This window comes from Candidatus Xenohaliotis californiensis (genome assembly GCF_963930935.1).
In the GTDB taxonomy this organism is placed as follows: domain Bacteria; phylum Pseudomonadota; class Alphaproteobacteria; order Rickettsiales; family CAWVOK01; genus Xenohaliotis; species Xenohaliotis californiensis.
In genome coordinates this window covers 1-45,995 of sequence record NZ_CAWVOK010000024.1, presented here as the reverse complement: position 1 = coordinate 45,995, position 45,995 = coordinate 1, and the positions used below count along the sequence as shown (strand labels likewise).

The window sequence follows — 45,995 nt, the reverse complement described above, 5'->3', positions numbered from 1 at the left end:
CGTAGCTCAGCTGGTAGAGCAACTGACTTTTAATCAGTGGGTCGTGTGTTCGAATCACACCGAGATCATAAATAAAACTCCACAATAATTTTAGCAACATGGCAGGACATTCAAAATATGCCAACATCAAACATCGTAAGGCAGCCCAAGATAATAAAAGAACTAAACATTTTACAAAAATAACACGACTTGTATTTGTTGCTGCAAAGCATGGTGGCTCAAATGTTGAAAATAATCCTGCGTTAAGATTGGCAATAACAAAAGCCAAGCATTACAATCTGCCAAAAGACCGTATAGACAAAGCTATAAAAAATGCTACATCAACTTCAGTAAGTGAAAATTATGAAGAAATGCACTATGAAGGCTATGGTGCAAATGGAGTAGCAATTATAGTTCATGCTCTAACAGACAATAAAAACAGAACAGCTTCAGAAGTTAGATCAATTTTTTCTAAATTTAATGGCAACCTTGGCATAGATGGAAGCGTAAGCCACATATTTAATATTGTTGGAATGCTTAAGTATAGCAATGTGGATAATGAAAAAATCTTTAATGTTGCAACAGAGGCTAATGCATTGGATGTTGTATCCAATCAAGAAATAAACATAAACAATGAGGAAGAAAATATCACTAAAGTACTATGCATAGCCAAAGAACTTAATTCCACTAGAATGCAGCTAACTAAAGAATTTAATGACCCAGTTGAATCATCTATAGTTTGGATGCCACAAACTTTTGTTGAACTTCCCCTAGATAAAGCAGATATAATTATAAAAATGATTAATGCCTTAGAAGATATTGACGATGTACAAAGCGTTGATAGCAACCTAAAAATAGTTGAGTAGATGAACATAGCAATAATTGGTGCCACTGATAATATTGGTCGTGAAATATGTGATATAATGGCCAGTGAAAAATTTTCTATAAAAAATATTATAGCTATAGCACCAAACGAATCATTTGAAAAAACAATAAGCTTTGGTAAAGATCGTATAAAAACAAAAGCATTATCAGACTATGATTTTCATATGGTTGATATTGCAATTTTTACCACTGGCGAAGGTGTGTCAGAGTTCTTCATAAAAAAAGCCATTGATGCCAATTGCATAGTAATTAACAACACTCCAATATATTGCAACACAAACAACATACCACCACTTGTTTATGGCGTAAATAATAAACTACTAAACACTAGGCCAAATATAAGCATCATATCAAACCCAAGCTGTATTGCAATTCAAGCTAGTATTATAGCAGATGCACTAAGTGTCTTAGGTAAAATTACATCTATAAATATATCCACCTACCAATCCACATCAGGAATGGGCAAAAAAGCAATGGATGAGCTGTACAGCCAGACAAAAGCAAAATTCACCTTTGAACAAGTTGCACCCACAATATTCCCAAGAACAATTGCATTTAATTGTATTCCATTTATTGGAGAAACCTGTGATGATGGCTATACCACTGAAGAATATATGATAGCCAAAGAAATTAACTCTATACTTGAAGCTAACATCCCAATAGACATAACATGTGTTCATACACCAACATTCAATTCGCATGGTATGACATTGAACATAAGATTTAAAGATAGTATAAACATACAAGCAGCACGTATAGCGCTAAATGAACAAGAGCAAATAGTTGTTGCACAACAAAACACAGAATATATAACAAACATAGATTGCATAGGTGAAGATGCTATATTTGTATCACGTCTGCGGCAAAATAAGCAATCTAGTAACACCATAACTATGTGGGCAATGACAAACAATCTGCGCAAAGGATCTGCTTTAAACATAGTGCAAATTGTAAAGTGCATAATAGAAAAATCTACCAATGTTCAAGCTACTTGAACCTATTGCAGAAAAATCTAGACCAATACTAGCCATAGGAAATTTTGATGGTGTGCATTTAGGTCATCAAAAGCTACTACATACCACTGTAAAAATTGCAAAACAGTACAAACAACCTGCAGTTGCACTTATATTTTATCCACATCCCAAAGCAACACTTCTCAACATAAAAAATGAGCTTTATATAAACAACATTAGAATAAGAATTAAAAAAATTATTAACATTGGCATAAAAAGTATTTATATAATTCGCCCAAATCATAAGATACTCAGCACCACTCCAATATCATTCATAAATAAAGTATTAATAAATCAAATAAAAACATTACAGATTGTAGTAGGAGAAAACTTCTATTTTGGCCATAATCGTACTGGCAACACTAAGCTCTTATCTAAGGAGTTGCATAAATATAATGTTAGAGTAAATATTGTACCTTTGTATCAAGTTAACAATAAAACTTGCTCATCAACAATCATAAAACAGATGATCAAAAAAGGTTGTATTAAAATAGCAGAAAAAATGCTTGGAGATAGCTACACTATAGGTGGAAGAATCATCAAAGGAGCCCAAAAAGCTCGTACAATTGGCTTTCCAACAGCAAATATTAATATAGAAAATATCGTACATCCACCATTTGGTGTTTATGCTGCAGAAATCAGTATTAATAATGCCATATACTTACCAGCAGTGGTTAATATTGGCATACGACCAACAATGTGCAATAATAAAAATCCATTACTTGAAGCACACATATTAGATTTTAATCAAAATATATATGGTGCTTTTTGCATTGTAAAAATCAAAAATTTTATCAGAGCTGAGCAAAAATTTCAATCACTGTATCAGCTAACACAACAAATAAAACTTGATGTTGAAAAAATCAGACAACAAAGTTAGATTTTATCTAAAGTAATAGTTAAATACTTTCTTAATAGTAAAAACTATTAGATAATCTTGCTATAGTCTAATAAAAAAGCTAAATTTAAAAAGTTTATAGAAACAAAGGTATTGTATATGCAAGCCAATCAGAAATATTTAAAATAAATTAATATGCAAAAACCAGAAGTAATTTCACTTTTCTCAGGATGTGGTGGTTTAGATTTGGGATTCCATTTGTCAGGATTTAAAATTGTTTATGCAAATGACATTGCAAAAGCTGTACAAAAAACCTATGAATATAATCTTGGTCAAATAGAAATATGTGACATAAAATATGTAAAAAAAGAAGCACTACCTAATTGTGATATAGTGCTTGCAGGTATTCCATGTCAACCATTCTCAAATGCTGGTAAACGTGAGTCAACATCAGGTAAGCATGGCAACCTATTTCAAGAAGTTATACAAACTGTAGAGATAAAACAACCAAAAATCTTGCTACTTGAAAATGTACGAGGATTTTTAAGTGCAAGAGATGAAAATAAACTATTGATGCCATTGCGTATGAAGCTAGAACTTAAAAAAATTGGATATAAATTCTTCTACAAACTACTAAACTCATCAGATTATAATGTACCGCAAAATAGGTACAGGGTATTTATAATTGGAATTAGAAATGACATTCATAAAGATTTTACATTTCCATATCCTAATCCAAACAAATTGAAATTAACAATTGATCATATATTGAGCATGCCGAAACCCCAAGATGAAGAAGATGAGGTATGGCAACTACCACCTCAATCTGCTAACTTAATCAAACACATACCAGAAGGTGGATCATGGCGAGATGTGTCTTATGAATTATTGCCAGCTAGAATGCAAAAAATAAGAGATGATCCTAAAAATAAAAATAATTCATCTGCTTTCTACAGAAGATTTGCAAGAAAAGAGATAATGGGCACCATAACATCAAGAGCAACTCCAGAAAGATCTGGCATAACACACTCTACACTGCATAGACGCTATTCTGTTAGAGAGATAGCAAGATTTCAATCATTTCCTGATAGTTTTAAATTTATTGGCACTTCTGTAGTGCAAAAATATAAAATGATAGGAAATGCAGTGCCAGTAAAACTAGCGGAGTGCATTGCTAAAAAAATTATGGTGGATTTCTTTAGCTAAAATATATACAAAATCTTTATTTAAATATTATTTTAAGATGATAAAATAATATTATACATAAAAAATCCAAACCCATTACCAGATGAGCTAATGTCAAAAGAAAATGTAGCATCATTCAACAAAGCACTGCAAATATTTTGTGAACTGCAAAATTGGCAGATAAAATCAGCTGTTGTTTTATCTTATTGTCATTAAAAAGCATGCTAGTTAATCTTTGTGTCTCAATCTACTTTCATACACTTATCAACATACGTGCACAATCTTCAATATACTCTCTAATTGAGCATAGAAAAATTACTGCCTCATGCCCATCAATAATTCTATGATCGTAAGACAGGGCTACATACATCATTGGACGAACCTTAACCTCACCATCAACTACCACAGCTCTATCTTTAATTGCATGCAAACCTAAAATAGCTGATTGTGGTGGATTAATTATTGGCGTAGATAACAATGAGCCGAAAACACCGCCATTTGTTATAGAAAATGTACCACCAGTTAAATCATCTATTGCTATAGTGCCATTCTTAGCTTTGTTGGCATATACTTTAATATCTCTCTCAATTGCCACAACATCCATGATGTCTGCATTATGAATAATTGGAACAACCAATCCTTTGTTAGTTGAAACTGCCACACCTATATCCACATAATTTCTGTGTAGCACATATCCATTATCAATTGATGCATTAACTATTGGTACTTCTAATAGAGCCATTGCAGCAGCTTTAACAAAAAATGAGGTAAAACCAAATTTTATTTTATGTTTTAATAAAAAGTTATCCTGATGCTTATTTTTAAGCATCAACAATGAGCTCATATCAATTTCATTAAAAGTTGTCAAAATAGCAGCATCATTTTGTGATTGTTTTAATCTTTCTGCTATACGACTACGCAGTCTTGTCATCTTAATACTCTTCTCTTCTCTTGTGCGCATAGATAAATCTCGTGTCTTACTCATGGCAAAATCATTATCTATGGGTGACTTGTTTGTATTGCTATCTATATCACTTTCCTTACTATTTGTTTGCATAGCACTACTAGTATTTTTAGATCCTATATTGTCTTTTGCTAATGCTAAATCTTTATCGCTTGCTGAATGGCTTTCATTCTTATTAGACACATTGGCTAATTTAGCATCATTGCTTATGGCACCTTCTTGTATTACTGGATCTGTTGTTTGAGTTATATTTATTTTTGATTTACTCCTATCAGCTACATTTACATTATTAGCCACCACTTCATCATCCATGGTGCATAACAAAGCACCTATCTTAACTTCACTAGACTCCTGCACTATAAATTCAAGCAATTTACCATCTTTAGGTGCAACAACATCAACAGCAACTTTATCAGTCTCAAGTGTCATGATTACATCATCTTTCTTTACAACATCACCAGCATTTTTGTTAATTGAACCAACCACTGCATCTACAACTGATTCACCCATGGTTGGAACCTTAATTTCAATAATTGACATATAACTACCTATTTAACACACTATTTACTATCATTAACTGCATTACAGAATGCAATGCAGCATAACCAAAAGATGGTGCAGCCATTACTGGACGTCCAACATACTCCAATTCACATTTAATTCTTTGATTGGTTAAAATCTGATTTATAAAATCTCTAATAAAAAACCATGCCCCCATATTTTTAGGCTCTTCCTGTAGCCATATAAAAATTTTAGCATCTCGGTAACCATAATTTTGCAATATTTGGGCAATCTCTCTACTTGGAAATGGATATAAAATCTCTATTCTTATCACAGCAATATCATTATTATTGTCCATTGCACTAATTAAATCATAATATACTTTACCACTACAAAAAATGACCTTTCTAACATTGCCTATACATTTATCATGAATAATGGGCTTAAAATGTGTGCCAATAGCCATATCATTAATACTTGAAACAGCCATCTTGTGACGCAATAAAGATTTAACAGAAAAAATTATCAATGGTTTACGCAGCTTTGACATTGTTTGCATTCTTAAAATATGAAAATAATTAGCTGGTGTTGAGCAATTTACTACACGCATATTATTATTAGCACAAAGCTGCAAAAAACGTTCTACACGAGCTGAACTATGCTCTGGACCCTGTCCTTCATAGCCATGTGGCAAAAGCAGCACTAAACCACTAGATTGCAACCATTTAGACTCACTAGCAGACAAATACTGATCTATAACAATTTGTGCACCATTAGCAAAATCACCAAACTGTGCCTCCCAGATTACTAAAGTATTTTGGTCTGTGATGCTATAACCATACTCAAATGCCATGGCTGCATATTCAGATAACAATGAGTTATAAATGCTAAACACACCTTTACAAGTATTTATATTATGTAGTGGAATGTATTGTTTTTCAGTCTTTACATCCAATATTACAGCATGCCTTTGTGAAAAAGTACCCCTCCTACTGTCCTGTCCAGCAAACCTTATATTAAAGCCATCCAACAACAAAGAAGCAAAAGCTAAGAACTCTGCATTCGACCAATTGACACCATTTGCAAATAAATCAGCTCTCAATGACATGAAACGCTTTATCTGCTTGTTTACTGTAAATCCTTTGGGCAGATAAGATCCTTGTTTTGCTAATTTTTTCAGCAAATCAACATTAATACCAGTACGCATTGTAATGTTATCATTAATCTTCAAATTTATACCCCACTGATTAAATGGTGCAATTTTTAAAGACCAACCATTGGTTACATGTTTTAAAGCATCTTCCATTGCTTTATAATATAAGTTATATGTTTGTTTTATTTTATCATCAGAAAGAATATTTTCTGCCATTAGCTTTTTACCATAAATCTCAACAACTGAACATTTATTAGCAATAATGTTATACATAAGTGGCTGTGTAAATCGTGGTTCATCCATTTCATTATGACCATATTTTCTATAACCAATAATATTAACCACAATATCTGATTTAAATTTTTCACGGAAAGCAAATGCAACATTCATTGCAGATATTACATGATCTGGGCTATCTGCATTCACATGTAACACTGGTGCATTAATTAAATGAGCAAAAGATGTTGGGTGTTTTGTAAGCCTAGTTTCATCAATATTAGCTGTAAAACCAACTTGATTATTTGCTATAATATGTATTGTACCCATTGAACTATAAGCATCTAAGCTCCCCATAACAGTTGACTCTGCAACTACACCTTGCCCCATAACAGCAGCATCACCATGAACCAAAATGCCAATAACGCTAATTTTTTCATCTTGTGGTAATGAGTCTTGCATAGCACGCACACTGCCCATTAAAACACCATCTACGGATTCTAAATGTGATGGACTGTTTAGTATACAGACTCTTATGTTGTTATTGCCAATATTACGCATCTTTCTAAAACCATTGTGATATCTAACATCACCTGTATTGATGCTATTTGTAGAATATGGAGAAAGTGGGCCAAATTCAAAAAAAATACTTTCTAAATCCTTGTCTACAACCTCACGTAAAGCAGCTATCCTTCCTCGGTGTGCCATGCCTATTGCAACTTCCTTGTATTGTGCATTAGCTGCTTGCTGAACAATGATCTCTAATGCAAGAACAACACTTTCTAGCCCCTCACTAGAAAATCTCTTACCGCCAACAAAACTCAGATGTAAAAAATTTTCTAATTCTGATACACGTAGCAATAAATCATGTGCTATACATCTTATGTCACTTGCAATGCATTGATTATTTTCTAATCTATCAGCTAACCATTCTTTTTGATCTTTTGCAATATTGCCAAAATCTATAGATAAATGGCCACAATAAATATTCCTAAGTTTCTCCATAAGCAGTCTAATACTTACCTGTCCTAATCCTAAATAATTACCACAATTGATTATCATATTAGGATCCACATAATCTAAATCTTGTGTAGCTACATCAAAAAATAGCATACTAGAATTATCGTTCAAAGGATTTAGGTTGGCATATAAAAACCCAAATGATCTATATTTTTCTACAATATACAGCATAACTATAGAAGTTATATCTCCACAATTAGCTATACAATTTTCATTGTTCTCATTGTTTGTATCTAAATTTTCATCTTTAATAATGCACAGCTTATAATCCATCTTAATTGATTGGTATAACTCAACATTCACATCATCATCTAATCCAATGCTAACAAATAATTCCCTAAACTTTTCATCCATAGGTAACTTACCATGAATGAAGCTATTGTGCATATTGCACAAAAATACAGCATTCTCACTAAAAAGATACCCATTATCCATATGGCACAAACACTAAAACACACTTAACATAAATCTAGCAGCGATATTTAAACACTTCCTTAATTATACTACCATCTTCAATAAGCATTGCTATAATTTAATTTAAATCAACCATTGAAATTATTAGTCTAATAAATACTCACTATTTGTGGCAAAACAATGCAATAATTTACTAAGCTAATTAACCACTTCTTCTATCTATATCACTTCTAACATTGCTTGAAATAACATCTCCATCATTAATATATGGCAAAATATCATTATCCAAACTAGCACTCTTCTTCGCTTGCTGGCTTTTGTTAATGCTTGGGCTCAAATTATGTGCAGTAATACTTGGTATTGACCCTAATTCACTTGCCTTTGCTTCTAATACAGCAGTTCTTTCATGAATTTCTTTGTCATTATTGTTCCCTGACTTAACAAACAATGACCCTATTCCTAAAAGAGAAGTTGGCAATGCTAAACATGCAGCAGCAGATGCTATGGTGATAGAAATTGGCAATGCTGGCAATGTAATCATATGCAGTGCAAGCAATACTACTGCAGCAACAAAACCAGCAAACAAAACACCAGCAACAAAGAACATACCATGACCAATAGCCTGTTTACTGCTTAACATTCTCTGCATTAAAATGTTCTTATCATCTTTATCAGTAGCCAAAGCATGCATAATGCCATTTATTGATTTCTCATTATGCAACATCCTACTTGGTATATAAAAAGATACATCATATGTTTTAACACCATCTATGTACTTCTCACAACAACTCACTTCAGCATTTTGCATCATAGAATGATGATTTCTTGCATTATAATTCTCTGCAAGAAGAAATTTTTCAAGCTTACGTAACTTTTCTAAATGATTTACTTCTAAATCCATTGTATTAATAGTAATCTTGCTATACTCATTATCATCACCTTTATTAGAATTAACATATTTAAATGGTATGTCAGTCACAGCATTAAAAAAATTTGCAGCAGATATTGTTTTATATTTACCTTGAAGAAAATGATGCCAAAATACTGGATTGTATTTTCCTATTTTTCTTCTATTTCGTAAGTTAAACCTGAAATCAACATTTGCTAAACTTAAGTATCTATTTTCTAATGGCATAAAGAACCTATAAAACTATTTTTTGTTAAGCTTGCTTTGTTCATAAGCTGCATTTTGCATACTAAGTTCATCTGAACTAACAGCATTGCTCGACACAGTTAAATCTTTATCACGATTTGCACTATCTACTTCTCTGTTAAATTTATTCTGTACCAACCTAGTGCATACTTTATCTACCGTGGTATTTTGCAATCTATTATGATTTAAATTATCATTAACTTTATCCAATTTTGTTATATCATTATTCTCATTAGTTTTAACTTGTGCACTTTTACCCAAACCAGATTTTAACAATGCAATTGATCCTATTGAAAGACCTAGACATAATAAAGCTGGTAGTCCAAAAATCAATAAAAATGTTGATGCTGCACTTGCTGCTGCACTTGCAGCACCAATGGACACTGCTAAAAGAGAGCCCATTGCCACTGTGCCAGGAACAAAAATGCCAATTCCAACACCACCAGCCACTACTTTAACTGCTTTATTTCCTCTAAATGGTTCTTTTACATTCTTGATATTTGAAACTGCCATATTTTTTACTTTTTGGTCAGTAGATGCAGCATACATAATTCTATTTTTTGCAGCAATATCTGAGAGAATATCAGGTGCTATTTGGAAAGTTATTACATTGTCTCTATGATTTTCTATAGATGAAAAATAATCACCTATATTTCTAGTCCCATTCTCGGCCAATAAAATTTTTTCAAAAAAACTCAATGATGCAATTTGCTTGGGATTAAGGATGTTGAGATCTATATCAACAACTGATTGGTCTCTATAATTTGGATTTATCATATTGATCAAAGGAATGCCTGTATACAGATGTATCATAGTTGCTGCATCATAATAATTTGGCACACCATTCCCCAAACATCTAGGTATTTGATTCTTCCAATATTGCGCTGAATAAGCATCTTGCTGATAGCCTTGTGTTGGATAGGCACCTTGCTGATAGCCTTGTGTTGGATAGGTACCTTGCTGATAGCCTTGTGTTGGATAGGCGCCTTGCTGATAGCCTTGTGTTGGATAGGCGCCTTGCTGATATTCTGGTGGTATTCTAGTCACAGCATACCATGCCAATGACTGTTGCATTCTAAAAATTACAGATATCATTATCGCCTCTTTAAGATATTAAAACTCCTATTTCAAGAATTAATATTTTATTATAAATAATTTAATTATTATTTAATATAAAAATAACTGTTTACTATACTAACACAATGTATCTAAAAATTAATTGTGCAATATACTTTAACTTTCTCTTCTTTGATCAAGAAAACATTTTCATATGTAAACATTCTATTATTAGAATTAAATTAATACTAATAGCTCTGCCACATCTTTATCTTAATATTTACAACCTTTTAACAATAGTAACAAAATATCTCAATCTTTCTTGCATTAAATGCATGTCAACAATAAACTTTATTACTTTGAACTTTCTTTTAATGTTATTATCATAATATAATCAACAAATTAATAACTTTTTAGTCTAAGCCATTACAACTCTATTATATCTGCCTAATATTAAAATGGAGTGTTATATGCCCCAATAAACTATTCCATTAAAACTTAACAATTCCTTATTTTAATATATTATTTTTCATTGTTTTTGCCATTCTCTCTTAAAACTTTAAAATATTAGTACTTAATTACAACATTAACCTCATGAAAATACACTTTATCTCTCCAAATCTGTAAAAATCTAAAAACAATGATAAAAGATATGAATTTTCAAAAATTTCTTTAATGGATTGTTGTCAATTTTGAAGTGCAGAACATTTATACATTAGAGGTATCAAAAAACCTCAACTTTATAATCTAAATGCCCATTTGCAAAAAACCAGTAGGTTTTATATGAATAAAAGTATTCTACAGCTATAAGATAATTTTTGTAAAAATAATGAACTACATCTATAAAAATATAATCTATGTACAAGTAATACAAAAACTGAAGCTTATGTATAAAATTATCTCTAAATATCTTTAATACAATTCATTATAAGCTAATGGTTGCGGGAGTAGGATTTGAACCTACGACCTTCAGATTATGAGCCTGACGAGCTACCGGACTGCTCTATCCCGCATAAAAAATATAGATAAAAACAGTTCATTTGTCAACCAAATCATGCAAGACACTATAAACAAATTTAAATAGCATTAATGTAATAAATAAATTATAGCTAATATAATTAAAATGCTATTAGCTAACATACAAATATACACAACCTTAACTAAAAATAACTATTTAAACTATTTTGCAATGCTAACAGCACCTTTTCTTGGCAAAACAATCTCTTAGCTTTAGCATCATACATATAGCTATTGCCCCAAATGATAACATCAATGTCTTTTCCAACAAAAATTAAGCTATTTTTAATTCTCCAACTCCTAAAAATAATATTTTAATTACTTAATGACAAAAACATTTTTAGTTAAAATTTACTCAACAATTAAATATATACAAAACTAATAATTAGCTTTGTTGCTATTTTTCTTATCTTTTTTCTCTTTAATCTATTTTTAACTTTTTTTGTAATTTATGCTAATACATTCATCAATATATTTCTTACACTTATACTATTTTCAACATATTCTTCTAATGATAAATTATTCATATAAACTCCTACTTTGAGCATTTTATATTTATCTTCTATAGCACAATTCCCTTGCTTTCATATTAGCTGTTGATAGAAAGTCAAATTTGTATATAGCTACTACAAATATTTTATTTTATAATAAAAATTTCTTATCTTGTAGAATCATCTTAAAATTTTTACAAAACTCATAGAATACAATCTTTGCAAAAAATAACATGTTTTTATTAGGTAATTAATTTTTAATTATTTAAAACTTTAATATATATCAAAAACCTTTGCATTTATTCTTAACAGTTTAGCATTATCCAACTCAAACTAAATATTTAAATTTCTTAAAATATACAGCAAAACTTCTATTTTCTAAAATATTTGCATATTTTCAAAAAACATTTAAACAATCAACCCATATCTGAACAATCCAGTTTAAGAAAATAAAATTAATATTTTTAACACTAAATTTATTTAAAAATTAATAAAATATACTAACTATTTATTGTAAAAATACAGCTACAAAGTTAACAATATGTTTGTAATTGTTAGTAATGATACTTTTGGCTAATGAAATATTAAAGTAAAGTATAAATCATTTATAAAGGTGGAGGCAGGGAGAGTCGAACTCCCGACCCTCTGCGTGCAAGGCAGATGCTCTACCACTGAGCTATGCCCCCTTATTTTCTATAGTGCAAATAATACCAAGAATTACAACAACAGTCAAGCTTACTGCCTTTTGTAACAAAACTTACAATATTTTAAATTAACATTAAATATCTGGACAACTAGTTCTTTTGCTAATGCTAATTGTAAAAAGATAGAGTACAATATTGATGTGTGCATAAAGCTAACATAGAACATCTCAGCTAAAAATTATTTCCTCTTAAATGAATCTATATCTAAGCAATCCAATTTAAAAATACAAAATTAATATTTTTAGTGCTCTATTTATTTAAAAATTGACAGGATAGATTATTTACTACACAGGTATAGCTCAAAGTTAATAATATGTTTGCAGTTGTAGTATAAATATTTTTTAGCTAGTTTAATAATCAAAATAAACAATTAATATCTGTAAGAGCTATAGATCTTATAAAAAATTCAATGAAAAAATAATCCACTATTCAAAATCTCAAATCAATTACTTTTAGCAAAATTTCACAATATAATCAAATCATGCAACTTATGTCACAAACAACTAGAAAATTCTAATTTAGAATAAAATAAGCCCCAATCAGAGATTAAAAATGTGCTTATAGCAAATTACATACACTTAATCATAAACACTAAAAATATATAGCTATATCAAAATCAATTAGAAAATAAGCTCCATAAACCAAAATTATAGAAAAAATTACAAACCTAAAGCAAATACTGCACACAAGTAAAACATTAATTATGCATAAAACAATAAATAATGAAAATAAAATTATACCTAGACTCTTGAAATCGTAACCCAATAAAAACACTATAATGTAGTTGATAGATGAAAACTAAATCAAAAAATAAATTAATCCAGCAAACACATTGTATAATCAAAAGCCACTAATACAGCATAAATTTTAATTAAATATAACAAAATTAACAAAACACAAACCATAATATAAACAAAAATCTTGTTTTTATGGTAATGATGCTTATTTTTAAAACTTTTGATTATAGTTCATTAACTAAAAATAACCAATATTGACTTAAGTTCAATCATCAATCCTGATAAAATCACAATAATCACTAATGTAGTCGAGCTTTATTTAAAAAATAATTGTTAATAGAAAAACCATGATTAATGTGAGATCATTAGTAAAAATTATTTATCCTATAATATATTGATAACAAACCCAGCCGCATACAGAGACAACATTATGCATCTCTAGTTAATTTTACAGGCTGTTTTAGCAAAGCACAAAATGCTTTATTTTCAAACAGTATAAATGATATACAGACATTCTTCCTTTTGCATAAACCCAACACAATCATACATTGAAAAACAATTATGATAGTTAATATTAATACTATTAGTTAGGAGTTATTAATAATATATCAAATATAAAAATATTAATCTTTAAATCAAGTGACTGTAGATCATTGATAAAAATTTCCTCAATGAATTCATTGCCAATTCATCAACTAGAGTCTATGATCAACAACTTAAATCATCTGCATATTTAACTGCAACATCTAATAGTCTATCCTTATCTAGACTATAAGCACTATCCTCCCAAACATCCCAACATTTTTCCATACATAAACCAATAAACTTACCATGCAAACCAATCTTAAGCAAATCATTACCAGATATTGGTATTTGTGGAATAATCTCTGTTTCAGCTCTGGCTATAATATGATAAACAATATCTTTAGCATTAATAAAATTTCTAATGCTGCAAACTATATCAACCACACATGCCATCTTAATCAAATTAATATATCTATCCCTGCCCATTTTTCTAATCATTCTTCTCAGATTATCTGATAAAACATCTAAGCTATAAAGCTCAACATTATCTAATAAAAAAGATACCATGCTCTTTTCTTTATTTGACATTTTCCATCTACTAAAAAGTGGCATCCTGTTAATATTATTCTCCTTAAGCAATAATGCTAATTTCAGTAATGCATAATCTTTATTGCTCTCAAATCCCATTTTTTCAGCCATATTCAACCACACCAATGATGATGAATTTGATAAAAAAACATATGAAAACACATCGCAACTAACCATCAAAGCAAATCCAATGCTGGCATTTTTTAGAGCTAAAATTCTCATTGTTTCTAAACAAATCCGCTCACCTGAAAGCTTATTTATATTTTCTGCAGCACATCTTATAGCAAATTTTATACCATCATCTAATGGCTGTGAACAAAATCTAGAATAAAAACGAAAAGCACGCAAAATACGCAAATAATCCTCAGCAATTCTAATGGCTGGATTGCCAACAAAGCACAATCGCCCATTTTTCAAGTCCTGTCTACCGCCAAAATAATCATAAATATTTCCAACACTGTCAATATACATAGCATTAAAAGTAAAATCACGCCTTCTGGCATCTTCCTTCCAATCATTGGTAAACTCTATATTTGCCCACCTACCATCACAATTAATATCTCTACGTAAAGTAGTTATTTCATAACCAGAGCCATTTATAATCAAAGTGATTGTACCATGCTTAAGTCCCGTAGGAACAACTTTTATACCACAAGAGGTAAAAACCTTCATAACATCATTAGGCTCAAGGGTTGTGGCAAAATCTATATCATGTGCCCTCCTAGATAAAATATGATCTCTGACACAACCACCTACTAATCTTATCTCACCATTAACATTATCCATAATCTTAAAGATCTTTTTAATAGATGCATCAGCTAAAATCATTATTTACACAAATATAATTTCTCTCATGGCTTTTAGTATATAATATTGATAGCATGTTGTGAATTATTGTAGCAATGAAATGCTTATGCTATAATTAATATTAATTATATTTTTTATATAAAACAAATGCTTACCCTAATATCTACAGTATCAGCAACTACAAGCCTACCAGAAAAAGCCTCAGTAATATCTAATGGCATCAGTAAATCAAGCCTAAATATTATTCCATTATTAGTAATAATGGCTATATTTTATTTTTTAGTATTAAATCCACAGCAAAAACGCTCTAAAGAGCATAAACAAATGTTAAATACACTAAAAAATGGCGATAAAATCATAACCAATGGCGGTATTATTGGCACTATTACAAGCATAGAAGAAACAAATGCTATGTGCATTGCAACTGCCTCTGATACTATAATCCAAATTACTAAAGAAGCAGTGCTTAAAAAAATATAGTTATTCAAAGTATTGCACTTTAACAAATAAATGTGTAAAACTATAGTAATATTTATATAATATGCTTATTTCACTATGGGATTATCATGGCTAGATCAATACTTACAACAATGCCACTACTATAACCCTCATGGAAACAACCTCTATGACAAAATTGGCAACCCACTGTTTTTATCACAAAACATACTTAGTTCAGATGGCAATCCATTAGAACAATGGAGCTATACAATAGAACAAATATCACCTAGGCAACTACAAGAGCTATATCCAGATATGCAGAAAAAACCTGGTGATGTTCTTTCTCTTGATATTCATGGATTTGGCAAATATTACCTATCAATAATTAAAATCTCAAATACCAATCAGCCATTATGCAATAACAATGGTCACTTTGTATATCAGATGTTCTTAAATCCACACCTAACAAAGCCAAGTTATAATCAATACTATTGGGAAAAATACAAAAAATATTCAGATGACATAAACTCTTATGGTGCAGCATGTGTGTATATACAAAAATCCAAAAAACAACAAGGAGTGCACTATTCAATACCAAGCTCAACCACAAAAATCAATCTACATAGACCAGATGATAGAGAGCTATTTAATCACAGAGTGGCTAGGGCAATAAAAATACCCTATTGTGAGCCACCTTTTATTAGCCCAATATCACCACCAATAACTATTGAATACAATGAGTTTGATATTTTTGCTTGGTTCAACAGAGTATTATATTTCATATTCAGCACACAAGAAACTATTATCAAACTTATTGGCCTGGTATGTAGTGTTATATTTGGTACTATTGGCAGTATTATACAACAGGCAGCTCAAGCTATAAACTCTATTATTAATGCCAAAATAACATCACTGATAAAAGATAAAAAAAAAGCAGTAACAATCCTTGCAAGATGCATACATTATATCACACACCCAGCAATAGCTGCATTATATATAGTTGGGCTTAGTATATCATACACAGGGCACTTAGCACAATCTTGTGCTAATTTCTTTGCGTCTATACTATCATTTCCTACATACTATTATCGTGCTGGTGGCATAGATACAAGAATCAAAATCATATGCAGTCAAATATATTGTATATTCACCGGTATATTTGCTATATTTGTTCTATTGCCAATATGGATTGGTGATGTATTTGCCAACAATTTCAGCTTTCATAATATGCACAGAACACTGGCAACAAAACCAAGCACAATCTCAGCAGTCACTGCCAAATTATTTTATGCAATATCAGTAATAATGCAAGGAATTCTAGAGTTAACTGGTGGCATAGCAGATATTGAAACACATCATCATAATATTGCCATTATTGATGGATTTTTCAGCAGATATTTCAGCATAATTAGCAATCATCTAGGCTCATGGCTAAAAATAATTACTGCAACTGCAAAAGATATGAAGGCAAACTTCTATACTAATGAGGATGGTTCAATTACAAGAAAAACTACAGAAATAAACAATACACTAATGAACGTAAACCATAGAGAACCCAGTTTTACAGCTTGGTATAAACCATTAGGCAATTCATTATCAAGCACTGTTAAAGATCTAGTGAATTTCAATGTTATACCAGCAGATTCTATCAAAAAACCAAACACAGATAAATCAGAAGAAAATATACGAGAAAATGAACATTCTGACTCTGACTTAAAAGATATAATGGAAAAAATGTCAAAAAATCCAGATCAACAACAACCAGAAATTAGTGATATGCAATCAAGCAGCAATAAACAGCCTGATAAAGCAGAATATAATCCAGAAACTGCAATGAAGAAAACATCAATGATGCCAAACAATCTAGCAGAAGAACAAGATAAATCAACTATTCCTGCCTAAAAAGAGCATATCTAAATTTATCCATGCACTCTAAAACCTTGCCAGTTCCATATGCAACACAACATAAAGGATCATTTGAAATAAAAACTGGCAAACCAGTAGCATTGCTAATAACTTTATCTATATTAGACAATAATGCCCCACCACCAGACAATGCAATTCCACGCTCTACAATATCTGCAGCTAGCTCAGGTGGAACACTTTCCAATGCATTTTTAACAGCAGTAACCACTTGAGATACTGGTTCAATCAAACTTTCAACAATCTGACGCTCTGATAAATCCATTTCTTTTGGCACACCTTGTATTAAATCTCTACCCTTGATTGTCATAACCTTACCATCACCTGATTGTGGTGGCAAAGCAGTTCCTATTTGTTTTTTTATACGCTCTGCCGTTGCTTCACCAATAGCTAAATTATAATGCCTTCTAATATATGAAAGTATAGATTCATCGATCAAATCACCACCAACTCTTATTGATCTAGAATACACAATCCCACCCAAGGAAAGTATTGCAACTTCTGTTGTACCACCCCCCACATCAACTATCATAGATCCAGTTGGTTCTGTTACTGGCAATCCTGCACCAATTGCTGCAGCCATTGGCTCTTCTATCAAAAATACTTCACGTGCCCCAGCACTCTCAGCAGCATCTTGTATAGCACGTCTTTCCACTGGAGTTGATCCTGATGGCACACAAACAACTATTATTGGACCAAGGATGTATTTTCTATTATTAGCAACAGAAATAAAATGTCTAATCATCTCGCCAGCTGCCTTAAAATCTGCTATAACGCCATCTTTCATAGGTCTTATGGCTTCTATATCAGCTGGTGTTTTGCCAAGCATTAATTTTGCATCAGCGCCAAAAAATGATGGTGTCAAAGTATTTGTCTTTCTATCACGTGCAAATGCAATAACAGATGGCTCATTTAAAATAACACCCATACCTTCACAATAAACCAAAGTATTAGCAGTACCAAGGTCAACAGCTAAATTTTTAGGAAGCAAACTACATTTATCAGCAATGCCTCTTAACACATCTTTTAATGCCCAAACCACAATGAACCAACACTTACAATATATTTATTATTCTATACAAAACACACATACATGGTCAACAAGATAAAGTGCTATTATAGTAACTAAAATATCAAATTAAATTAATACAATTTTGCACTATCACAAAAATATTTTTATTATCTTAATAAAGATATAGTATTTTTATTAAAAATCAATATATAAATAATTAACATTTTAATATAAAATAAATATCCTATTACTACATCACTGTTATATTTATAAATTAACGCTTCAATAATTCCACAAAGACTAACAAAGACTGAACCAATTTCAACACATTGCAAAATTTGATAACCATAAATCTAACATACAAATACACACTTTTGTGGATAGCAATCAATAGGTAAGCATGAAATCAATTAAACAATTATTTATCAGACCTAATACTTATTCACAGTAATTAAACAAACTATTCACACAACAATACACACTTTTGTGGATAATTAATGTACTAAATATTTATAAAACTATTACAAAAAAAACTAATAATGCATCCTATCAATTCAGCATTAGTTGATAATATATTATTTTCATGGTATATTATTTTTAATTATATCTATAAAATTATTAATATAATGAGTTCATTTGCTATTCTTGCTCCACAAGATTCAGTTCTGTCAAAATATATTAGAACAATAAATGCAATACCAATTTTGGATAAGAATACTGAACAAATTTTAGCAATTAATTGGTTTGAAAAAAAATGCATAAAATCAGCACATAATCTTATCAAAAGCCACTTAAAATTAGTAGTAAAAATAGCTAGAAGTTTTAGCTTCTGTGGTTTGCCAATAATGGACTTAATATCAGAAGGTAATCTGGGATTGATGATGGCAATAAAAAAATTTAACCCATATAAAGGTTTTAGGTTGTCAACATATGCCATGTGGTGGATTAAAGCTTCAATATATAAGTACATTATTGAATCATGGTCACTCGTAAAAATAGGCACCACCTTAACACAAAAAAAATTGTTTTATAACTTGTCTAAAATCAAAAACAAAATTCTAGATAAACCAAACAATCTTAACCATGGATTAAATAATGATGATGTAAAAATCATATCAAAAAAAATTGGTGCATCATCTTTGATAGATGTAAAGTCTACTATAAATCGCCTAGCTAATCCAGATCAGTCAATAAATATACAAATTAATAATGATAGTGGACTAGAAGTTGCAGATATTCTGCATGATACAGCAAAAAATCAAGAAGAATTATATATAGAAGAAGAAGAAATGATTCACAAAAAAAAGCTTTTAAATCAAGCAATATTATGCCTAAATGCACGTGAGAAAAATATATTATTGAGCAGACATTTAGCAAGCCAACCTGTAACATTAAGTGAGCTTGCTAAAAAATATTCAATCTCATGTGAACGGGTTAGACAAATAGAAAGTGCTACTATAAAAAAAATTAAAACAATGCTGCAAAAATCAACAAATTCTCTAGACATAATAACAAATTAAAATAAATTTAACCAATACCATGACCACTATCAGCTTGATAATGTTGGTTTCCAGCATGGTACTGAGTAAAAGATTTGTGATTATCGCTAGTTATATCAATATCCTTCATACCTGCAGTAGCCACAAAGCCACCAACAACAGGTGTATCAATTCCAGTTGTTATTGCAATACTATCACCAGGTGCTGCCTTCTTAATATCATTGCCAAAAATAGATGGTAAAGGAACATTTGGATCAAGTCCTGTTATATATCTTGCAGCACCAGTCTTAAACACCTCTGCTTCTAGTATTTTAAGAGCATTAAACAGCTCGGTATTATTACCAGCATCATTAGCTCTTCTACTTGGATCATTTGCATGTTCTGACATAAAAATATCTTACTAATTGTTAAATAAATTAATAATAATATTATTATATTAATTTTTAATTTAAATATATAGTAAACATATCCTTGCTCTTGCCTTAAAGTTAAAAAGTGTTATTTTAAATATTATTCACAATTATATATTACAATGACAAACAAAAGGCATGAAAAAATCATTATTGTAGAGGATAATGAGCTAAATATGAAGCTATTCACTGACATTTTATTACACTGTGGATTTGAAATAGAGGCAATCAATGATGGAAATAATGTTATTGGAGCAATAAAAAAATATAAGCCACATCTTATACTTATGGATATTCAGCTAGGTGGAATCTCTGGATTGGATCTTATAAAAAAAATAAAAAATACATCTTCAATGAATCACATACCAATTATAGCAATCACAGCCTTTGCTATGCGTCATGATGAGGAAAAAATAATGGAAAGCGGTTGTGAATCATACCTCACAAAACCAATTGCAATAAATACACTCATAAATGAAGTAGAAAAATATGTACTTAAAACATCCTTGGCACCATAATTATTACTTGATCACAATGATCTCTGCTTCTTTTTTTGCAAAAATACTATCTACATCCTTGTTATACTTTGCAACAACACTATCTATCTCTGTTGTAGTCTTATGCAAAGCATCCTTAGAGACACTGTCAATGTTCTTTAGCATATCAACATGATTTCTGCGTATACTGCGAAGTGCAATTCTACAACGTTCAGTACACTTAGCTACAGCTCTAACCATCTCTTGGCGTCTTTCATGATTTAATGGTGGTACATTTATTCGCAACACATTGCCCTCAATAATTGGCGCCAAACCTAAATCAGATGCTAATATAGCTTTTTGTACTGCATCAACATTATCTAAATCCCAAACTTGCACAACCAAAACACGGGAATCTTGCACAGAAACACTTGCAACTTGTGTTATGGGCATATTATTACCATACACTTTCACCATAACTGAATCCAAGAGAGATATAGTAACATATCCAGTCCTTATGCCAGCAATCTCTTTTTTATAATTCACAATAGAGACCTCTAAAGCTTTTTTTAAAAGTGGTATAATGTCTAATATTTCCATTTGCACCTGCCTAATTTTTTATCAAAGTGTATAAACCATTGCCATTAATAACATTAAGTATTTCATCTAATTTACAAACCATAATAGGAATATTATTATCTTTTGCCAATGCTATTGCTGCTGCATCCATAACTTTTAAATTTTTTGAAAGAAGTTCATCATAAGATACTTTTTTAAAACGCTCAGCATTAGAGTTCTTCTTTGGATCAGATGAGTAAACCCCATCAACTTGCGTAGCCTTTATTAAAATATTACAATCAGTCTCTATAGCACGCAATACAGCAGCTGTATCAGTAGAAAAAAATGGATTACCAGTGCCAGCTGCAAAAATAACAATCCTCTTTTTTTCCATATGACGTACAGCACGTCTTTTAATATATGGCTCACATACTGCAGTTATTGGTATAGAAGACAAAACTCTACATACAATATTGCTCTTCTCTATTGCATTTTGCAAAGCCAGTGCATTAATTATGGTAGCTATCATTCCCATATAATCAGCAGTTGTTCTAACAAATCCTACTGATGACAACTCTGATCCACGTAGTATATTTCCACCACCTATCACAAGACAAATTTCAATATCCATTTTATATAAAATTGAAATATCACTAGCTATTCTTGCAATTTTATCATTATCCAAGCCAAATCCTACTTTACCAGCCAAAGCTTCACCAGAAACTTTAATTAAGACTCTATTTGGCTTCTCCTGCATGGTAAAAAAATCCATTAATACTACTTCTCACCAACTTTGTAAAATTTATAAGCAATAATCTTTGGATGCACATCATGATCTTTGGCATACTGCATTAATAAATCGGAAATACTCAATGAATTATTGGCACAGTATGCTTGTTTCAACAACACAGATTCTTGATAAAATTTATTCAATCTACCTTCAACAATCTTTTCTACAATATTCTCTGGCTTACCTGAGGCTATTGCTTGCTCACGGACAACACTACACTCTCTTTCTACTATCATAGGATCCAATTGATCAATATCAATTGCAAGTGGTGCAGTGGCCACCACATGCATTGCTATTTTATGGCCAAGCATTTTTAAATCCTCGTTAACACCACTATTGGACTCAATAGCAACCAAAGCAGCCATCCTTCCTGCCACAGATCCAGCATGCACATAGGAAGAGATCACTCCACTATTTATGCTCAGTGTATCAATCTTATTTAATGCAATATTTTCACCCATAACAAATGCTGTTTCTTTGATCTCTTCAGCAAGAGTATTGTTAGATTCAAGATATTTAACAGCCAATAGCTCATTCTTATCTTTATCTAAATTCTCTGTGGCCATTTTAGCTATATTGCAAGCCAGTTGGCTAAACTTAACATTCATAGCAACAAAATCAGTCTCTGAACTAAGCAATATTATAGATGCCACATTTTCATCTTTATATATAGCTACTATACCTTCATTAGTCTCACTGTCAGCTCTCTTGTTTGTCTTATTTAACCCTTTAATACGTAAAAGCCTCTTAGCCTCTTCAATGTCACCATCTGCTTCTTTAAGAGCTAATTTACAATCCATAATCCCAACACCAGTTAGTCTGCGCAATGTCTGAATTTCTTTAATACTTATTGACATAATCTATACTCCTATTTTTTTGCTATTTCTCATTCTGATTCATTGTGCTTATTTTGGAATCCTTAGGTTCCTTTTTAGTAAGCACTTGATTAGATTTTGACAGATTATCATCATTTATTGCAACCTCTTTCTCTAATTCTGCTGCCTTACTCATGGCAACAGAATCTTTAATTCCATCAACAATTGAATTTGCAGCCAACCTGCAATATAACTTAATTGCCCTCATTGAATCATCATTGCCAGGTATTGGATAGTTAACCAAACGAGGATCAGCATTTGTGTCTAAAATAGCCACAATTGGTATACCAATCTTAGATGCTTCTTTTATTGCCAAACTCTCACGAACAGCATCAATAACAAAAATCATATCAGGCAAACGACCTAAATCTATTATGCCACCAAAATACTCTTCCATCTTATTGAGCTTACGTTGCATTTGCATAAGTTCTTTTTTAACAAGATTACAATCTGGATCTTGCAGTGTAGCTCTCATCTTTTCCATATTCTTTATTGTTAAAGATATAGTACTCCAATTAGTAAACAAACCACCCAACCATCTTTTTGTTATGTAATATTGACCACAACGCTTAGCCTCATCTTTCACCACACCAGAGGCTTGATATTTGGTGGCAACAAACAAAATTCTACCACCTTTTGATACACAATTATGCATAGCTTCCAGTGCACTATGTAACAAACCAAAAGATTTTTTAAGATCTATTATATGCACAGTATTCATCTCACCATAAATATATGGTGTCATCAAAGGATTCCGAAACATTGTTTTATGACCCATATGTACAGATGCATTAAACAACTCACGCATAGTAAATTGTGGTACCTGACCCATTAATTCCCCAAATTTTTCAAAAAATTAAACAATAATATAATTTAGATAATATACATAATAAAAGATATTTTTCAAGTTTTTATTGCTTAAAACATTAGGAATAAGAGATAAACAGAACCCTAATCTGATATTTTCATATATTCAAATTATAATATATTCTGTTATATAGTCTGTAAGCAGTCTGCTATTTTCTGCAACACTAATTGCACAGCCATCAAAATTTATAAAATTTGTAGACTGCAAAAGCTCTAATCTAGGCATATTAACAAAGTCATCAATTTTACCACCCACTTTAATATTAAAATCTTGAAAATTAAAACCTGAATTAATACGCATATTCATTGCTACAAATTCTATTGCACGTTCTTTAATACTTAAAGCACTACTCACAGTATGATTATTGTTATTAATGCAGCATGCAGCATCAAGCCACTTGCTTGGACTAGATATTGACAAAGTAGAATAAACATTACCATTTTTCTTAATACGCCCAGCAGCACCTGGGCCTATGCCCAAATATTCACCATATGTCCAATAGTTCAAATTATGCACACACTTCATTCCATACCGCGAATAATTTGAAACCTCATAGTGCTCAAAACCCTTACTTTCCAGAAAACATTTCGTAGTATAATACATAACTGCACTCTGCTCATCCATCTTGGGTTTCATTCTACCTAAAAGCATTTCCTTGTAAAACTTAGTACCAGAATCAAAGCTAAGCTGGTATAAAGATAAATGCCCAGCAACAAAATTCATAGCCATACTAAGATCAGCAAGCCATTCTACCATTTCCTGATCTGGAAGTGCATAGATCAAATCAAATGAATAATTTTCAAAAATATCTGATACAATCTCAATCATTTTTACTGCCTGTTCCACATCATGATTTCTTCCAAGCAATGACAGGGAATTATCATTAAATGACTGCACTCCTAAAGATACTCTATTAATGCCAGCCAATCTAAAGTCAAACATATTATTCAAATCAGCTGTTGATGGATTAGCTTCTAGTGTAATTTCAACATTTTTATTAAAATTAACATAGTTGGTAAGACTATCCAAAAAACTACCTATAATTCTTGGTTCTGCAAGACTTGGTGTACCGCCACCAAAAAAAACAGACTGAAGATTTTTGCCATTTAATAAATCTTTGTAACGCTTAAGCTCGGTACTATATGCTAAAATCCACTTATCTGAGTCAATATTTTTAGACACATAGCTATTAAATGAACAATAAGGACATTTACTTGCACAGAATGGCCAATGAACATAAATAGATATGTTATCCAATGACATAATATCTTCACTTCAAGTCATTCAATAAATGCATAGTCAGTAGACTAATCTTTTTATTGTTGTTTGCTAAATACTTATACATTTGTACACTTTCCAAAATACGCTGCACATAATTTCTTGTCTCGTTAAAAGGTATGGATTCAATCCAATCAACACGTTCATCAATGCTTAAGTTAGATAAACCACCCATATTAGATACCCATCTATTGGCTTGAAATGGACCTGCATTATATGATGACAATGCTAATACCAAAGAATTTTTATTTTTTTTCAATAAATCTATTATATAAAAGCTACCCAAATTCATATTATACTCAGGGTCAAAAAGCATTTTTTTGTTATATGCTACACCAGCCTTTACAGCTAGCTCTTCTGCTGTTTTGGGCATTATCTGCATTAATCCCAAAGCACCAACTCTACTTAATGCCATTTTATCAAATCCACTCTCCTGTCTAATTATAGCCATCTTAATTATATCATTGCAACTCTGCATCTTTTCCCTTTCACCCATGGTTGGATACATGGCATGAGGCAAAAAAACACCTCTACCATCAGCCTTACGTGCTGCTGCTAAAACAACATCAGGGCTATTAAAATTCATAATCTGCCTAATAGCAAGTATAATCTCACCTTTGCTTCTTGCCATATCCATAGAAACACTAGCCAAACTTGTTGCAAGCTTAAATTGACCAGCATTCAATGCTATATATGTGTATTTATTAAAAATATTTTCATAATATTTCTGATAATCAGCTTCATCTATTGAATATTTAGGCATAGATAAAACAACTTTATTTTTAAGCTTTAAAATAGAGAGTTGCCCATAAAATGTATGAAAATATTTACCTGCATTAGAATAATATAAATTAGCTTTAGAACGTTGACCTATGGCATCATAAGATCGCCCTAACCAGTAATTTGCCCTAGCTACACTAATTGGCTTTCTTACATATTTATGTAGGGTTGTAAAATGTTTTATTGCCAAATTAGAATTATTTAGAAAACGCAATGCAATCCAGCCAGCCAACCACTCTGCATCAAAAAAATCAACACCTGAGCTAAGATTATGATTTGCTGCAAGCTTATATGCCTTGTCATAAACACTTTTATCAGCAATCTTAGACTTGCCAGCATTAAGATAAATAAAATCTCTTGCATAATATCTTTTTAAATGCCAAAATTTTTCAGCATATGCTGTGCTTGGCTTAATTGATAAAAGCATATCCACATTACCCTTGTGTTGAGCGCGACCTCTTTGATAAACAATTAAATCATATACCAGCCCAGGCTCATTAATTAAACCTTTGGGAATTTTTTTCACAGAAGATACTGCTGATTTCTTACCAAGTTTTAAGGCTATTCGACTTTCTATAACCTGTCTATAATAAATTGGTACATGCTTTACTAAACGAAGTGCTGCATTATAAGCACCACTTTGCAACATATGATCAGCCCTATTAATGTGATCATCTTTGCTTAACAGTGTAGCATACTTGCTTAAAAATCTATCTTCTTGAGTCTTGGAAAACTTAGTTTTTACCCATGTTTTCACAATAAGCTTCTTTTGATAGCCAAGTTTATCTCTACCATCACTTATTTCTTTAATCAGTCTATCAACATCATCTACCTTATCAATTTTGGTATTTTCAATAAAATTGACTTTTGATGAAATCTTCTTTTTATTGAAAAAAGATATCTTGCTAAGATCATAGTTGTTGTGATTATATGCATAATAAGCAGTCTCTATAAGAGAGACCATATCCTTATCTTTAATTTTTTTTGTATAGCGAATAGCCAAATCTTTTTTGCCATCTTCTATCAAAAATATTGATTTCTTAAACATAAAAAGTTCTCTTTTGCTAAACGACCATTTATTATAATTCTCAGCAATAGTATAAAATGGCAGCAAGCTAATCAAAAAAAACAAATAAAATATTTTTTGCATTAACATTATAAATCAAGTCTATACCAATAAAAAATAGCAAATAAAAGTAAAAAATATGTATCAATACATATTAATCAGCATATTTTTTTAAATAATTAATAAAATTAATATTATTAGATCTCACATCTTTAAATATTGCATCCTTGATATAAGAACCTCTCATATTAACTCCTGTTAAATCAGTTTTAGTAAGATCTGCTTTTGATATATTGATATTTTGCATATTAGCATAAGAAAGTATAGCATTATTCATCTTAACCTGTGGTGCAAAAACACCACTCATATTTGCAAAACTTAAATTAGCTCCAGAAAAATTAGCACCACTAAGATTTGAACCACTCAAATTAATACCTTCCATAATAGAATTACTAAAATTAATACCTTCAAGATCTAATCCACTAAGATCAACATATGAATAATTAACACCACTGAAATCCATATCAGATGCAACAACTGCCATAAAATCATCTTTTGAAAACATTGCACCAAATCCTTTCATAACATTAACCACATCCAGAGAAAGTCCAGTATTAATAAAAAATGATAAGCCTAAATCTACATCTTTAACCATAACTTTATCCATTGCCACACCAACCAATGCTGAACTACGCATAAAAGAATCCCTTAAAATTGAATCATTAACATTACCTTTCACAAAGGATATGCTATTAAAAATAACACTCTTAGCAAGAACATTGGTCATACTGGTCTCAAAAAAAGAACTGTGGCTAAAATTGGCATTAATAAGCTCACTTCTATCAAAAAAGCTATTTTTTAATTTAACATTTCTGGCTGCAACATTCTGCATTAAAGCATCATTTGCAGATATATTGGTAAGAATACTTTTATCTATTCTAGCACCATTAAATACTGCATATGGCATTGAAGTATTGTCAATAGTTACGCCCAACATATATGCATTGCGAAAATCTACTCCATTCATCATTAAGTTACGCATTTTTGCATTGCCCATAATTATGTTTTGTGCATCAAGTTCATTTATCTCAGAGCTTTGTATAACAATATTATTCATAATTGCACCAACTAAACTTATCCGAGTAGCATAAACACTTTCCAGAAATGCTTCAGATAAATCAACACCTTTTAAATTTGATGTATAAAAATTAACATCTGATATATCTGTGCCAAAAAGATTAGCATTTTGTAAATCTGTTAAGATAATCTTGCTACTCATTAGACTTGAGAATTCAAAATAACCATCTTCCATATTGCTATTCACTATCTCACCATCATGCATAAATGCACCATACATCATAACACCAGGCATATAAGAACTCTGAATTCTAATGCCATCCATATCACAACTAAACAAGTCAATATCACTTCCTTTTATACTCATCAAATGAACACGTTCTAAATTTGAATTCCTAAGGCTTGTGTTATGCATAATGCTATCAGATATATACGATCCAGATAAATCAACTTTATAGAAATTTGCATTACTCATGTTTGATTTATGCACTTTTGCATCATTAAAACCTAAAAAACCACCATTAACATAACGCATATCTGATTCTTGGATATTGGCAGCGGATAAAAAAGAATGTAGTAAAGTAGCACTATGCAAATTACTATTTTTTATCATTACACGAGATAAATCGCTTTGCGATAAATTTGCACCATGCAAATTGCAATCAACAAACATAGCACCAGAAAAACTGGATTCACTCATATTAGCATTTGATAAGTCAACTTCTTCAAAAACAGCACCATCTAAGTTCATTCCACTAAGATCTACTCCTTGCAAGTTAGTGTTAAAATCTTTATTAAAACTAAGTGGCAAACCAGCTCTTTTTCTTTTTTCAATAAAATCTTCTATCTCTTGACGAGTTGATGTCGCTACAATCACATGACCTGATAAATTTTGACTATCTGCTAGAGCATTGCTGAAAAAAACATACGAACAAAAAAAATAAATAGTAAAAACAAACAATCTCATAAAATCTAAACTCAATAGCAAAAACTACAAATATACATTCAACTATAGTAAAAATAAATAGTTAAAATTTAATAATATTAACAATAATATACTAATATAAATATCTAAAAATAAAAACCTGTAAAAACAAAACACAGCATGTATTAAAATAAAACTAATAATAAACATAGACTGCCTCAATCAAAAAAGATATATGTATAGTAAATAGTATTATGTTGTACAATGTTTGATTATACTATGTTGTCACGTATTCAATTTACTGCCAATATTACCTTTCATATATTATTCCCAACTATATCTATAGCACTATCATGGTTTTTGTTCTTTTTCAAAGTCATGTACAACAAGACTAAAAATAAAAAATGGATAGAGGCTTATAAATTGTGGGTGAAAATTTTTGCCCTAACTTTTGCACTAGGTATTGTAACTGGCGTTACAATGTCATTTCAGTTTGGCAGCAATTGGCCTGGATTTATGGAAACAGTAGGGAATATTGCTGGACCATTGCTTGCTTATGAAGTTTTAACATCATTCTTCTTAGAAGCAACATTCCTAGGTATTATGCTTTTTGGTATGCATAAAGTATCTAATGCACTACATACTTTAGCAACTTTTTTAGTAGCTTTTGGCACAACATTTTCTGCATTCTGGATAATGTCTCTCAACTCTTGGATGCAAACTCCATTGGGTTTTGAAATGAGAGATGGTGTGGCATATCCAACCAATTGGATAGAAATCATCTTCAATCCATCAATGCTTGATCGACTAGCTCATATGCTAATAGCATCAGGACTTACAACCTCATTTATTATTGCAGGAGTTGCATCTTATCAATGGCTAAACAATAAAAAAACACCATCTGTTATAGTATCAATAAAGGTGGCAGTTTATGCTGCATCAACTATGTCACTTATGCAGCTATTTTCTGGTGACCATTTAGGGCTTAACACCCAAAAACACCAACCAGCTAAATTGGCTGCAATGGAAGCAATGTGGGAAACTGATACAGGAATGCCACTACGCTTATTTGCTATACCTAGCACAAAAGAAAGAAGAAATATATTTGAAATAGGCATACCAAAACTTGGCTCATTAATACTAACCCACAAACTAAATGGTGAAATAAAAGGCTTAAATGATTTTAAAGAACATCCACCAATTATACCTTTATTTTTCTCATTTAGAGCTATGTTTGGCATAGGAATACTGATGCTCATAACATCTTGGATAGCTAGTATTAAAATATTTCGGCATGGAGATATCAACAAATTTATAGCAATAATGCTTTTTCTCATGACATTTGCTGGATGGTTAGCAACTATTTTAGGATGGTATATTGCAGAAATAGGCAGACAACCATATTTGGTTCAAGGAGTACTGAAAACAAAAGATGCTGCTGCAATAATGCCCAAACAACACATAGTAGCAAGCCTTACAGCATATATAATAACTTACATCATACTATTATTTGCATACATAAAAACAGTGTTCTATATTGCAAAACAGAGTGTAATAAATTGGTATAAAATAACAATGAGTGAAGCATGATAAATTTTCTAAATGATCCATATTTACTACCATTAATCTTTGCACTTTTAATGTACTTATCTGGCTTAATATATGCCATATTAGATGGATATGATTTAGGGGTTGGCATTTTATTAAACTGTGCAAATGATGATGAAAAAGACTCAATGATAGCATCCATTGGACCATTTTGGGATGCAAATGAAACTTGGTTAGTGCTAACAATTGGAATCTTATTAGTTGCATTTCCATATGCCCAAGGTGCTATACTAACCTCAATGTACGCACCATTAGTAACTATGTTAATAGCATTGGTTGTCAGAGGTGCTGCCTTTGACTTTCGCACAAAAACAAAACTAGAACAAAAAAATACTTGGAATAATGCATTTTTTGCTGGATCATTAACAACATCCTTGGCACAAGGGTATATGCTAGCTTTATATATGGTAGGAGCTGAAATCTCATGGCAACGATATGCATTTGCTATAATCACCTCAATAACTCTAACAATGGGATATGCATTAATTGGTGCATCGTGGCTAATAATGAAAACTGAAGATTGCCTCCAACTAAAGGCCATATCTTGGGCTAAAAAAATAACACTTGTATTAGTGCCATTGATAATAACAATTCTTATGCTCTATCCTGTTACTAGGCACCTAATGCCAAAATTTATTCCCAATCATAAAAATGTAGCGCTTATCATAATTGCTTTTGCAATATCTATTACAATTTTATTAAATTACTACATATTAAGAAAACTACCTTGCAAAAATGATGCTTTATGCTGGTTGCCATTTGCAATGACTACACTAACTTTTCTTCTGTGTGGTATTGGTTTAGTGTATAGCTTCTATCCATACCTTACTATAGGTGGCATGACAATCTGGAATGCAGCAAGCTCACAAGAATCACTTTGGATAATATTTCTAGGTGTATTGGTGGTGTTGCCATTAATAATTATCTATAATATAGTGATACATAAATCATTTTGGGGCAAAACTGGAAATCTAAGATATTATTAATCAACATCTTCAATAGCCTTATGCAAACTACTGCTATCAATATCAACACTAACTGATTGTGGATTTCTTAAAGATTTACCACCCCAAACAACACCACTCTTTTTCTCTATTGCTAACATCTTTGAGTATAAGCCACCTGCACCAGTCAATCTGCTAGTTACCATATTATAATCTGTAGCCACAGTGCGCAATCTATCACCAACTTTAATCCAACCATTACATATATTAGAGAATTTTTGATACATTGATTCAACAATTCTCATAATCTCCTCAACATTTGCATTACGCTTCTCAAAATTCCATAATGAATTAACTACCTTTAGTACAACTGATAAAGTAGTAGGAGAAACAATAATAACTCCTTCTTTTTGTGCATCAAACCATAAGTTGCCGTGCATTATCATCTGTAATGCAGACTCCATTGGCACAAACATGACTACAAAATCAGGTGAATTAATATCTTGTGCATTTGAGTAGCAACGTTCTTTAAGGTCTCGAACATGTCTTCTAACTGATTGATTAAAACTATTAAGCAATCTTTTTTCTTCATCAGAACCACGCTCTGCATCAATCAACTCCTTATAATCAAACAATGAAACCTTAGAATCAATAACTAAATGTCTATTTTCTGGTAGATTTACAATCACATCTGGTCTACCCTTATCACCACTGCTGTGCACTAAGCTGCTCTGCATCCTGTAATGCTCACCTTTATGTAAGCCAGAATTCTCAAGACACATCTCTAAAACCTGTTCACCAAACTCACCAGCAGCCTTGGAGTCACCCTTGCATGCTTTAATAAAATCATTTGCTAGCTTGGTCATATTACTTACTACATTTTGCATAGCATCCTGTTTAACCCTGTCAAGCTCTTCACTAACCACCCTACTTTTCTTAAAATCCTCCATTTCCTGCCTAAACTCTTTACGCAGCTCATCCACAGGAATAAGAGTTTCTTTAAGTTTTTTGGTAGACTCCTCGGCATTGCGCAACAACTGATCACCAGATATAGCACCAACCTTTTCACTAAGACGTTGCACAATATGCTCAGCATTTTCTCTCCTCATTCTGTCATATTCATCTTTAGTAGTTCTAACCTCTTCAAGCTTAGCCTCCACCCTGTTAAATTTATTCCTAAAATCATCTCTCTCAAGTTCCAAGTTTCTATTTTCTGCACGAATATTCTCCAAATCACCTAATGCATTAGCAAGTCTATGTCTAAGCATCTTAATGTGCATTAATCCATATGCAATTAAGAACATAAAACAAAAAATAGCTCCAAGAAAAAACCACATCATAAAAAACCTGTGAAACATTAATTCAACAAAAAATTATCACCAATATCTTAAATCTTAGATAGTATATGAGATATTGATAGTTAAATTTTAGCAGCAAATTATTAAATAATGCTAGAGTTTATTTTATTTTAGTAAAAATGAATAAATAACTAGAAACTAATACTTTTTAAACAAATTAATTTATTATCATCTCAGCAACATGCATAAAAATCAAACACAGTCTTCTCAGCAACAAATTTAGTACAATTAATTAATTTGTACAAAAAAATGTGTGAGCTAAGTTATATTTGGTGAGGTTAAAATTACTTTCTCCAATTTTAAAAAATTTTACAGTCAACCTATTACACCTCATATTTAATATTAGTAGCACAATATAAAAAATGCATTAGAAACAGCTGTTGTGACAGTAAAGATAGTATACCAGTATGCATGAACATGCTGTATAGCAAAAGTATATTTATAGTGCAAAAAATCTTATTGTACAAAATACAAGTAAAATATCATAAAATTATATAAGATACAGCTGATCTTGGGCTATAGTACTAATCTTAGGCACAAATTCACTATCTATTTTGAATACTATCTCTGTATTGTCTGCAACATCACGTGGTTCACCAAAAATATTTACAATCTCAAATCTCTTTGTATTTAATAAGCACATTCCAGTTATATCAACCTTACAATTTAATGCTAGCGATACAGAAAGATATTTAGCACCTAAAACACAAGAACACGATATTCTATAAAGCATCTTGCGGCATAATGGATGTATTTTTGCTTTTATTATTTGACCAGCTGATTTAAATTCCCAAAAACCAGTACAATCAAAATCGGCTTTCTTAATCAATAAACTAACCTCTATAACCTCAAAATAATCAAACACACACTCTACAAATGGTAATGTGATATCAAAAATTTTTGCACCAGAAAGAGTAAATTCATTTCCATCTACTCCAAACTTAATTAATGAAACAGCTGGCTTGCTTGATATATAGTCTATTAATGCACAAATGGAATTATCTATATTTAGGTTATTTTTATATAAAATCCAAATATCTTTTTCAAACTCTTCTTCTTTATTATACACATTACGCAAAAGTGCTTTTTGATCAATTATTTCTACGGCAGACTGTGCAGCAGGTGAAAGATGATTTTTTATTTTTAAACATGTAAAAACAGTAGAGAAAATCTGCTCTGCAAAAACATCATCAATGCTACTAGCTCCACTTGGACAAATATTAAATATAAACACATTACCATTGGCATTAGCAGTGGTATTAAAACTTATATTAGCAGTATCAACTCCAAGTGCAAATGCTACATTATTAGTAAGCTCAAGAAACAATAAACATGCTCTACTGTCATTAATATTGGCACTATCATTAACACTCATTGTAAACTTTGGAAACATTAGACTGCTCTATAAATAGTCTTTAATCTATTGTAAAGCTAAAATTATATAATTTAACATATTTTTTGCCATAATAAGTCCTCATTAAAAAAATAATAACTATAATCTCTAGCATTAAAACTATGTTGTTTCAGGCAAAGTACCTACATCAACATTGTTATCATTAGGTGAAGAGGTGCCACTCACAGCCATTTTTTTACTTTCACGTTTATAGTAGCTGCTAAAAAATCCAGTTCCAGCTGGTATCAAACGACCAACTAAAATATTTTCTTTCAATCCTTCTAATTTATCAATTTTTGCACCAATAGCAGCTTCTGTTAAAACTTTTGTTGTTTCTTGGAAAGATGCAGCAGAAATAAAGGATTTTGTACGTAAACTGGCCTTGGTGATACCTTGAAATGTTAATACACCTTTGGGCAATCTTTTACCCTCTTTCTTTAGTTGTGCACAAACACTATAATAATCTTCTCTATCTATCTGCTCTCCAACCAAAAGCATAGAGTCGCCAGATTCAATAATTTCATATTTCTGGAGCATTTGACGTAAGATTATTTCAATATGCTTATTATCAATACTAACACCTTGCAATCTATAAACACTCTGAATTTCATTAATCATATAATCTGTAGCCATTTCAACCCCCATAACAGCCAAAATATCTTGGGGATTAGGGCTACCATCAACCAATAAATCACCCTTTTTCACAAACTCACCTTCACTTACAAGAGTGTATTTTCCACGTGGTATCAAATATTCAATCTGCTCATTGTTATTCTTAATAATAACTTTATGCTTAGATTTATAATCCCTGCCAAGCTCTACAATACCAGAAATTTCACTAATTATTGCATGATCCCTTGGCTTACGAGCCTCAAACAATTCAGCAACACGAGGTAAGCCACCTGTGATATCCTTAACTCCTAATGATTTTCTAGGAATACGGAACAATACATCACCAGACTCTATTTTCTGACCATTCTTTACACTCAATATAGAGCCAATGCTAACCACATAGCTAGCACCCAATCCATTAGATAATTTAATTTGTTTTCCTTTTTCATCCTTGAGTAAAACAGTAGGGTGTAAATCAAAATTACCACTATGTTGACGCCAATCAATAATAATTTTACTAACTACACCAGTCACTACATCCATTATCTCACTTACTGATACATCTTCAACTAAATCAACATATTCAACAATTCCAGATTTTTCTGCAATAACTGGCATTGTATATGGATCCCAAGATGCTAATTTTGCTTTCTTTGTAACATTACTTTCATTTTCAAATAAAATTTTTGAACCATAAGGAATACTATAGCTTGCCAATTCAGTACCACCAACACTGCTGTATATCTTAAGTTCAAATGATCTGCTCATGGCAATTCTATTTCCATGTCGGTCAGTTACAGTTGAATCAATATCAAAGCTCACAACACCATTTGTAGATGCATTGGCACTTGATATCTCAGAACCAGTAGTAGCACCACCAATATGAAAAGTACGCATTGTCAATTGTGTGCCTGGTTCGCCAATTGATTGTGCAGCAATTACACCAACAGCCTCACCTATAGAAACCATTTTACCACTTGAAAGGTCACGACCATAACACTTAGCACAAGAACCACGCAAATGTTTACACATAAGAACTGATCTAACTTTTATAGCACTCATTCCTGAAGCATCAATTTTGGCAATGGCATCTTCTTCAATCAAGTCACCAGCTGCAACAATTAATTCACCGGTAACAGGATGAAAAATGTCATTCATGGCAACTCTACCAAGCACTAATTCACCAATACTTACAACAATTTCACCACCTTCCATAATTTGTGAAGCTGTTATACCATCTGTAGTACCACAATCAAGGTCTTGTATAACAAAATCTTGTGCAACATCTACAAGTCTGCGTGTTAAATAACCAGAGTTAGCAGTTTTTAAGGCTGTGTCAGACAGTCCTTTACGTGCACCATGAGTGGAATTAAAGTATTCAAGAACATCTAATCCTTCTCTGAAATTAGATACAATAGGAGTTTCAATAATATCACCAGAAGGCTTAGACATTAAGCCACGCATACCAGCCAGCTGTTTAATTTGTGCTGGAGATCCTCTGGCTCCAGAATTAGCCATCATATATATAGAATTAATATTTCTGCAACCAGGTAATTCTGTGTCTATTTTAGAATTTTTAGCAGAAATGCATTGCATCATATCAAATGCAATTCTGTCAACACAATGCGACCAAACATCTATAGCTTTGTTATATTTTTCATTTGCTGTTACTAATCCCTCTTGATATTGCATCTCAAATTTCATAACCTCTGCTCTTGATTTAGCAACATGATGCTCTTTAGTATCTGGGATAATCATGTCATTTTTATTAAATGAAATACCAGATTTAGTAGCATATTTAAAACCAAGCAGCATCAAATTATCTACAAAATCAACACAATCCTTCTTACCACAATTTCTATACACCATATCAACAATATCTGCCATATCCTTAGCACCAAGAACTCTATTAACTAAATCAAAAGATAAATTTTCATTAGCTGGCAATATTCTGTACAAAGCCACTCTGCCTGGTGTTGTGTTATAAATATTAAAAACCAATTCTCCATCAACAATAGAAGGGCAACGAGCTTTAATTTCTGAGTGCAGGTCAACAACTTCATGATATAATGCCTGATCTATTTCATCAAAAGAACCAAAAACCATACCTTCACCAAGACCATTTTCATTTAATAAAGTTAAATAATAGATCCCCAGCACAATGTCTTTTGTTGGTACTATTGCTGGCTTACCACTTGATGGACTAAGGATGTTATTGGTAGACATAATAAGTACACGTGCCTCTAATTGAGCCTCTAATGATAGAGGTATATGTACGGCCATTTGATCACCATCAAAATCTGCATTGAATGCTGAACAAACCAATGGATGAAGTTGTATTGCCTTGCCATCTATTAAAACAGGCTCAAAAGCTTGTATACTTAAACGATGCAATGTTGGTGCTCTATTAAGCAATACTGGATGATCTTTTATTATCTCTTCTAAAATATCCCAAATTTCTGGCTTTTCGGCTTCAACCATATATTTAGCAACTTTAATTGTTGGTGCCATGCCATATATTTCCATTTTTGAATAAATAAAAGGTTTAAAAAGTTCTAATGCCATCTTTTTTGGCAAGCCACATTGATGTAATTTTAATTTTGGGCCTACAACAATAACTGAACGACCAGAATAATCAACGCGCTTACCTAATAAATTCTGTCTAAAGCGACCTTGCTTGCCCTTCAAAACATCACTTAATGATTTAAAAGGCCTCTTATTAGTACTTTTCACCACTCTACTACGACGACTGTTATCAAATAATGCATCAACAGCTTCTTGTAGCATACGCTTTTCATTACGAATAATAATACTAGGTGCACCAAGCTCTAACAATCTTCTTAAACGGTTATTGCGATTAACCAATCTTCTGTATAGCTCATTTAAATCTGAAGCTGCAAAACGACCACCATCTAACATTACTAAAGGACGTAATTCTGGCGGCATAACTGGTATAACATTCAGAATCATCCATTCAGGTTTATTCTTTGATTTAAGAAAATCTAATATTATGCGCAGTCTTTTGATAATCTTTTTCTTTTTTAACTCAGAAGTGGCGCTCATTAATTCATTACGCAAGCACTGAGCTAACAACTCTAAATCAAGTTCTTGCAATAAGATTTGTATAGCCTCAGCGCCCATCATTGCTGTAAAGGAATCTTCTCCATAATCATCAACAGCTTTGCTGTATGCATCCTCAGATAATAGTTGTGTTTTTTCAAGTGGTGAAACACCACCATCTACTACAATATATGATTCACAATACAAAACACTCTCCAGGTCACGTAATGATATATCAAGCAATATGCCAATTCTAGAAGGCAAAAGTTTTACAAACCATATGTGTGCAACTGGAGCTGCTAGCTCTATATGACCCATCCTTTCTCTTCTAACTCTTGATAGAGTAACTTCTACACCACATTTTTCACATACAATACCACGATATTTTATACGCTTATATTTGCCACATAAACATTCATAATCTCTTATTGGTCCAAAAATACGTGCACAAAATAAACCATCTTTTTCAGGCTTAAAAGTCCTATAATTAATTGTTTCTGGCTTGCGAACTTCGCCATAAGACATAGATCGTATCTTCTCTGGACTTGCTATAGATATTGCAATCTGGTCAAATTGCTGAACAGAATCAACACTCTCTAATCTAGAATAACTCACACACACCCCTTTTTTAAATCACTCTACTGCATCTTGCAACTCAATATTCAAACATAATGAGCGCAATTCCTCAATCATTACATTAAATGATTCAGGCATACCACATTCCAACTCATTAACACCTCTTATTATTGACTCATACACCTTAACCCTACCTTTTACATCATCTGATTTAACTGTTAACATTTCTTGCAATGTATATGCTGCACCATATGCTTGAAGTGCCCAGCATTCCATTTCTCCAAAACGCTGACCGCCAAAATGTGATTTACCCCCTAATGGCTGTTGTGTAATTAAGCTATATGGACCAACAGAACGAGCATGTATCTTATTATTAACTAAATGATGTAATTTCATCATATAAATATAACCAACAGTCACAGTTCTATCAAATTTCTCACCTGTTAAACCATCTGTTAAAATCACAGAATCCACAGATGAAATACCAATATTTTTTGCAAAATCATCCATAAGCTCTTCACTTGGTGCCTCAAACACAGGTGCTGCAAGCAGAGCTCCTTTCTTTAGGCTATTAGCCAAAGAACGCAGATCATCTACATTGCATCTAGAAATTACATTATGATCAGCTTTATTAGTGTAAACTTTTGATAATAATGATCTAAGAGAATCAACATCTTCCAAGGTATTCATGTTGTTAAAAGCATCAGCTATTTTTTTACCAGTCTGCTTACACAGCCAGCCAAGATGAGCTTCTAAAATCTGTCCCACATTCATTCTTGATGGAACACCTAGAGGATTTAAAATAATATCCACCAGTGTTCCATCTTCTAAATATGGCATATCCTCAACTGGAACTATTTTAGAAACTACACCCTTATTGCCATGTCTACCAGCCATTTTATCTCCTGGTTGTAATTTCTGTTTGGAAGCAAGAAAAATTTTTACTATCTTCAAAACACCTTGTGGCAATTCACTATCAACCAACAACCTTTCAGCTGCTATATTGTAATCATCTTCCAATTTTTTAAACAATAAATCATATTTAACCTTAAACTGCTTTATTTCTTTTAAAATTGACTGATTGTCTACAGATATATTCCATAATTTTTTTATTGCAACATCATGCCCAGTTTTACCATCATTTAATAATTTAACAAACATATCTTCTTGAATTTTATATGATGGTGCAAAGCCATTAAAATTCTTAGAAAGAATTTGACCCAATGTTATATCTTTAATCTGATTAAAAAAATATTCATTTAATATTAATAACTTAATATTATAGTCTTTACGTAAATTAGATTTCTTTTGTTGTTCAATTAAATGTAATCTTTGATCTTTTTCTACACCATGCACAGAAAGAATCCAAACATCTATAACAGTTCCTGAAATTCCAGATGGCACATAAAGTGATGAATCACGCACATCTGATGCTCTCTCACCAAAAATAATCCTCAATAACTTTTCCTCTGGAGTCATTGGCAATTCACTCTTTGGAGTAATTTTGCCAACCAAAATATCACCTGGTTTTACTTTGACTCCTATGTTAACAATACCTGATTCATCAAGATTAACAAGCTTAGCTTCATTAATATTTGGCAAGCTACGTGTTACTTCTTCAGGACCCAGTCTAGTATCTCTAGCAACACACTCTAACTCTTCAATATGAATAGATGTAAAAACATCATCACTAACTAAACGTTCCGAGATAATAATTGAATCTTCAAAGTTGTAACCATGCCATGGCATGAATGCTACCAACACACTCTTGCCTAAAGCAAGCTCACCATTATCAGTAGCTGTATTGTCTGCTATTATATTACCTTTGTGTACAATATCACCTCTCTTTACTCTAGGTGCATGACCAATATTAGTATTATAATTTGATCTTCTAAATTTCTGCAAAGAATAAACATCCATATCACCAGTTTTCTCAGAGCAAATAACAATCCTTGCTGCATCCACCCAACGTACTATACCATCAGATTTAGCAATTATCACAGCACCAGAATCACGTGCTACAATGTATTCTACACCAGTACCAACCATAGGTGCTTCAGCAATCATCAATGGAACAGCCTGTCTCTGCATATTGGATCCCATAAGAGCTCTATTAGCATCATTATTTTCCAAAAATGGAATTAATGATGCTGCAACAGATACAACTTGTTTTGGTGAAATATCTACAAAATTAACCTCATTTCGCATAACATTAACAAGCTCACCACTTTTTCTACAGCATATAATTTCATCTATAAATACATCTTTATCATCAAGTGCATAGCTAGCTTGTGCAATATTGTACTTTTCTTCTTCAATTGCAGATAAATAATGCAATTCATTAGTTACAGCACCATTGACAACTTTATAATATGGACTTTCTATAAATCCATATCTATTAACTGTAGCACATATAGCTAAACTATTTACTAGGCCAATATTTTGTCCTTCTGGAGTTTCAACTGGACAAATCCTACCATAATGTGTTGTATGAACATCACGCACTTCATAGCCAGCCCTTTCTCTTGTAAGACCACCAGGCCCAAGAGCTGACAACCTACGCTTATGTGTAATTTCAGATAATGGATTAGTTTGATCCATAAACTGTGACAATTGCGAAACACTAAAAAATTCCTTAATCAAAGATGTGAGTAACTTAGAGTTTATTAAATCATGTGGCATAACAGAATCTAGATCAACAGATGATAATCTCTCAACAGAAACCCTAGCAATCTTCATTAATCCTATGCGAAATTGATTTTCAACTAACTCACCAACAGCTTTTACTCTTCTATTTCCTAAATGGTCTATATCATCTATTGGCATTTTACCATCTTTCACTGCTATTAAAGCTTTAATCACATGAAGTACATCTGCCTTGCTTAATGTATGATGATCTTCTGGAATATCAAGACCAAGCTTTGCATTCATTTTTACCCTGCCAACATCAGATAAGTCATACTTATCTTTGTCAAAAAATAACCCTTCAAGAAGTGATTCAACAATTTCTGCATTAGCCAGCTCTCCAGGTCTGATAACTTTATATATCTCTATAAGAGCATCAGTTTTCATTGAATTTTTGTCAGCCTTAAGAGTGTTTAGAATATAATTACCAGCATATACATCATCAACAACTAAAATTGAAAAAGATTCAATACCTAATGAATAAATTAAATCAAAATGTGAGCCATTAATAGATTCACCAACACTTATAGTGACCCTATTATCATTCTTATCAACAATATCATGTGCAATAAACAGTTCATCACAAACACTATGATCAATACGAAAATCACCTGATATTGGTAGTTTTGCAGAAATTAATTTAGCAATAACCCTTTGATTAATTCTTGTATTTTTTTCAAGAATAACCTCACCTGTCTCCATATTTCTTAAAGTAAAGAAGCTTTTAAAACCTAAAAAATCTCTTAACTTCAAATTAACAAACCAAAAATCTTCTTTAATATTGTAATTAAATGTGATTTTATTATAAAAAAAATCAATAATTTCCTGCTTGTTTAATCCTAATGCATACAATAATGTGCTAACATGCATCTTCCTTTTTCTGTCTATACGAAAATATATTAAATCCTTAATATCAAACTCAAAATCAAGCCAAGATCCACGATATGGAATTATTCTTGTTGAATAAAGTATTTTTCCAGAACTATAATTCTTACCTCTATCATGATCAAAAAACACACCTGGTGACCTGTGCATCTGCGATACCACAACATACTCACAGCCATTGATAACAAAAGTACCTTTAGTTGTCATTAATGGTATATTGCTTATATATACTTCTTGTTCTTTAATACTTTTTATTTCTTTGGATTTAGTTTCTTCACTTTCTACCCAAACTATAAGTCTCATTAATGCACGAACAGTTGCAGCATATGTTATACCACGTTGTACACATTCATCTTCATTAAACTTAGGTTCTTTTAATGAGTAGGAAACAAAATCAAGTGTGGCTTTATTGCCTGCATCAACTATAGGAAATATACCTTTAAAAACCGATGCTATGCCACTATCTTCCTCAACTCCATCTCTACCATAAAGAAAACGTGCATAAGATTCTTTTTGCACATCAAGCATATTAGGTAGTTTATCCAATTCAATTGCCTTCCCATCAATCCTTGAACGCATAGAATGAGAGAATAAAAAACTACACACACTCTCTGAATTTGCCACACCTATCCCCTTTCATGCCTTAGTAAAAAAAGCTTTAAAAAATTTATAGAACTAACTTACTTAATCTCCACTTTAGCACCAGCTGCTTCTATGGCTGTTTTAATATCATCTGCTTCCTTTTTAGATACACCCTTCTTCAAAATAGCATCTGCTGTTTCAACTAATTTTTTAGCATCCATCAATCCACATGATAATAGATCTTTAACAGCTTTAATAACAGAAACTTTATTACTGCCAATAGTTTTTAATATTACATCAAATTCAGTTTTTTCTTCAACTTTAGCTGAAGATTCCTGTTGTGCTGGAGCACTGCCACCAAAAGACATTGCACCCATAGCAGGTAAATTAAATTTTTCCCTAAAGCCTTCAGAAAGTTGGTGTATCTGGCTAACTGTTAAAGCACAGATATCATCAAGAATACTTGCAACCTTAGCATCAGTATCTTGAGAAGAATGTTGTTGACTCATTTACAATACCTCATTAATTATTAATCATAACTCTTTATCTTTATAAGTCTGTAACACATGCAATAAAGATATTCCTGTGCTATTCATAGTGTTATAAAATTCAAGCAAAGGCAATTGCAAAGATGTATACAATTTAGAATACAATGCTTCAATAGAAGGCATTTTTGACAATGCATAAACATCATTTTTTTTGATTACCTTTGAGTCATAATAGCAAGAAACTACTTCTAATTTAACATTATCTTTAAAAAAATCAATTACATTTTTTAATAAAGGAAAAATATCGTTAGAATAAATGATTAAATTTGACCCAACAGACTCATCTTTAATAGTCATATTATAATCTAATCTATCAACAGCTATACAAAATAAAGTATTTTTTATAAAACATACGCCAGAAGAAATATCATGCAACTTTAACTGAAGCATCTTGGATTCTGTTGCTGTGATGCCATTATTACGCACAAGCATAATCATTGAATAATTTGTCAATATAAGTGACATCTTATTGATTACCTGTTCTTTTTGCTCTCTAGTAGACATAATCTTTCAACTCCATCAAAGTTTAATTCTGTATGATTTGCCCATAGTTGAACTAATAAAAATAGACTTAATTTCCATTTTATCAACATCACTGGGTTTGTTATTCAGTATTGCAGATAATGCACTTTGCAAATTCTTAGCCAATTTATCAACATCAATTAACACATTGCCAAAACACATATTAATAACACCTTTTTTATCAGCTTTATATTCAACCATAGTACCCTGTTTTATTGCAGGCACCACAGAAGCAAAATTGGTTGTAACAGTGCCAGATTTTGTATTAGGCATCAAACCCTTTGGTCCTAATATTTTTGCCACTTTTGCTATACTGCTCATCATAGATGGAGTTGCAATATAGCAATCATATTCAATCTTACCAACAGCAATGTCTTGCAATAACTCATCATCACCAACATAATCAGCACCAGCAACTTTGGCAGCATCCCATTCATTGGCTTTAGCAATAACTGCAACTTTCTTGTTTTTCCCAGTGCCATAAGGTAATGAAATTACACCCCTAAGTTGTGAAATAGTATTCTTTGCACCACAAGTCAAATTAAGTGACATATCAATTGACTCATTGAATTTTGCTGTTTTAGCAGCTATAAGACTGCTTAAAGCATCATTTAAAAACCATATTTTTTTTTCATCAGCCATGCTTGTTACCTCTTACCATCTCCTATAACCTCAATACCCATAGATTTTGCTGTCCCAATGACCATTTTTAATGCAGAATCAATCTTAACAACTCCCATATCAGTCATTTTCATTTTAGCAATTTCTACTAATTCAGAAGCATTAATAGTTTTAACAACTGTAGCACCAGGAGCACTGCTGCCTCTGTTCAATGATATTGCATTTTTTATAAGCCATGATACTTCTGGCATCTTGACATTACATGAATATGTTTTATCACTATATACAATCACTTTTACACGCACTATTTGCAATTTATCATATGAAGATGTTTTCTCATTAAACATCTTGCAAAACTCCATAATATTAATACCACGTTGTCCTAGTGCTGGTCCCAATGGAGGAGAAGGATTGGCACTGCCAGCCTTAATATTAAACTTCAAATTTGCAACAATTGCCTTCTTTATTTGTTCACTCATAAAAATAAACCATTTTATTCTTCATTATTTACCAAGCTAACCTGATCTAGATCCAAATCAACAGGAGTTAATTGTCCAAAAATAGCCACAGCTACTCTTAAACGTTTTTTTGCATTGTCAATATGCTCTATTTCACCAGCAAAAGAAGCAAATGGGCCACTGGTAATTTTCACCTGCTGCCCAACTTCATATAAAACACTAGATTCTGCATTTTCAATTTTTTCTTTCACTAATTGCATCATCTTCTCAAAGTCATCTTTGGTTAAAGGAGCTGGCTTACCACTACTTGTCACAAAGCCAACAACTCCAGGAAGACTTCTTACAGTGTCTATTGCTCTCTTAGTATTTAACATATTTATCAAAACATATCCAGAAAAAACACTTTTTGTTTTATGTTGTTTTACATTTTTTTTTACTTTAAGCACAGATTGTACAGGAACGCAAATTTCACGAATAGCATTGTCTATATCAGCATTCCTCATTTTGTAAGATTCAATACTTTTAGCTACAGACTGCTCTCTTCCAGCACTAACTCTCAGTATATACCAAAAACAATCATCAGAAGACATGTGCATACCCAAACAACAATTTTAAAAAATGCAAAATTAAATAATCTACCACTAAAAAAAAAAACATTGCTATAACCACAACAGATAAAACTATAGTGGCCATACTCATAGTTTTCTTAAAAGAAATCCAAGAAATTTTTTTTATCTCAAAAATAAAAGATTTATAATATCCAACTATATTCATAACAAACCTATAAGCGGGAGTGATAGGACTTGAACCCATAACCTACGGTTTTGGAGACCGACGCTCTACCAATTGAGCTACACTCCCAATATTTATTCAATAATTTCCATAACAACACCAGCACCAACTGTTATACCACTTTCTCTAA

34 protein-coding genes and 4 tRNA genes are annotated in these 45,995 nt (G+C 31.7%); 11 read left to right on the top strand and 27 right to left on the bottom strand.

Annotated features, from left to right (window positions below):
* Position 1 precedes the first annotated feature (1 nt).
* From AABI72_RS02805 to AABI72_RS02785, 5 genes are all read left to right on the top strand, one after another.
* Positions 2-65, top strand: a tRNA-Lys gene (locus AABI72_RS02805).
* Positions 66-98: 33 nt separating this feature from the next.
* On the top strand, positions 99-845 hold the full coding sequence (locus tag AABI72_RS02800; RefSeq protein WP_338364190.1) for a YebC/PmpR family DNA-binding transcriptional regulator: 747 nt from the start codon (positions 99-101) through the stop codon (positions 843-845).
* The gene (locus AABI72_RS02795; protein ID WP_338364188.1) at positions 846-1,859 is read left to right on the top strand and encodes an aspartate-semialdehyde dehydrogenase; all 1,014 of its coding nucleotides are present in this window, start codon (positions 846-848) and stop codon (positions 1,857-1,859) included.
* The gene (locus AABI72_RS02790) at positions 1,843-2,757 is read left to right on the top strand and encodes a bifunctional riboflavin kinase/FAD synthetase (protein ID WP_338364186.1); all 915 of its coding nucleotides are present in this window, start codon (positions 1,843-1,845) and stop codon (positions 2,755-2,757) included. The genes AABI72_RS02795 and AABI72_RS02790 overlap by 17 nt, the downstream gene beginning before the upstream one ends.
* 153 nt (positions 2,758-2,910) lie before the next feature.
* Complete coding sequence (locus tag AABI72_RS02785; protein WP_338364184.1) at positions 2,911-3,921, top strand: DNA cytosine methyltransferase; 1,011 nt, start codon at positions 2,911-2,913, stop codon at positions 3,919-3,921.
* Between the two features lie 232 nt (positions 3,922-4,153).
* On the opposite strand, the gene odhB is transcribed toward AABI72_RS02785, so the two are convergent.
* The 7 genes from odhB to AABI72_RS02750 all read right to left on the bottom strand — a co-directional run bounded on the left by odhB (position 4,154) and on the right by AABI72_RS02750 (position 15,267).
* Complete coding sequence (gene odhB, locus AABI72_RS02780; RefSeq protein ID WP_338364182.1) at positions 4,154-5,404, bottom strand: 2-oxoglutarate dehydrogenase complex dihydrolipoyllysine-residue succinyltransferase; 1,251 nt, start codon at positions 5,402-5,404, stop codon at positions 4,154-4,156.
* Between the two features lie 4 nt (positions 5,405-5,408).
* The gene (locus AABI72_RS02775; RefSeq protein ID WP_338364180.1) at positions 5,409-8,189 is read right to left on the bottom strand and encodes a 2-oxoglutarate dehydrogenase E1 component; all 2,781 of its coding nucleotides are present in this window, start codon (positions 8,187-8,189) and stop codon (positions 5,409-5,411) included.
* 181 nt (positions 8,190-8,370) lie between these two features.
* Positions 8,371-9,303, bottom strand: coding sequence for a hypothetical protein (locus AABI72_RS02770; protein ID WP_338364179.1), 933 nt, complete (start codon positions 9,301-9,303; stop codon positions 8,371-8,373).
* A 15-nt stretch (positions 9,304-9,318) separates the two neighbouring features.
* Positions 9,319-10,416, bottom strand: coding sequence for a hypothetical protein (locus AABI72_RS02765; RefSeq protein ID WP_338364178.1), 1,098 nt, complete (start codon positions 10,414-10,416; stop codon positions 9,319-9,321).
* 897 nt (positions 10,417-11,313) lie between these two features.
* Positions 11,314-11,390, bottom strand: a tRNA-Met gene (locus AABI72_RS02760).
* 1,109 nt (positions 11,391-12,499) lie between these two features.
* Positions 12,500-12,571 (bottom strand) — tRNA-Ala (locus tag AABI72_RS02755).
* A gap of 1,463 nt (positions 12,572-14,034) precedes the next feature.
* Entirely contained in the window at positions 14,035-15,267 is a 1,233-nt protein-coding gene (locus tag AABI72_RS02750) for a CCA tRNA nucleotidyltransferase (RefSeq protein ID WP_338364177.1), read from the bottom strand.
* A 126-nt stretch (positions 15,268-15,393) separates the two neighbouring features.
* On the opposite strand from AABI72_RS02750, the gene yajC reads away from it, so the two are divergent.
* On the top strand, positions 15,394-15,726 hold the full coding sequence (gene yajC / locus AABI72_RS02745) for a preprotein translocase subunit YajC (RefSeq protein WP_338364176.1): 333 nt from the start codon (positions 15,394-15,396) through the stop codon (positions 15,724-15,726).
* Between the two features lie 75 nt (positions 15,727-15,801).
* Positions 15,802-17,586 (top strand): hypothetical protein, encoded by a 1,785-nt coding sequence (locus AABI72_RS02740; protein WP_338364175.1) that lies wholly within the window; start codon positions 15,802-15,804, stop codon positions 17,584-17,586.
* Here the strand turns inward: AABI72_RS02740 and AABI72_RS02735 are convergent.
* Positions 17,573-18,616 carry a rod shape-determining protein gene (locus tag AABI72_RS02735; protein WP_338364192.1) on the bottom strand — a complete coding sequence of 348 codons (1,044 nt, stop codon included), beginning with the start codon at positions 18,614-18,616 and terminating at the stop codon, positions 17,573-17,575. The genes AABI72_RS02740 and AABI72_RS02735 overlap by 14 nt on opposite strands.
* Positions 18,617-19,245: 629 nt before the next feature.
* Here AABI72_RS02735 and AABI72_RS02730 point away from each other — a divergent pair.
* Positions 19,246-20,139, top strand: a complete 894-nt coding sequence (locus AABI72_RS02730) for an RNA polymerase factor sigma-32 (protein ID WP_338364174.1) — start codon at positions 19,246-19,248, stop codon at positions 20,137-20,139.
* A gap of 7 nt (positions 20,140-20,146) precedes the next feature.
* On the opposite strand, the gene AABI72_RS02725 is transcribed toward AABI72_RS02730, so the two are convergent.
* Positions 20,147-20,506: a hypothetical protein gene (locus AABI72_RS02725; RefSeq protein WP_338364173.1), complete on the bottom strand. Its 360-nt coding sequence runs from the start codon at positions 20,504-20,506 to the stop codon at positions 20,147-20,149.
* Between the two features lie 144 nt (positions 20,507-20,650).
* Between AABI72_RS02725 and AABI72_RS02720 the strand changes: the two genes are divergently transcribed.
* Entirely contained in the window at positions 20,651-21,046 is a 396-nt protein-coding gene (locus AABI72_RS02720; protein WP_338364172.1) for a response regulator, read from the top strand.
* Positions 21,047-21,049: 3 nt separating this feature from the next.
* On the opposite strand, the gene frr is transcribed toward AABI72_RS02720, so the two are convergent.
* The 7 genes from frr to AABI72_RS02685 all read right to left on the bottom strand — a co-directional run bounded on the left by frr (position 21,050) and on the right by AABI72_RS02685 (position 29,263).
* Positions 21,050-21,604 (bottom strand): ribosome recycling factor, encoded by a 555-nt coding sequence (gene frr / locus AABI72_RS02715; RefSeq protein ID WP_338364170.1) that lies wholly within the window; start codon positions 21,602-21,604, stop codon positions 21,050-21,052.
* Positions 21,605-21,614: 10 nt separating this feature from the next.
* Positions 21,615-22,334 carry a UMP kinase gene (gene pyrH / locus AABI72_RS02710; protein ID WP_338364168.1) on the bottom strand — a complete coding sequence of 240 codons (720 nt, stop codon included), beginning with the start codon at positions 22,332-22,334 and terminating at the stop codon, positions 21,615-21,617.
* Between the two features lie 5 nt (positions 22,335-22,339).
* A complete protein-coding gene (gene tsf, locus AABI72_RS02705) occupies positions 22,340-23,209 on the bottom strand; it encodes a translation elongation factor Ts (RefSeq protein WP_338364166.1) in 870 nt (289 codons plus the stop codon).
* Positions 23,210-23,231: 22 nt separating this feature from the next.
* Complete coding sequence (gene rpsB / locus AABI72_RS02700; protein WP_338364164.1) at positions 23,232-24,059, bottom strand: 30S ribosomal protein S2; 828 nt, start codon at positions 24,057-24,059, stop codon at positions 23,232-23,234.
* Between the two features lie 141 nt (positions 24,060-24,200).
* On the bottom strand, positions 24,201-25,358 hold the full coding sequence (gene hemW / locus AABI72_RS02695) for a radical SAM family heme chaperone HemW (RefSeq protein WP_338364162.1): 1,158 nt from the start codon (positions 25,356-25,358) through the stop codon (positions 24,201-24,203).
* A gap of 7 nt (positions 25,359-25,365) precedes the next feature.
* Positions 25,366-27,303, bottom strand: a complete 1,938-nt coding sequence (locus tag AABI72_RS02690) for a lytic transglycosylase domain-containing protein (RefSeq protein ID WP_338364160.1) — start codon at positions 27,301-27,303, stop codon at positions 25,366-25,368.
* 70 nt (positions 27,304-27,373) lie between these two features.
* Positions 27,374-29,263, bottom strand: coding sequence for a pentapeptide repeat-containing protein (locus AABI72_RS02685; protein WP_338364158.1), 1,890 nt, complete (start codon positions 29,261-29,263; stop codon positions 27,374-27,376).
* 222 nt (positions 29,264-29,485) lie between these two features.
* On the opposite strand from AABI72_RS02685, the gene AABI72_RS02680 reads away from it, so the two are divergent.
* A complete protein-coding gene (locus tag AABI72_RS02680) occupies positions 29,486-30,811 on the top strand; it encodes a cytochrome ubiquinol oxidase subunit I (RefSeq protein WP_338364156.1) in 1,326 nt (441 codons plus the stop codon).
* A complete protein-coding gene (locus tag AABI72_RS02675) occupies positions 30,808-31,815 on the top strand; it encodes a cytochrome d ubiquinol oxidase subunit II (protein WP_338364154.1) in 1,008 nt (335 codons plus the stop codon). Before AABI72_RS02680 ends, AABI72_RS02675 begins: the two co-directional genes overlap by 4 nt.
* Here the strand turns inward: AABI72_RS02675 and rmuC are convergent.
* The 11 genes from rmuC to AABI72_RS02620 form a co-directional block, all read right to left on the bottom strand.
* A complete protein-coding gene (gene rmuC / locus AABI72_RS02670) occupies positions 31,812-33,113 on the bottom strand; it encodes a DNA recombination protein RmuC (RefSeq protein WP_338364152.1) in 1,302 nt (433 codons plus the stop codon). The two genes, AABI72_RS02675 and rmuC, sit on opposite strands and share 4 nt — an antisense overlap.
* Positions 33,114-33,621: 508 nt before the next feature.
* Complete coding sequence (locus AABI72_RS02665) at positions 33,622-34,524, bottom strand: hypothetical protein (RefSeq protein WP_338364150.1); 903 nt, start codon at positions 34,522-34,524, stop codon at positions 33,622-33,624.
* A gap of 120 nt (positions 34,525-34,644) precedes the next feature.
* The gene (rpoC, locus tag AABI72_RS02660) at positions 34,645-38,811 is read right to left on the bottom strand and encodes a DNA-directed RNA polymerase subunit beta' (RefSeq protein WP_338364148.1); all 4,167 of its coding nucleotides are present in this window, start codon (positions 38,809-38,811) and stop codon (positions 34,645-34,647) included.
* Between the two features lie 18 nt (positions 38,812-38,829).
* Complete coding sequence (rpoB, locus tag AABI72_RS02655) at positions 38,830-42,921, bottom strand: DNA-directed RNA polymerase subunit beta (RefSeq protein WP_338364145.1); 4,092 nt, start codon at positions 42,919-42,921, stop codon at positions 38,830-38,832.
* 101 nt (positions 42,922-43,022) lie between these two features.
* Positions 43,023-43,433, bottom strand: coding sequence for a 50S ribosomal protein L7/L12 (gene rplL, locus AABI72_RS02650; protein ID WP_338364143.1), 411 nt, complete (start codon positions 43,431-43,433; stop codon positions 43,023-43,025).
* Between the two features lie 24 nt (positions 43,434-43,457).
* Positions 43,458-43,976 carry a 50S ribosomal protein L10 gene (gene rplJ, locus AABI72_RS02645; protein WP_338364142.1) on the bottom strand — a complete coding sequence of 173 codons (519 nt, stop codon included), beginning with the start codon at positions 43,974-43,976 and terminating at the stop codon, positions 43,458-43,460.
* A 15-nt stretch (positions 43,977-43,991) separates the two neighbouring features.
* On the bottom strand, positions 43,992-44,636 hold the full coding sequence (gene rplA, locus AABI72_RS02640) for a 50S ribosomal protein L1 (protein WP_338364140.1): 645 nt from the start codon (positions 44,634-44,636) through the stop codon (positions 43,992-43,994).
* Positions 44,637-44,641: 5 nt separating this feature from the next.
* Complete coding sequence (rplK, locus tag AABI72_RS02635; protein ID WP_338364138.1) at positions 44,642-45,094, bottom strand: 50S ribosomal protein L11; 453 nt, start codon at positions 45,092-45,094, stop codon at positions 44,642-44,644.
* A 14-nt stretch (positions 45,095-45,108) separates the two neighbouring features.
* On the bottom strand, positions 45,109-45,663 hold the full coding sequence (gene nusG / locus AABI72_RS02630; protein WP_338364136.1) for a transcription termination/antitermination protein NusG: 555 nt from the start codon (positions 45,661-45,663) through the stop codon (positions 45,109-45,111).
* Positions 45,653-45,847, bottom strand: a complete 195-nt coding sequence (gene secE / locus AABI72_RS02625) for a preprotein translocase subunit SecE (RefSeq protein WP_338364133.1) — start codon at positions 45,845-45,847, stop codon at positions 45,653-45,655. Before secE ends, nusG begins: the two co-directional genes overlap by 11 nt.
* 14 nt (positions 45,848-45,861) lie before the next feature.
* A tRNA-Trp gene (locus AABI72_RS02620) sits at positions 45,862-45,934 on the bottom strand.
* Positions 45,935-45,995 lie beyond the last annotated feature (61 nt).

Bases quoted from the DNA above. Each gene is read 5' to 3' on its own strand.
- AABI72_RS02790 (WP_338364186.1), top strand. From the start codon at position 1,843: ATGTTCAAGCTACTTGAACCTATTGCAGAAAAATCTAGACCAATACTA.
- AABI72_RS02750 (WP_338364177.1), bottom strand. From the start codon at position 15,267: ATGATTTTAGCTGATGCATCTATTAAAAAGATCTTTAAGATTATGGAT.
- rpoB (WP_338364145.1), bottom strand. From the start codon at position 42,921: ATGCGTTCAAGGATTGATGGGAAGGCAATTGAATTGGATAAACTACCT.
- frr (WP_338364170.1), bottom strand. From the start codon at position 21,604: ATGGAAATATTAGACATTATACCACTTTTAAAAAAAGCTTTAGAGGTC.
- yajC (WP_338364176.1), top strand. From the start codon at position 15,394: ATGCTTACCCTAATATCTACAGTATCAGCAACTACAAGCCTACCAGAA.
- AABI72_RS02725 (WP_338364173.1), bottom strand. From the start codon at position 20,506: ATGTCAGAACATGCAAATGATCCAAGTAGAAGAGCTAATGATGCTGGT.
- nusG (WP_338364136.1), bottom strand. From the start codon at position 45,663: ATGTCTTCTGATGATTGTTTTTGGTATATACTGAGAGTTAGTGCTGGA.
- AABI72_RS02680 (WP_338364156.1), top strand. From the start codon at position 29,486: ATGTTTGATTATACTATGTTGTCACGTATTCAATTTACTGCCAATATT.
- AABI72_RS02665 (WP_338364150.1), bottom strand. From the start codon at position 34,524: ATGTTTCCAAAGTTTACAATGAGTGTTAATGATAGTGCCAATATTAAT.
- rmuC (WP_338364152.1), bottom strand. From the start codon at position 33,113: ATGATGTGGTTTTTTCTTGGAGCTATTTTTTGTTTTATGTTCTTAATT.
- AABI72_RS02690 (WP_338364160.1), bottom strand. From the start codon at position 27,303: ATGCAAAAAATATTTTATTTGTTTTTTTTGATTAGCTTGCTGCCATTT.
- rplA (WP_338364140.1), bottom strand. From the start codon at position 44,636: ATGGCTGATGAAAAAAAAATATGGTTTTTAAATGATGCTTTAAGCAGT.
- AABI72_RS02685 (WP_338364158.1), bottom strand. From the start codon at position 29,263: ATGAGATTGTTTGTTTTTACTATTTATTTTTTTTGTTCGTATGTTTTT.
- rplJ (WP_338364142.1), bottom strand. From the start codon at position 43,976: ATGTCTACTAGAGAGCAAAAAGAACAGGTAATCAATAAGATGTCACTT.
- rpsB (WP_338364164.1), bottom strand. From the start codon at position 24,059: ATGGGTCAGGTACCACAATTTACTATGCGTGAGTTGTTTAATGCATCT.
- AABI72_RS02740 (WP_338364175.1), top strand. From the start codon at position 15,802: ATGGGATTATCATGGCTAGATCAATACTTACAACAATGCCACTACTAT.
- pyrH (WP_338364168.1), bottom strand. From the start codon at position 22,334: ATGGATTTTTTTACCATGCAGGAGAAGCCAAATAGAGTCTTAATTAAA.
- AABI72_RS02720 (WP_338364172.1), top strand. From the start codon at position 20,651: ATGACAAACAAAAGGCATGAAAAAATCATTATTGTAGAGGATAATGAG.
- AABI72_RS02770 (WP_338364179.1), bottom strand. From the start codon at position 9,303: ATGCCATTAGAAAATAGATACTTAAGTTTAGCAAATGTTGATTTCAGG.
- AABI72_RS02730 (WP_338364174.1), top strand. From the start codon at position 19,246: ATGAGTTCATTTGCTATTCTTGCTCCACAAGATTCAGTTCTGTCAAAA.
- AABI72_RS02765 (WP_338364178.1), bottom strand. From the start codon at position 10,416: ATGATATCTGTAATTTTTAGAATGCAACAGTCATTGGCATGGTATGCT.
- AABI72_RS02775 (WP_338364180.1), bottom strand. From the start codon at position 8,189: ATGGATAATGGGTATCTTTTTAGTGAGAATGCTGTATTTTTGTGCAAT.
- AABI72_RS02800 (WP_338364190.1), top strand. From the start codon at position 99: ATGGCAGGACATTCAAAATATGCCAACATCAAACATCGTAAGGCAGCC.
- hemW (WP_338364162.1), bottom strand. From the start codon at position 25,358: ATGTCATTGGATAACATATCTATTTATGTTCATTGGCCATTCTGTGCA.
- tsf (WP_338364166.1), bottom strand. From the start codon at position 23,209: ATGTCAATAAGTATTAAAGAAATTCAGACATTGCGCAGACTAACTGGT.
- AABI72_RS02785 (WP_338364184.1), top strand. From the start codon at position 2,911: ATGCAAAAACCAGAAGTAATTTCACTTTTCTCAGGATGTGGTGGTTTA.
- rplK (WP_338364138.1), bottom strand. From the start codon at position 45,094: ATGAGTGAACAAATAAAGAAGGCAATTGTTGCAAATTTGAAGTTTAAT.
- rplL (WP_338364143.1), bottom strand. From the start codon at position 43,433: ATGAGTCAACAACATTCTTCTCAAGATACTGATGCTAAGGTTGCAAGT.
- secE (WP_338364133.1), bottom strand. From the start codon at position 45,847: ATGAATATAGTTGGATATTATAAATCTTTTATTTTTGAGATAAAAAAA.
- AABI72_RS02675 (WP_338364154.1), top strand. From the start codon at position 30,808: ATGATAAATTTTCTAAATGATCCATATTTACTACCATTAATCTTTGCA.
- odhB (WP_338364182.1), bottom strand. From the start codon at position 5,404: ATGTCAATTATTGAAATTAAGGTTCCAACCATGGGTGAATCAGTTGTA.
- AABI72_RS02795 (WP_338364188.1), top strand. From the start codon at position 846: ATGAACATAGCAATAATTGGTGCCACTGATAATATTGGTCGTGAAATA.